General features: G+C 73.2%; 51 protein-coding genes (2 of these 51 running past the window's edge). 22 read left to right on the forward strand and 29 right to left on the reverse strand.

Features of this window, described 5'->3' with window-relative positions:
* The 3 genes in view from IEZ10_RS07620 to IEZ10_RS07630 are tightly spaced (at most 25 nt apart) and all read left to right on the forward strand, a layout consistent with a single transcriptional unit that may run on beyond the window.
* Nucleotides 1-1,113, forward strand: the final stretch of a protein-coding gene (locus IEZ10_RS07620) for an alpha-(1->3)-arabinofuranosyltransferase domain-containing protein (protein WP_229811050.1). 3,198 nt of this gene lie to the left of the window's left edge; the window shows 1,113 of its 4,311 coding nt (coding positions 3,199-4,311); its start codon lies off the left edge, out of view; the stop codon is at nucleotides 1,111-1,113.
* Nucleotides 1,110-2,198, forward strand: coding sequence for a cell envelope lipid trafficking protein PgfA (pgfA, locus tag IEZ10_RS07625; RefSeq protein WP_189245785.1), 1,089 nt, complete (start codon nucleotides 1,110-1,112; stop codon nucleotides 2,196-2,198). The genes IEZ10_RS07620 and pgfA (IEZ10_RS07625) overlap by 4 nt, the downstream gene beginning before the upstream one ends.
* 25 nt (nucleotides 2,199-2,223) lie before the next feature.
* Complete coding sequence (locus IEZ10_RS07630; RefSeq protein WP_189245786.1) at nucleotides 2,224-4,242, forward strand: hypothetical protein; 2,019 nt, start codon at nucleotides 2,224-2,226, stop codon at nucleotides 4,240-4,242.
* A gap of 169 nt (nucleotides 4,243-4,411) precedes the next feature.
* Here the strand turns inward: IEZ10_RS07630 and IEZ10_RS07635 are convergent, their stop codons facing one another.
* Nucleotides 4,412-5,155 carry a class I SAM-dependent methyltransferase gene (locus IEZ10_RS07635; RefSeq protein WP_189245787.1) on the reverse strand — a complete coding sequence of 248 codons (744 nt, stop codon included), beginning with the start codon at nucleotides 5,153-5,155 and terminating at the stop codon, nucleotides 4,412-4,414.
* 119 nt (nucleotides 5,156-5,274) lie between these two features.
* On the opposite strand from IEZ10_RS07635, the gene IEZ10_RS07640 reads away from it, so the two are divergent.
* Nucleotides 5,275-7,179, forward strand: coding sequence for a hypothetical protein (locus IEZ10_RS07640; protein WP_189245788.1), 1,905 nt, complete (start codon nucleotides 5,275-5,277; stop codon nucleotides 7,177-7,179).
* Between the two features lie 82 nt (nucleotides 7,180-7,261).
* On the opposite strand, the gene IEZ10_RS07645 is transcribed toward IEZ10_RS07640, so the two are convergent.
* From IEZ10_RS07645 to IEZ10_RS07655, 3 genes are all read right to left on the reverse strand, one after another.
* On the reverse strand, nucleotides 7,262-7,690 hold the full coding sequence (locus IEZ10_RS07645; RefSeq protein WP_189245789.1) for a type II toxin-antitoxin system VapC family toxin: 429 nt from the start codon (nucleotides 7,688-7,690) through the stop codon (nucleotides 7,262-7,264).
* Nucleotides 7,687-7,938: a hypothetical protein gene (locus IEZ10_RS07650; RefSeq protein WP_229811051.1), complete on the reverse strand. Its 252-nt coding sequence runs from the start codon at nucleotides 7,936-7,938 to the stop codon at nucleotides 7,687-7,689. Before IEZ10_RS07650 ends, IEZ10_RS07645 begins: the two co-directional genes overlap by 4 nt.
* Before the next feature lie 63 nt (nucleotides 7,939-8,001).
* Nucleotides 8,002-8,211 carry a type II toxin-antitoxin system VapB family antitoxin gene (locus IEZ10_RS07655; protein ID WP_189245791.1) on the reverse strand — a complete coding sequence of 70 codons (210 nt, stop codon included), beginning with the start codon at nucleotides 8,209-8,211 and terminating at the stop codon, nucleotides 8,002-8,004.
* Nucleotides 8,212-8,312: 101 nt separating this feature from the next.
* On the opposite strand from IEZ10_RS07655, the gene IEZ10_RS07660 reads away from it, so the two are divergent.
* Together IEZ10_RS07660 and IEZ10_RS07665 are read left to right on the forward strand one after the other, a co-directional pair.
* The gene (locus IEZ10_RS07660) at nucleotides 8,313-8,561 is read left to right on the forward strand and encodes a type II toxin-antitoxin system CcdA family antitoxin (protein ID WP_189245792.1); all 249 of its coding nucleotides are present in this window, start codon (nucleotides 8,313-8,315) and stop codon (nucleotides 8,559-8,561) included.
* A complete protein-coding gene (locus tag IEZ10_RS07665; RefSeq protein ID WP_189245793.1) occupies nucleotides 8,558-8,959 on the forward strand; it encodes a DNA-binding protein in 402 nt (133 codons plus the stop codon). The genes IEZ10_RS07660 and IEZ10_RS07665 overlap by 4 nt, the downstream gene beginning before the upstream one ends.
* Before the next feature lie 63 nt (nucleotides 8,960-9,022).
* On the opposite strand, the gene IEZ10_RS07670 is transcribed toward IEZ10_RS07665, so the two are convergent.
* Nucleotides 9,023-10,165, reverse strand: a complete 1,143-nt coding sequence (locus tag IEZ10_RS07670) for an acyltransferase family protein (protein WP_229811052.1) — start codon at nucleotides 10,163-10,165, stop codon at nucleotides 9,023-9,025.
* A 321-nt stretch (nucleotides 10,166-10,486) separates the two neighbouring features.
* Between IEZ10_RS07670 and pgfA (IEZ10_RS07675) the strand changes: the two genes are divergently transcribed.
* The 5 genes from pgfA (IEZ10_RS07675) (at nucleotide 10,487) to IEZ10_RS07695 (ending at nucleotide 15,788) form a co-directional block, all read left to right on the forward strand.
* Complete coding sequence (gene pgfA / locus IEZ10_RS07675; protein WP_189245795.1) at nucleotides 10,487-11,419, forward strand: cell envelope lipid trafficking protein PgfA; 933 nt, start codon at nucleotides 10,487-10,489, stop codon at nucleotides 11,417-11,419.
* A complete protein-coding gene (locus tag IEZ10_RS07680) occupies nucleotides 11,416-12,339 on the forward strand; it encodes a decaprenyl-phosphate phosphoribosyltransferase (protein WP_189245796.1) in 924 nt (307 codons plus the stop codon). The genes pgfA (IEZ10_RS07675) and IEZ10_RS07680 overlap by 4 nt, the downstream gene beginning before the upstream one ends.
* The gene (gene dprE1 / locus IEZ10_RS07685) at nucleotides 12,336-13,724 is read left to right on the forward strand and encodes a decaprenylphosphoryl-beta-D-ribose oxidase (protein WP_189245797.1); all 1,389 of its coding nucleotides are present in this window, start codon (nucleotides 12,336-12,338) and stop codon (nucleotides 13,722-13,724) included. The genes IEZ10_RS07680 and dprE1 overlap by 4 nt, the downstream gene beginning before the upstream one ends.
* A 103-nt stretch (nucleotides 13,725-13,827) precedes the next feature.
* A complete protein-coding gene (dprE2, locus tag IEZ10_RS07690) occupies nucleotides 13,828-14,574 on the forward strand; it encodes a decaprenylphospho-beta-D-erythro-pentofuranosid-2-ulose 2-reductase (protein ID WP_189245798.1) in 747 nt (248 codons plus the stop codon).
* A gap of 95 nt (nucleotides 14,575-14,669) precedes the next feature.
* The gene (locus IEZ10_RS07695) at nucleotides 14,670-15,788 is read left to right on the forward strand and encodes an NAD(P)H-dependent flavin oxidoreductase (RefSeq protein ID WP_189245799.1); all 1,119 of its coding nucleotides are present in this window, start codon (nucleotides 14,670-14,672) and stop codon (nucleotides 15,786-15,788) included.
* A gap of 110 nt (nucleotides 15,789-15,898) precedes the next feature.
* Here IEZ10_RS07695 and IEZ10_RS07700 read toward each other — a convergent pair whose 3' ends face one another.
* From IEZ10_RS07700 to IEZ10_RS07720, 5 genes are all read right to left on the reverse strand, one after another.
* Nucleotides 15,899-16,996, reverse strand: a complete 1,098-nt coding sequence (locus IEZ10_RS07700; protein WP_189245800.1) for a bifunctional WXG100 family type VII secretion target/C40 family peptidase — start codon at nucleotides 16,994-16,996, stop codon at nucleotides 15,899-15,901.
* A complete protein-coding gene (locus IEZ10_RS07705; protein WP_189245801.1) occupies nucleotides 16,993-17,298 on the reverse strand; it encodes a hypothetical protein in 306 nt (101 codons plus the stop codon). Before IEZ10_RS07705 ends, IEZ10_RS07700 begins: the two co-directional genes overlap by 4 nt.
* A gap of 475 nt (nucleotides 17,299-17,773) precedes the next feature.
* A complete protein-coding gene (locus IEZ10_RS07710; RefSeq protein WP_189245802.1) occupies nucleotides 17,774-18,178 on the reverse strand; it encodes a hypothetical protein in 405 nt (134 codons plus the stop codon).
* 12 nt (nucleotides 18,179-18,190) lie between these two features.
* Nucleotides 18,191-18,418, reverse strand: a complete 228-nt coding sequence (locus IEZ10_RS07715; protein ID WP_179819371.1) for a YlcI/YnfO family protein — start codon at nucleotides 18,416-18,418, stop codon at nucleotides 18,191-18,193.
* A 96-nt stretch (nucleotides 18,419-18,514) separates the two neighbouring features.
* Nucleotides 18,515-19,330 carry a crotonase/enoyl-CoA hydratase family protein gene (locus IEZ10_RS07720; RefSeq protein WP_189245803.1) on the reverse strand — a complete coding sequence of 272 codons (816 nt, stop codon included), beginning with the start codon at nucleotides 19,328-19,330 and terminating at the stop codon, nucleotides 18,515-18,517.
* A gap of 178 nt (nucleotides 19,331-19,508) precedes the next feature.
* On the opposite strand from IEZ10_RS07720, the gene IEZ10_RS07725 reads away from it, so the two are divergent.
* The 5 genes from IEZ10_RS07725 (at nucleotide 19,509) to IEZ10_RS07745 (ending at nucleotide 25,791) form a co-directional block, all read left to right on the forward strand.
* Nucleotides 19,509-21,059 (forward strand): acyl-CoA synthetase, encoded by a 1,551-nt coding sequence (locus tag IEZ10_RS07725; RefSeq protein ID WP_189245804.1) that lies wholly within the window; start codon nucleotides 19,509-19,511, stop codon nucleotides 21,057-21,059.
* A 69-nt stretch (nucleotides 21,060-21,128) separates the two neighbouring features.
* Nucleotides 21,129-22,013: a Zn-ribbon domain-containing OB-fold protein gene (locus tag IEZ10_RS07730; RefSeq protein WP_189246123.1), complete on the forward strand. Its 885-nt coding sequence runs from the start codon at nucleotides 21,129-21,131 to the stop codon at nucleotides 22,011-22,013.
* Complete coding sequence (locus tag IEZ10_RS07735; protein WP_189245805.1) at nucleotides 22,013-23,038, forward strand: thiolase family protein; 1,026 nt, start codon at nucleotides 22,013-22,015, stop codon at nucleotides 23,036-23,038. The genes IEZ10_RS07730 and IEZ10_RS07735 overlap by 1 nt, the downstream gene beginning before the upstream one ends.
* Nucleotides 23,035-24,183 (forward strand): thiolase family protein, encoded by a 1,149-nt coding sequence (locus IEZ10_RS07740; RefSeq protein WP_179819367.1) that lies wholly within the window; start codon nucleotides 23,035-23,037, stop codon nucleotides 24,181-24,183. The genes IEZ10_RS07735 and IEZ10_RS07740 overlap by 4 nt, the downstream gene beginning before the upstream one ends.
* Nucleotides 24,184-24,201: 18 nt before the next feature.
* Nucleotides 24,202-25,791, forward strand: a complete 1,590-nt coding sequence (locus tag IEZ10_RS07745) for an acyl-CoA synthetase (protein WP_189245806.1) — start codon at nucleotides 24,202-24,204, stop codon at nucleotides 25,789-25,791.
* A 59-nt stretch (nucleotides 25,792-25,850) separates the two neighbouring features.
* On the opposite strand, the gene IEZ10_RS07750 is transcribed toward IEZ10_RS07745, so the two are convergent.
* The gene (locus IEZ10_RS07750; RefSeq protein ID WP_189245807.1) at nucleotides 25,851-26,807 is read right to left on the reverse strand and encodes a hypothetical protein; all 957 of its coding nucleotides are present in this window, start codon (nucleotides 26,805-26,807) and stop codon (nucleotides 25,851-25,853) included.
* On the reverse strand, nucleotides 26,804-27,193 hold the full coding sequence (locus tag IEZ10_RS07755) for a hypothetical protein (protein WP_189245808.1): 390 nt from the start codon (nucleotides 27,191-27,193) through the stop codon (nucleotides 26,804-26,806). Before IEZ10_RS07755 ends, IEZ10_RS07750 begins: the two co-directional genes overlap by 4 nt.
* 201 nt (nucleotides 27,194-27,394) lie before the next feature.
* Here IEZ10_RS07755 and IEZ10_RS07760 point away from each other — a divergent pair, with 201 nt between their 5' ends.
* Entirely contained in the window at nucleotides 27,395-31,714 is a 4,320-nt protein-coding gene (locus tag IEZ10_RS07760) for a CHAT domain-containing protein (protein WP_189245809.1), read from the forward strand.
* Between the two features lie 139 nt (nucleotides 31,715-31,853).
* On the opposite strand, the gene IEZ10_RS07765 is transcribed toward IEZ10_RS07760, so the two are convergent.
* On the reverse strand, nucleotides 31,854-33,221 hold the full coding sequence (locus IEZ10_RS07765) for a CoA transferase (RefSeq protein WP_189245810.1): 1,368 nt from the start codon (nucleotides 33,219-33,221) through the stop codon (nucleotides 31,854-31,856).
* A gap of 304 nt (nucleotides 33,222-33,525) precedes the next feature.
* On the opposite strand from IEZ10_RS07765, the gene IEZ10_RS07770 reads away from it, so the two are divergent.
* Nucleotides 33,526-34,995 (forward strand): aldehyde dehydrogenase (NADP(+)), encoded by a 1,470-nt coding sequence (locus IEZ10_RS07770; RefSeq protein ID WP_229811053.1) that lies wholly within the window; start codon nucleotides 33,526-33,528, stop codon nucleotides 34,993-34,995.
* Between the two features lie 65 nt (nucleotides 34,996-35,060).
* Here IEZ10_RS07770 and IEZ10_RS07775 read toward each other — a convergent pair whose 3' ends face one another.
* From IEZ10_RS07775 to IEZ10_RS07810, 8 genes are all read right to left on the reverse strand, one after another.
* A complete protein-coding gene (locus IEZ10_RS07775) occupies nucleotides 35,061-36,377 on the reverse strand; it encodes a pectate lyase family protein (protein ID WP_189245812.1) in 1,317 nt (438 codons plus the stop codon).
* A gap of 55 nt (nucleotides 36,378-36,432) precedes the next feature.
* Nucleotides 36,433-37,749 (reverse strand): ABC transporter substrate-binding protein, encoded by a 1,317-nt coding sequence (locus IEZ10_RS07780; RefSeq protein ID WP_189245813.1) that lies wholly within the window; start codon nucleotides 37,747-37,749, stop codon nucleotides 36,433-36,435.
* A gap of 193 nt (nucleotides 37,750-37,942) precedes the next feature.
* Nucleotides 37,943-40,015 carry a DUF6807 family protein gene (locus IEZ10_RS40250; RefSeq protein ID WP_308426252.1) on the reverse strand — a complete coding sequence of 691 codons (2,073 nt, stop codon included), beginning with the start codon at nucleotides 40,013-40,015 and terminating at the stop codon, nucleotides 37,943-37,945.
* The gene (locus tag IEZ10_RS07790) at nucleotides 40,012-41,064 is read right to left on the reverse strand and encodes a mandelate racemase/muconate lactonizing enzyme family protein (RefSeq protein WP_373287383.1); all 1,053 of its coding nucleotides are present in this window, start codon (nucleotides 41,062-41,064) and stop codon (nucleotides 40,012-40,014) included. Before IEZ10_RS07790 ends, IEZ10_RS40250 begins: the two co-directional genes overlap by 4 nt.
* Before the next feature lie 122 nt (nucleotides 41,065-41,186).
* The gene (locus tag IEZ10_RS07795; protein ID WP_189245815.1) at nucleotides 41,187-42,062 is read right to left on the reverse strand and encodes a 5-dehydro-4-deoxyglucarate dehydratase; all 876 of its coding nucleotides are present in this window, start codon (nucleotides 42,060-42,062) and stop codon (nucleotides 41,187-41,189) included.
* Entirely contained in the window at nucleotides 42,059-42,946 is an 888-nt protein-coding gene (locus tag IEZ10_RS07800) for an NAD-dependent epimerase/dehydratase family protein (RefSeq protein WP_189245816.1), read from the reverse strand. Before IEZ10_RS07800 ends, IEZ10_RS07795 begins: the two co-directional genes overlap by 4 nt.
* A 5-nt stretch (nucleotides 42,947-42,951) precedes the next feature.
* Nucleotides 42,952-43,836, reverse strand: a complete 885-nt coding sequence (locus IEZ10_RS07805; RefSeq protein WP_189245817.1) for a carbohydrate ABC transporter permease — start codon at nucleotides 43,834-43,836, stop codon at nucleotides 42,952-42,954.
* Nucleotides 43,833-44,753: a carbohydrate ABC transporter permease gene (locus IEZ10_RS07810; protein ID WP_189245818.1), complete on the reverse strand. Its 921-nt coding sequence runs from the start codon at nucleotides 44,751-44,753 to the stop codon at nucleotides 43,833-43,835. Before IEZ10_RS07810 ends, IEZ10_RS07805 begins: the two co-directional genes overlap by 4 nt.
* A 259-nt stretch (nucleotides 44,754-45,012) precedes the next feature.
* Here IEZ10_RS07810 and IEZ10_RS07815 point away from each other — a divergent pair, with 259 nt between their 5' ends.
* The 3 genes from IEZ10_RS07815 (at nucleotide 45,013) to IEZ10_RS07825 (ending at nucleotide 47,366) form a co-directional block, all read left to right on the forward strand.
* Entirely contained in the window at nucleotides 45,013-45,993 is a 981-nt protein-coding gene (locus IEZ10_RS07815; RefSeq protein WP_189245819.1) for a LacI family DNA-binding transcriptional regulator, read from the forward strand.
* Nucleotides 45,990-47,006: an aldose epimerase family protein gene (locus IEZ10_RS07820; RefSeq protein ID WP_229811055.1), complete on the forward strand. Its 1,017-nt coding sequence runs from the start codon at nucleotides 45,990-45,992 to the stop codon at nucleotides 47,004-47,006. Before IEZ10_RS07815 ends, IEZ10_RS07820 begins: the two co-directional genes overlap by 4 nt.
* A gap of 129 nt (nucleotides 47,007-47,135) precedes the next feature.
* Entirely contained in the window at nucleotides 47,136-47,366 is a 231-nt protein-coding gene (locus IEZ10_RS07825) for a hypothetical protein (RefSeq protein WP_189245820.1), read from the forward strand.
* 87 nt (nucleotides 47,367-47,453) lie between these two features.
* On the opposite strand, the gene IEZ10_RS07830 is transcribed toward IEZ10_RS07825, so the two are convergent.
* Nucleotides 47,454-48,092 (reverse strand): LysE family translocator, encoded by a 639-nt coding sequence (locus IEZ10_RS07830; RefSeq protein ID WP_189245821.1) that lies wholly within the window; start codon nucleotides 48,090-48,092, stop codon nucleotides 47,454-47,456.
* 65 nt (nucleotides 48,093-48,157) lie between these two features.
* The gene (locus IEZ10_RS07835; RefSeq protein ID WP_189245822.1) at nucleotides 48,158-49,099 is read right to left on the reverse strand and encodes a LysR family transcriptional regulator; all 942 of its coding nucleotides are present in this window, start codon (nucleotides 49,097-49,099) and stop codon (nucleotides 48,158-48,160) included.
* 75 nt (nucleotides 49,100-49,174) lie between these two features.
* Here IEZ10_RS07835 and IEZ10_RS07840 point away from each other — a divergent pair, with 75 nt between their 5' ends.
* Nucleotides 49,175-49,699, forward strand: a complete 525-nt coding sequence (locus IEZ10_RS07840; protein WP_189245823.1) for a cysteine dioxygenase family protein — start codon at nucleotides 49,175-49,177, stop codon at nucleotides 49,697-49,699.
* Between the two features lie 88 nt (nucleotides 49,700-49,787).
* Here IEZ10_RS07840 and IEZ10_RS07845 read toward each other — a convergent pair whose 3' ends face one another.
* From IEZ10_RS07845 to IEZ10_RS07870, 6 genes are all read right to left on the reverse strand, one after another.
* Complete coding sequence (locus IEZ10_RS07845) at nucleotides 49,788-50,552, reverse strand: PspA/IM30 family protein (RefSeq protein WP_189245824.1); 765 nt, start codon at nucleotides 50,550-50,552, stop codon at nucleotides 49,788-49,790.
* 21 nt (nucleotides 50,553-50,573) lie between these two features.
* Nucleotides 50,574-51,335 carry a hypothetical protein gene (locus IEZ10_RS07850; protein WP_189245825.1) on the reverse strand — a complete coding sequence of 254 codons (762 nt, stop codon included), beginning with the start codon at nucleotides 51,333-51,335 and terminating at the stop codon, nucleotides 50,574-50,576.
* Nucleotides 51,335-53,167: a substrate-binding and VWA domain-containing protein gene (locus IEZ10_RS07855; protein WP_229811056.1), complete on the reverse strand. Its 1,833-nt coding sequence runs from the start codon at nucleotides 53,165-53,167 to the stop codon at nucleotides 51,335-51,337. Before IEZ10_RS07855 ends, IEZ10_RS07850 begins: the two co-directional genes overlap by 1 nt.
* A 130-nt stretch (nucleotides 53,168-53,297) precedes the next feature.
* Nucleotides 53,298-54,473, reverse strand: coding sequence for an MFS transporter (locus tag IEZ10_RS07860; RefSeq protein WP_189245826.1), 1,176 nt, complete (start codon nucleotides 54,471-54,473; stop codon nucleotides 53,298-53,300).
* A 152-nt stretch (nucleotides 54,474-54,625) separates the two neighbouring features.
* Nucleotides 54,626-54,946, reverse strand: coding sequence for a hypothetical protein (locus IEZ10_RS07865; protein WP_189245827.1), 321 nt, complete (start codon nucleotides 54,944-54,946; stop codon nucleotides 54,626-54,628).
* Nucleotides 54,947-55,116: 170 nt separating this feature from the next.
* Nucleotides 55,117-56,910 carry the 3' portion of an MMPL family transporter gene (locus tag IEZ10_RS07870; protein ID WP_189245828.1) on the reverse strand. It continues 408 nt past the right edge of the window, so the window shows 1,794 of its 2,202 coding nt (coding positions 409-2,202); the start codon falls outside the window, past its right edge; the stop codon is at nucleotides 55,117-55,119.

The following is a 56,910-nucleotide window of genomic DNA, read 5'->3' on the forward strand; positions in this document are numbered from 1 at the left end:
GAGGTGTCGGAGATCACCGTCCCCGGGGTGAAGCCGCTCGGCCCGATGGAGACGACCCCGCTGCGGCTGCCCTGCGGGTACGGGCCCACCCTCTCGGTGAACGGCAGGACGGTGCGCACCGAGGTCGTCCGGGGCACGATGGGCGACGTGCTCGGCGGCCGCCCCGTCGGCTACCGCGCCTGCGGGCCGGTCGAGCTGAAGCCGGGCACGGCCAGGGTGGGCGTCGCCCCGGCCGACGCCTTCCGGATCGAGTCGCTCGTGGTGCGCGCCGCGGACGGTGAGACGGACGGTGCGGCGGGCGGTGCGACGGACGGCGGGACGGCGGACCGGAAACCCGGATCGTCGTCCGGGACCGGCCGGGGCGGCTCGGAGGGCGACGCCGTGACGGCCTCGCCCGTGACCGCGGAGGCGTGGGGACCGGCCGAGCGCCGGGTCCGCTTCTCGGCCTCCGCCCCCTCCTACCTGGTGGTCAACGAGAACCACAACGCGGGCTGGCAGGCGTACCTCGACGGCAGGCGGCTGACGCCGGTCCGGCTGGACGGCTGGCGGCAGGCGTGGGAGCTGCCCGCCGGGCAGGGCACGGTGACCATGCGCTACGAGCCCGACGCCGCCTACCGCGCGGCGCTGCTCGGCGGCGGATGCCTGGTGCCGCTGGTGGCGGCGCTCGCGTTCGTCCGGCCACGCCGTACCGCGGCCCGCCGGGCGGGGACGGGAGCCGCCGCGGTCCGCGCGGCCTGGTTCTGGCCGCTCGCCCCGGCCGTCGGCCTGTGGACCGGCGGCGTCACGGGCGCGGTGGTCGTCACCGCGGCGGCGGCGCTGTACGCCCGGCCGGTCAGACTCTGGGGCGTCCGTCCCGGCGGGTCCGTGCCCGCGACGCTGCTGCGGTGGGCGCCGGCGGTCCCGCTCCTCCTGGCCGGTCTCGCGCTCGCCGCCGGCACCGCGTACGGCGGGACCGCGCTCGCCGGGGCGCTGACCGGCGTCGTGCCGCAGGTGCTCTGCCTGCTGGCGCTCGCCTGGCTGCCGGTCGCGGCCCCGGAAACCGCCCCCGCCGCCCAGGCCGCACCGGAACCGGTGCGGCGCCCGGAGCCCGCCGCGACGGCGGTGCGCCGGTGACCGGCCCGCGGGTCCCCTGGACCGCGTTCGCGGCGGCGAGCGCCTTCTTCGTCACGCTGGCGGCGCTGCTGCGCCTGTACGTCTACCCGAGCGCCCTGGTGATGCCGCTGGAGCAGGCCAGGACGTACCGCATGACGGCGTCCGGCGCCCAGTACTTCGACACCGCGACGCTCACCTCCCACGCCGGGGTCTCGCTGCTGTCCACCACGACGGTGAGCGGGGACGCCGGCGCGGGCGGCCCGGACACCGCGGTGTGGGTGGAGTTCACCTCGCTCACCACCGAGGGCGGCGACCGGATCGACTACCACGAGCGCCGGACCGCCTTCGACCGCAGGACGGGCCTGGCGGTCGCCTGCTGCGACGGGTACGTCGACGACGACCCCGGCGCCCGGCAGGAGGGGCTGGCCTTCCGACTGCCGTTCCGCGCCGAGCCGCGGACCTACCCGATGTACGACGTGCTGCTGCGGACGGCGGTCCCGCTCCGCTACGAGCGGCAGGAACGGGTGTTCGGCCGGCCTACCTACCGCTACACCTACACGGCGGGTCCGACCAGGATCGAGGACGTCCCCGGGCAGCTCCCGGGCAGGGCGCTGGGCCTGCCGGAGTGGCGGGCCGTCAACGTCTCCCGCTACGCCGAGGTGACCCGGACGATCTGGGTGGAGCCGGAGAGCGGCCTGACGGTCAAGGTGCGCGAGCACCAGCGCCAGACCCTGCGCACCCCCGACGGGGTCGAGCGCAAGGTGGCCCTCCTGGCGGACCTGGACATGATGCCCGAGGACGTGGCGGACAGGGTGGCCGACGCGGGGGCCTTCGCCCGCTGGGTCCTCCTCGTCCGCGACCTGCTGCCGGGACTGTTCCTGGCGGCCGGGCTCGCGCTGGTCCCGGTGGCCCTCCGGCGGCGGAGGCGGGACGGGCCGCGGCCCGTCCCGGACGGGGAGCCGGCCGTACGGCCGGACGTGGAAACCGACGGGGACCCGGCCGGGGTGCGGCCGGGCGCGGAAGCGAGCGGAGAAGCGGGCGGAGAAGCGGGCGGAGAAGCGGGCGGGGAGCCGGCCGCGGCCGGGGCGGACGGGGAGCGGAAGTGAGCGGCGCGGCGGCCGGGGTGGGGCGATGACGGGAACGGGCGGCGGCCCGGTCGAGGTGGAGCTGCGGCTGCCGGCCTGGGCGCGCGGCGTCCCGCGGCTCCGGCACGGCCTCACGACCGCGGCGCTGCTGCTGGTGGCCGCGAGCCTCGTACTGAAGGGATGGCTGCTCAGCCGGTCCTACTTCGTCGAGGACGACATCGTCTTCGTCGGCCGGGCCGTGACCGAGCCGTTCGGCTGGGCGCACCTGCTGCGGGTGCACATCGGTCACCTGATGCCGGGCGCCCTCGCGCTGGTCCGGGCCCTCACCGCGATCTCCCCCTACGACTGGGGGCTGGTCTCGGCCGTCGTCCTCGCCCTGTCCGCGGCGGCGGCCCTGGCGCTGTACCGGCTGCTGCGCCTGCTGTTCGGGGCCCGGCCGATGGTCCTCGTCCCGCTCGTCTTCTTCCTCTTCTCGCCCGCGAACTTCCAGGCGACGGCCTGGTTCGCCGCGGCGATCAACATCCTGCCCCTGCACATCGCCATGCTCATGGCGATGTGCTCGCAGGCGCTGCTGGTCCGCACCGGCCGGGTACGGCACGCGGCCGCCGGGCTCGCCTGGACGTGCGCCGGGCTGCTGTTCTTCGAGAAGGCGGTCCTCATCCCGCCGGTGCTGTTCCTGCTCACCGTCGTGCTCCTCGCCGGGGAACGCGGGATGCTCGGCGCCGCGCGCCGGCACCTGGGCCTGTGGCTCGTCCACGCGGCGGTGGCCGGCGCCTACCTCGCCGGGTACCTCGCGGCGTCCGGGCGGTCCGGCGGCCAGGGGATCACGTTCCCCGACTTCTACACGGCCGTGGACTACGCCGCGACGTTCTTCGGCGGCACGGTCCCTACCCTGCTGGTCGGGGGCCCGCTGACCTGGGAGCCGGTGCTGTCGGCCGGCGCGCTGGCCGGTCACCGGCCCGTCGAGATCGCCGTGGCCTGGCTGGCCCTGGCCGCCGTCGTGGCGGGGACCTGCCGGGCGCGGCGCGCGGCGGTCCCCGCCTGGCTGCTGGCGGGCGGCTACCTCCTGGTCGCGGACGGCCTGCTGATCATGATCGTCCGCTCCGGGCCGTCGCGCGCCTTCGAGAGCCGCTACATCGCCGACGCCCTCCCCCTGCTCACGGTCTGCCTGGCGCTGGCCCTGATGACGTGGCGGGGTGCGGCGCGGGACGCGGAGGCGGAGGCCGTACGGCGGGGCGCGGCGTCTCCGGCGGGGAGCGCGGCGTCGGACCCGGCGGTCCCGGACGGGGGCGCGCGGACCCTCCCGGTGTACGCCGTACCGGCCGCGTGCGCCTACGTGGCGCTCGCCCTGGTGTCGGCGTCGGTCTTCGGCCCCACGCTCCCCGGCCGGACCGGCCGCGCCTACTTCGACGCGGCCCGCGCGGACCTCGCCGCGCTCGGCCCGGAGACCGGCGTGTACCCCGCGCTGGTGCCCGAGCGGATGCTGTTCCCCTGGCAGTCGCTGCCGGACCGGCTGACCTCCCGGGCGCTCGCCCCGCTCGCCCGGGGCGCGCTGCGCGAGCGGATCGCCCACCCCGGGGTCGCCTACGACGCGGTGACCTTCGACGACCGGGGGCACCTGGTGCCCGCGGCGGTCCTCGGCGGGTTCGTGGCCGGCGAGGACGGCGGCTGCCTTCCGTGGCGCGGCGGCGCGGTCACCGCCGATCTCGCCGTCCGCGAGGGGAACGTCGTCCGCCTGCACTACGACGTGCCCCGCGACACGCGTGTCACCGTGACCGTGGGGGAGCGGCGGACCGAGGTCACGTTGCGGGCGGACCGGGAGCGGGTCCACCTCGTGACGGCGCCCGCCCCGGGGCCGGTCCGCATCACGCTCATGGACGGATCGCTCCCGAACGGATCGCTCCCGAACGGATCGCTCCCGAACGGATCGCTCCCGGACGAATCGCTCCCGGACGGCTCGCGCCGGGACGGCGGCCGGGAGGGCGGCGTCTGCCTGCGCGCGGTGGTGGTCGGCGCGGCCGTGCCGGAGAGGCCGGAAGGGGCGGTCGATGGCGGCGCGGGCTGAGCGGCGGGCGGGGACTCTCGGAGCGCCTCCCGGCGTCCGACGGTCGATATGGGATGAACGGCGGGCGGGGACTCTCGGAGCGCCTCCCGCCGGCGCCCGGCGGCCGGCGGCGGTGCGGGACGAGCGGCGGACGGGATCACCCGGAGCGCCTCCCACCGGCGCCCGGCGGTCAGTGGCGGCGCAGGACGAGCAGCAGGTTCCAGCTCACGATCTCCCGCAGCCCCGGGACGCGGATCACCGGGGTCGCCCAGCGAGGATGGTAGCGGGGCAGGGCGTCCAGGACCGTGACGCCGGGCCGTCGCCGCGCCCAGCGCAGCGCGGCGCCGACCGAGACGGGGTAGAGGCTCTCGCCGTAGACGTTCTTGGGGCGCCTGCCGTACCGGCGGGTGTAGCGGGCGGCGGCGCGGTGGCCGCCGAGGTAGTGCCACGGGGAGGTCTCGTGGCCGCCCCAGGGCGACAGCCAGTTGGTGAACGACAGGTACACCACGCCGCCGGGCCTGGTCACCCGGACCATTTCGGCGGCCATCCGCCACGGGTCGGGCACGTGCTCCAGCACGTTGGAGGAGAAGCAGACGTCCACCGACCCGGTGGCCAGCGGCAGGTCCAGCGCGCTGCCCAGCACCGCCCCCTCGGGGGCGGCGCCCTGGCGGGCCATCATCTCCCCGGCGTCGCAGTCGACGCAGACCGGGCGGGCGCCCGCGGCGCGCAGCACGTCGGTGAAGTATCCCGGGCCGCCGCCGACGTCGGCGACGAGCGCGCCGTCCAGCTCGGTGTAGGAGGCGAGCTGGGCGACCGTGTCGCGGGCCAGCATGCCGTAGAAGAAGTCCGGGTCGGTCTGCTCCTTGCGGAAGGCGCGGAGGAGTGTGACGGACCGGCCCAACGTGGCCCGGAACGGTGCCTGCGGAGTCTCCAACGCTGCTCCTCACCGCAATTGGACAAACCAGGTGGGCCGGAGCATAACACCGCATCACTTCTGGTCCTGACAGCTCGCGCGGTGTTCCGCCGGAACACCGGATCGTAGGGAGACGCCTGGTGGACGCCACGAAGGACACGAGAACCGCCGGAACCGTGGAGGCGGGCCGGCCGGAGGCGCCGGCGGTGCGCCTCACGCTGCCCGGGTGGCTGGCGCGGCTGCGCGGTCCGGTGTCCCTGGGCGCGGCGGCCCTCATCGCGGTGTCGCTGGTCCTGCGCGTGCTGGTCCTGCGCGACTCCTACTTCGTCGAGGACGACCTGTTGTTCGTCGGCAACGCCTACGGCGAGGACTTCACGCTCGACTACCTGACCCGGGTGCACAAGGGCCACTTCATGCCGGGCGCGATCGCGCTGACCTGGGTGCTGTCGCGCGTCGCCCCCTACGACTGGGCGCTGGTGTCGGCCGTCACCCTCGCCGCGCAGGCGCTGCTCGGCGTGCTGGCGCTGCGGCTGCTGCGGACCCTGTTCGGCGGCCGGCCGGCGATCCTCCTGCCGCTGGCGCTGTTCCTGTTCTGCCCGCTGACCTTCCCGGCGTTCGCCTGGTGGTCCGCGGCGATCAACGCGATCCCGCTCCAGCTCGCCCTGGTGCTCGCGCTCACCGCCCAGGTGCGCTTCGCCCGCGGTGAGGGCGCCCGGTACGGCCGGCGTGCGCTGATCTGGTGCGTGGCCGGCATGGCCTTCAGCACCAAGGGGGTCTTCGCGGCCTTCCTGCTGTTCGCGCTGACCACGGCGTACCTGCGCGACCGGGAGACCGGCTGGCTCCGCTCGATGTGGCGGGAGCTGCGGGCGAACCGGTGGCTCTGGGCGGCGCACGCGGCGGTGCTGGCCGCCTACACGCTCGTCTACCTCGACCGGATGGACACCGCGCCGGGCGAGGGCGCCGCGGCCCCCAAGCCCGGCGTGGCCGCCGACCTGGTCTCCCTGCTGCTCGGCCGTACCTTCCCCAGCGGGGCGGTCGGCGGGCCGGTGTCGTGGACGCCGACCCCCGCGGGCGGCCTGGCCGCGCCGTCCGGCTTCGTCGTGGCGCTCTCCTGGGTGGTGCTGGCGGTCACGGTGGCGGCCACGCTCGCCTACCGGCGGCGGGCGCACCGGGCGTGGCTCACGCTGGCCGGGTACCTGGTGCTCGCCGACGCGATCCCGACGGTGATCGCCCGGGGCAGCTACCTGGGGCTGGTGGGCGCCGAGACCCGCTACGTCGCGGACGCCGCGCTGGTCCTCGCGGTCTGCCTGGGCTGCGCGCTGCTGCCGGTGGCGGGGGAGACGGGTGCCTACCGCCGCCCGCTGCCCGAGCGGTCCTCGCTCGCCCTCGTCGCGGGGCTCACCGCCGGGGCCTACCTGGTGCTGTCGGTGTTCTCCGTCGAGGCGTACCGGGCGACCCTGAACGGCCAGCGCGTCCGGGCCTACCTCGACACGGCCGCCGCGGAGCTGGCCGCCGCCCCGGACACCGCGGTGATCTACCCCGCCCCGGTGCCGCCCGACATCGTGCTGCCGGTGAACGGCGAGCGGCGGCTCACCGACCGCCTGCTCGCCCCGCTGGCCCGGCCGGTCCTGCGGGCCAGGATGGCCCACCCCGAACCCACCGAGGACGCCCGGGTCTTCAACCGGGAGGGCAGGCTGGTGCGGATGAACGTCGCCCCCGGCTTCTTCGCCGCCCGGGGTCCGGACGAGCGGTGCATGCGGACGCTGCTGGGCGCGATGTCCTTCCCCGATGCGGTCTCCTTCGGCGGCCGGGCCACCGTGGGCGGCCTGTCCTACTCGGCAGACCGTCCCGCCTCGGTCACCGTGGAGGTCGGCGGGGAGCGGACCGTCCTGTCGCTGCGGAAGACCCCCATGGGGCTGGTCCAGTTCCCGGTGCACGGGATCGGGAAGGGGATGCGGATCGAGATGAACGACCCGGAGGCGCCGGTCTGCGTGATCGCCGTGGCCCTGGGCGCCCCGGCCCCCGAAGGCGAAAGCCCGTCCTGACCTGACCTCAGAGGTCGCCGCACCCGTTGCTTTCAAGTGGCCGTTCACCGGAGTCCCCCGCACGGCCCGTTTCCGACATCGGCTAGCCCGCCGCGCCGTGAGGTCGCGTTACGGCGACCACGTTCACAAGCCGTTCCAGGCCGTCGAAGTCCTTGGGGTTCGCGGTGAACAACGGCAGTTCGTTGCAGGCGGCCGTCGCAGCGATCATCAGGTCGGCGGTCCGGCTCCGTGGCTGTCGACCTTGCATGTACACGACGGCGCAGAGCTGCCCGAACACGCGGGCCGCCTCGGCGTCGTACGGCAGCGGATCACCGAACGCCGCCTCGGCATACTGGAGCACCGCGACCCTTCCCGCGCGCTTGACCGGATCATCGGTGGCATACGGTCCGCGCGACAGCTCGCCGAGCGTGACCGCGGTGATCGCCGACTCCGCGGGCAGTTCGGCGGGGTCGAAGAGCTTCAAGGCGGCCACGACGTTCGTGTCGAGAACGCCTCGCTCGTACCGGATCACAGGCCGGTCCCGTCGAGCGGATCGTGTAGCTCGTCATCGATCGTCGTGTCCAGATCAGCCCGTACCTCGTCCCAGTCGATGGCCGGGGCTGTGGCGAAGACGGACTGCGCTTCAGCCGTGGGAACGAACCGGCGACGCTTGATCGGCTTCACTTCGGCGAGCGGCTCGCCGTTGAGCGTTAAAACGTATCGCTTTCCCTCGCGCAGGCCGCGTGTGACGCTGCCGGAGTCGTTGACGAACTGACGCACGCTCACCTCGGTCGAACGAGGTCTTGGAGCATTCATGGCTCGATCGTACCCTCGCGTACCACGTCATACCACGGCATCATGATTGTTGATCTCCGGGTCGAAGGCGCCGTCGGCGGCCGCCGCGCGTAACCGCGTCAGTGCCGCTACTTGCCGCCGGTTCTCCAGCACCTCGCGCAGAGCGGCGTCGACCGTTTCCCTTTTCGTGCGGGTTCCCAATGCTTCAGCCACCTCGGCCAGCAGATCGTCATTCAAATCGATCACGGTACGGCTCATACGGTTCTCCCTCCGTGCGCCCGAAAGGTGGCGAATGCCCTGGTGAGATGGGCCGCCACGACATCCGGCCATGCGAACGCATACTGAAGTATGCTCCTTCTATGGCCGATACGACGCGCATCACGGTGACCCTTCCCACCGAGCAGGTGGAAGAGCTGAAGAAGCTGACCGACAACGTCTCGGGCTATGTCGCCGAGGCTGTGGCACGTCAGATCAGGCACCACCTGATCGCCGAGGACCTCCGCCGCTATCAGGAGAGGGAGGGCGCCTTCACGGAGGAGGAGATGGCCGAAGCCCGAGCGAAGATCTTCGGTGCCGCCGATCCCGGCGCGCGGGCGGACGTCGCGTGACCGACCACTTCGCGACCGTCGTCCTCGACTCCCAGGGGTTGTCGGCGTGGGTGGCGGAGGACCGCAAGTTCTTGTCGATGTCGAATGCGTTCAGCATGATGGGGACGGATTTCGTCGTCGGCGCGAACGCCATCGTCGAGGTGAGCCACGCGCGGGTGAGCCTGCCCCGGTTGCGCTGGGTGCTGTCCCGGGTCAAGGTTGAGCCGGTGACCGCGGAAGTCGCCGGTGCGGCGGCGGAGCTGCTCAAGAACGCCGGCCTGCACGGTCACGAGCACGCGATCGACGCGACCGTCGCGGTGACGGCGCTGCGCCAGCCGGGCCCGGTGGCGATGGTCACCTCCGACATCGACGACATGGGCAGGCTCTGCGGAGGCCGCGTACGGCTCATCGGCCTCTGAATCCGGCGGCCGCTCCCACGCGGGTCGATCATCTGTACGACCCCGACGATGATCTGACCGAGATCAGCGCCTACGACGCCTGAGGTGGGCCAGCCGGGCGGCGGGGCGTTCGACGAAGCGGTGGGTCAGGGCGGCCATCGCCAGCGTGATGACCGTGATGGGGACGAGGTTGGCGAGGAAGCCGCCGGTGAACGACCGCTGCCCGGTGAAGCCGTACCAGAGGTAGATGGCCACGAACTGCCAGAGGAACACCCCGTAGGAGATCCGGCCGAGGTAGGCCATGACCCGGTTGCCGAGCAGTAGCCGGACCGGGGAGTCGCCCGGGGGCGGCAGGGCGGCGGGGACGAGCAGGCACGTGGCGACGACCGCGTAGAGGGCGATCTCGAACAGGCCCGACCAGAAGCCGTCGATGCCGAGGAAGCGGGTGCCGGTCACCGGGGAGGCGGCGAGCGCGTAGGCCAGCGCGGCGACCAGCCACCACGAGCCGGGGGAGGCGGACGCCGCCCGCCGGAACCGGCTCGCCGGGGAGTCCCCCGCCGGGTCGGCCCGGTCCCAGGCCGGCACGACGGCCAGCGCCATCCCGGCGGCGAAGAAGATCGCCGACCGGGGCGCCCAGGAGTTCAGGTAGGGCCGGTACTCCGGGTAGTAGGTCAGCAGCGTCCAGACCAGCGACACCGCCCCCAGCGCGGCCAGGCCGGCCAGCAGCCGCCGGGCCCGGGTGCCGGTGTCCGGGCCGCCGCGCCGGGCGAAGGCCGCGAGCCCGGCCGCCAGCAGCGGGAGCGCGACGTAGAAGACCGCCTCCACCGACAGGCTCCACATCTGGGCGAGGCCCTTGGGGCCCAGGCCGAACCACCAGGGGTGGGTGTCGTAGTTATGGGTGAGGGTCAGCAGCTTCAGCCAGGTCCAGCCGTCCGACAGGTGGTCGCGCGACCACAGCAGGAGGGCGACGGCGACCGTCAGCCAGTAGGCGGGCAGGATCCGCAGGGCGCGCTTCCACAGGTAGGACCGCACGCGGACGGGCGCCTCCCCGGCCAGCAGCGACGCCGCGAAGGGCCGGTAGAGCAGCAGCCCGGAGAGCGCGAAGAAGATCGGCACGGCCACGTCGCCCCGGGAGAGCAGCGCGCCGCCGAAGCCGGGCGCGAGCGCGGCCCCGGTCTCGGTCGCCACGTGGAAGACGAGCACGGCGAACGCGGCGACGGCGCGCACGCCGTCGAGGGTGTCGAGCCGATTGTCCCCGGAGAGCGTCGCGGGCCTGTCCCCGGAGAGCGTCGTGGGCCCGTCTCCGGCGACCGGTGCGGCGGGCTCCGAGACGCCCCGGGGGCTCGGGGGGAGCGGTTCGGGGGTAGTTTTGCGGGGGACCGCGGGATCCGGATCGGAGAGGGCCTCCGTACTAGAACCTGTTTCGGTCACTTTTCCGCATCCCTACGTGACGACGGTCACTCTCGGCAAATAACATACTGGCCAGTAGCCTCGTTAATCCAGATATATCCCCCTAAAACTCCCAGGCCGGGACCCCCAGGAGGCCAGATGCGCCGGACCGTTGGACTAGTCCTCATAGCACTCGGGGCGTTCCTCATCGTGCTGGCGCCGCTCGTGCGGTTCCAGGCCGCCCCCAAGCTGATCGCCGCCCCGGCCGACTACTACGGGATCAACAATCTGGTCGCCCCGGGCGCGCGGTACTTCAGCGCCAAGGATCTCAAGGTGATGACCGGTGAAGCCGACATCACCGTGACCGTACGGGGAGACGTCTCCCAGGCTCAGGGCGACCGGGTGGTCTGGGATGAGTTCCTGGCGGCCAACGACGTGACCAACGACAACCCGCTGATCGCGTTCACCCCCCGCCGCAGCGCCTTCAACAAGTACACCGGCGCGGCCGTCGACTGCTGTGCCGCCAACATCGACAAGAAACCGGTGAAGCTGGAGGGACAGGTCTACCTGTTCCCCTTCGACGTGCAGAAGAAGACCTACCGCGTCTTCAACGCCACCGCGGGCAAGGCGTTCGACGCCCGCTTCGTCGGCGAGGAGGACGTCAACGGGGTGCGCACCTACCGGTTCGAGCAGGACGTTCCCAGAACGAAGACCGAGACCCGCGGCTTCCCCGCCTCGATCATAGGGGTGACGGACACGATCGGCGACGTCCAGGTCGACCGGTACTACACCGGCCGGAACACCTTCTGGGTCGAGCCCACGACCGGCTCGCCGGTGAAGCAGGAGCAGGAGCGCCACGAGGTCTTCACCACCCAGGACGGGGCGCACAGCATCACCGCCTTCGACGCGACGGCGAAGATGACCCCCAAGACGGTCGACAACCTGGTGAAGAAGGCCCTGGACGCCAAGGGCCAGATCACCCTGCTCAAGGTGACCATCCCGCTGGTCGTGCTGATCGTGGGCGTCGTCATGCTGGCCGCCGGGATCATCATGGTCGTCGCCGGGCGCGGGCGCCGAGTCCGGACCCGGTGAACGAGGAGACGGCCGTCGCGCGGCCGTCGGCGGACCCGCCGGCGGCCGCGTCCGACTCCCCGGGGTTCTCGCCCGTGGCGTTGCTGCGGGCCTGCCGCCCCCGCCAGTGGCTGAAGAACGCCCTCGTCTTCGCGGCCCCCGCCGCGGCGGGAGTGCTGACCACCCCCCGGGGCCTGCTGGGCACGGTGATCGCCTTCGGCGCGTTCTGCCTGGCCGCGAGCGGCGCCTACCTGCTCAACGACGCCGCCGACGTCGAGGCCGACCGCCGCCACCCGCGCAAGCGCCGCCGCCCGGTCGCGGCGGGCCTGGTCACCGTACGGCTCGCCCGGATCACCGGGGTCGTCCTGCTGCTGCTGGGCCCGGCGCTGGCCGCGCTGTCCGGCGACTGGAAGCTGCCCGCCGTCGTCGCCGGGTACCTGGCGCTGACCTTCTCCTACACCTTCTGGCTCAAGCACCAGGCCGTGGTGGACCTGGTCGCGGTCGCGGGCTGCCACGTGGTCCGCGCCCTCGCCGGCGCGGTCGCCGTGGACGTGCCGGTGACGAGCTGGTTCCTGGTGGTCGTCTCGCTCGGCTCGCTGCTGCTCGTGACGGGCAAGCGCGAGGCCGAGCTGCGCGCCTCCGGCGACTCCGCCCGGCGGGCCCTGTCCGCCTACACGCCGAGCTACCTCGCCGGGGTCCGGGCGATGTCCTCGGGCGCCATGATCGTGACCTACTGCCTGTGGGCGCTGAACGAGCGGCACCCCGGCCCCTTCCACGCGATCAGCATCGTGCCGTTCGTGCTCATCGTCCTGCGGCACAACCTGCTGGTGGACCGGGGGGTGGGCGAGGAGCCCGAGGAGCTCGTGCTGCGCGACCGGCCCCTGATGCTCTTCACCGCCCTGCTGCTCGTGCCCCTGCTCGTGGGAATCTACCTTTCATGACCTTCCTCACCGGCTGGGGCCGTACCGCGCCGACCCCGGCACGCCTGACCCGCCCCCGCTCCGCCGAGGAGATCGCCGAGCTGGTACGGCAGGCCCCCGCCCGCGGCGTCGCCGCCCGGGGCCTCGGCCGCTCCTACGGCGACGCCGCGCAGAACGCCGGGGGGCTGGTCTGCGACTGCACCGGGCTGGACACCTGGTCCATCGACGAGACCACGGGCCTGGTCACCGCGGGCGCGGGGGTGAGCCTGCACGACCTGATGGCCGCGCTGGTGCCGCGGGGCTGGTTCGTGCCGGTCACCCCGGGGACCCGGCACGTGACCGTCGGCGGCGCGGTGGCGGCCGACGTGCACGGCAAGAACCACCACGTCGACTCCTCCTTCGGCGCCCACCTGCGCTCCCTCACCCTGGTCACGGCCTCGGGCGAGACCCGCACGGTCACCCCGGACGGAGGCCGTACGGTCACCCCGGACGGGAGCGGCGGGGGCGATGGGGGCGATGGCGGCGATGGCGGCGACCTGTTCTGGGCCACGGTCGGCGGGATGGGGCTCACCGGCGTGATCACCGAGGCGGTGTTCCGGTGCGTGCCGATCGAGACCTCCCGCGTCCGGGTGGACGTCGAGCGGACCCGCGACCTGGACCAGACGCTGGAGACGATGGCCGCCACCGACGACCGCTACCGCTACACGGTCGCCTGGATCGACCTGCTCGCCAGGGGCGGCCGGATGGGCCGCAGCGTCCTCACCCGCGGCGACCACGCCGCCCGCGACGAGCTGCCGCGCGGCGCCGACCCGCTGGCGTTCAACCCCGGCCCGGTGCTCAAGGCCCCGCCCTGGGCGCCCAACGGCCTGCTGAACCCGGTGACCGTGCGCGCCTTCAACGAGGCGTGGTACGCCAAGTCGCGCCCGGCGACCGGCCTCATCCAGGGCATCGCGCCCTTCTTCCACCCGCTCGACGGGGTGGACGGCTGGAACCGGGTCTACGGCTCGCGCGGGTTCGTGCAGTACCAGTTCGCGGTGCCGTTCGGGCAGGAGGCGACGCTGCGGCGGATCGTCGCCCGGCTGTCCGCCGAGGGCGTGGTCTCCTTCCTGACCGTGCTCAAGCGGTTCGGTCCGGGCACGCCGGGGATGCTGTCGTTCCCGATCCCCGGCTGGACGCTCGCCCTGGACATCCCGGCGGGGCGGCGGGGCCTGGCCCGGCTGCTGCGCGGGTTCGACGACCAGGTGGCCGAGGCCGGCGGCCGGATCTACCTCGCCAAGGACTCCCGGACGTCGGCCGCGACGGTGGCGGCGATGTATCCGCGGCTGGACGAGTGGCGTAGGGTCCGCGACGAGGTGGATCCGGCCGGGGTGTTCCGCTCCGACCTGGCCCGCAGACTGCTGCTGTGAGGACCGGCGCCGTACGGGCCGCCGGTCGCCCGGATCCGGTGGGCCCGGGGCCGGTGAGTCCGGGTCCCGCGTGTCCGGGTCCCGAGAGAAGGAGGCTCATCCCGTGAGGAACGCGCTGGGGTCGGTGGACACCGTGCTGCTGCTCGGCGGGCGCAGCGAGATCGGGCTGGCGATCGTCGAGCGGCTGGTCCGCGACGGCGCCCGCCGGGTCGTGCTCGCCGCCCGGGGCGCCGCCGGGGGGACGCCTCCGGTCATCGGAGACGCCGAGGTGCACCTGGTCGACTTCGACGCCGCCCGCCCGGAGACGCACGGCGAGGTGATCGAGACCGCCGCGAAGCTGGTCGGCGACCTCGACGTGGTGATCCCCGCCTTCGGCGTCCTGGGCAGCCAGGCGGCCTACGACGCCGATCCGGTGGCCGCCGCGGAGGCGGTCGCGGTCAACTACGGCGGGCACGTCTCGGCCGGGCTGTCCGCGGCCCGGCGGCTGCGCGAGCAGGGGCACGGCACGCTGGTGGTCCTGTCGTCGGTGGCGGGGGTCCGGGTGCGGCGGGCCAACTTCGTGTACGGCTCGGCCAAGGCGGGCCTGGACGGCTTCGCGCAGGGCCTGGGCGACGCCCTGCACGGCTCCGGGGCCCGGGTGATGGTGGTCCGGCCCGGGTTCGTCGTCGGCCGGATGACCGAGGGCATGTCCCCGGCGCCGATGTCGTCCACCCCGGGCGAGGTGGCCGACGCGGTGGTCGCGGGGCTGCGTTCGGGCGCCGAGACGGTGTGGGTCCCCGGGCGGCTGCGGTGGGTGTTCGCGGTGTCGCGCCTGCTGCCACGGGCGATCTGGCGCAGAATGCCGCGCTGAAACCTGTTCCTTTCTCATTTCGTGTTCCTTTCAAGGAAGGAATTGCGTAGCTAGAACACGTTGCAGTTATTCGGGGCCGGTCGTACCGTGAGCGCATGCGGACACGCGTCACGGACATGCTCGGCATCGAATTCCCGATCTTCGCGTTCAGCCACTGCAGGGACGTCGTCGCCGCGGTCAGCCGCGCCGGCGGGATGGGCGTGCTCGGCGCCCTCTACTTCACGCCGGAGGAGCTCGAGGTCGAGCTCGCCTGGATCGACGAGCACGCCGGCGGCCGGCCGTACGGGGTCGACGTCGTCATGCCCGCCTCCTACGAGGGGGCCGGCCTCGACGTCGACTCGCCCGAGGAGCTGGTGGCGCGGCTGCAGGGGATGATCCCCGAGGGCCACCGCCGTTTCGTCGACGACCTGCTCGCCGCGCACGGCGTGGCCGAGCTGCCCGACTCCGAGGCGGGCGCCGGGAAGGTCCTGCTCGGCTGGACCGACGCCACCGCCCGGCCGCAGGTGGAGGTGGCGCTGCGGCACCCGATCGCGCTGCTGGCCAACGCCCTCGGGCCGCCGCCCGCCGACGTCGTCGAGGCGGCGCACGCGCGGGGGGTACGGGTGGCGGCGCTGGCCTCCACACCCCGGCACGCGGTCAAGCAGGTCGAGGTGGGCGTGGACATCGTCGTCGCCCAGGGCACCGAGGCCGGCGGGCACACCGGCGACATCTCCACCATGGTGCTGATCCCGCAGGTCGTGGACGCCGTGGACGTGCCCGTGCTGGCCGCCGGGGGCATCGGGGACGGCCGCCAGATGGCGGCGGGCATGGCGCTCGGCGCCGAGGGGGTGTGGACCGGCTCCGTCTGGCTGGCCGTCGAGGAGGCCGACACCCCCGAGCCGGCCCGGCGGCGCATCCTCGCGGCGACCTCCCGTGACACCGTGCGCTCGCGCTCGTGGACGGGCAAGCCCGCGCGCCTGCTGCGCAACGAGTGGACCGAGGCGTGGGAGGCCGGGGACTCGCCCGGCACGCTGCCGATGCCGCTGCAGTTCATGCTGGTCTCCGACGCCCTGCGCAGGATCGGCCGGTCCGACGCCGCGGAGCTGGCGACCTTCCCGGCGGGGCAGATCATCGGGGCGATGAACCAGGTGCGGTCCGCCAAGGAGGTGGTCTTCACGATGGTCGAGGAGTACATCGAGGCCGTCGAGCGCCTGGGCCGCCTGTCAGACGGCTGACGGCGCCCGCCGCCCGGGGCATCGCGCCGGCCGGCCGCGACGAGGCCGGGCCGCTGGGAGACGGCCCCCGCCGCCCGGGGTCTCGCGGGCCCCTGGGCGTCGGCGGGCGGTCAGGTGAAGCGGCGGTAGGTGATGGGCTGCTGGCCCGCCACCTCGCCGATCTTCACCACCGTCCTCGGGTTCGGGGCGTGGATCATCTTGCCGTCGCCGATGTAGATGCCGCAGTGCGTGGCGGGGTTGCCGAAGGTGATCACGTCCCCGGGCTGGAGCGGGAGCGTGGCCGGCTTCCCGCTCACCCGGTAGCCCTCGGCCGTGGTGTCGCCGATCTTCACCCCGGCCTGGTTCAGGGAGTAGTACACGAGCCCGGAGCAGTCGAAGGCGCTGGGGCCGTTGGCGCCCCAGACGTACGGCTTGCCGAGGTGGGTCCGCGCGGCGGACACGATGTCGGCCCCGGTCCCCGAACCCGTCACGTACGGCAGGGCCTGCGCGGTGGCGACCCCGCCCCCGCCCCCGCCGCTCCCGCCGCCGGTCCCCCCGGGAGACCAGGGCGCGTCGGTGGCCGTGGCGCCGGGCGGTGCGCCGGTCGCCGAGCTGAGCGAGGTGGTGCGGACGGGGGTGCGGTCGGCCGGGATCCACCCGTCGACGCTGCCGTCCTTGGGCGCGAACTCCTGGCCGGCGGGGACGGGGATGTGGCCGAACGTCGAGGAGAGGTTGTCGATATACCCTTTGATCTTGCCGGTGGCGGTGGAGATCGCGGTCTCGGCCCTGGTCACGTGCCCCTGGGCGAGGGTGACGGACTGACTGACCGCCCCGCTGATCTGGTTCTCGGTGGCGCGCGGGTTGCCGCGGTGCCAGTCGAGGAGGGCGGAGCAGACCTCGTCGATGTTGCTCTTGGCCGACTGCACGGCGTCGGCGGCGTCGTCGAGGGAGTCGGCGCAGTTGCGGAGCGCGTCGCGCAGCGCGTTGCCCGCCTTGGGATAGGCCCTCATGTACCGCACGAACGCGTCGGCCGAGTCGCCGTGCCAGGCCCCGTACACCTGCCGGCGGATCGCCCCGTCCAGGTCGTCGAACGGCTCGGCGCACTTGGTGGCGGCGTCCCGCCAGCGCTTCGCGACCGCGCGGATCTCCCCGGGGTTCCCGTTCGCCTTGTTCGCCAGTGCGACCAGCCGGTCCCCGCCCAGGCGCCGCACCGCCTCCATGTCGGTCATACGGCGCGCGTGCCCTTCTCCTGGCCCGGCTCGGTCTTCCGGATGTTCCTCTCGACGTTGTCCAGGGCGCGCTCCACGTCGCCGAGGCGGCTCGTCCCGGTGCGGACGTCGGCCTCCACGTGCTTCTCCACCCGGCCGGCCTGGGTGGCCAGCTCCGCGCCCCCGGACAGCTGACCGAAGAGCGAGGCGCCCACCTCCGCGGGGAAGCCCTCGCGGGCGGCCGACAGCTCGCGTCCCCGCCGGTACGCCAGCCGGCCGAGTTCGAGGAGCACCTGGCGGCTCCACTCGATGTCCGTCGCCACGATCGGATCCCTTCGCCGTCGTCGTCGCCTTCGCCGGAGAACGCCTGCGTGTGCCGCCTCCGCCCGACAACCGACTGTTCATGAACCATGCGGCCAACATCACCGGAAATGGATCATATAAGAAGAGATCCGCTTTTCCCGGCTTCTCCCTGACATGCCCGCCGAACCACCCGGGACCCGGGCCACACCCGAACCGTCCCGTGCCATCGGTCCCGGCTTCCGGAATCGCTCGGGTGACGTGGAGGTCCCCGTTTTCCCGTCGATCCGCCACCTCAAGCGACAGACTCGTTTCATGGGCATGCCGGAACGGGAGCGCGCCAGAACGCGAGGGTTCTCCGCCTATGTCGATGCCGCGGTCGAGCGCCGGATCGAGCGGGACCTTCTAGAGGAGGCGCTCCGGGAGAACGAGGCCGCCTGCGGGCCCATACCGCAGGCGTTGCGCGACGAGGCGGCGGAGCTGTTCCGCTTCCCTCCCTCAGGGAAGCGGTTCGATCTCCACGGCCGGGGCGACGGCGCGCAGGTCGTCGCCCCGGTCGGTGACGACGCGCCAGCCGTATCGGATGCCGCACCATGCGACGTGCGCGAGGGGGACGTCGGAGGTGTCGAAGTCGCCGATCTCGTGGGCCTTCTCGCGGTCGTCGAGAAAGTCGAGGTCCACCGTGGGAGAGCTGGTGAGAAGCATGAGCTGCCAGCGCAGGTCGTGCGGAACGGCGGCGAGGGCCTCCGCGTAGGCGCTCACCGGGATGAGGAGGGTGACGGTGCCGGAGCGCAACGCGGTGGCGATGAGGGCACGGGCGTAGACGTGCTTTCCCGTCGCCGCGGACGTCAGGGCGGAAGCGTCGAGAATGCGACCCGAACCGGTCGGTGGGAACGAACTCACCGGTAGATGGTGTCAGGAGGCGGCGCGATTCCGGTTCAGTTTGAGGGAATCGGCGGCCCGGTCCAGCTCGGCCTGCGGCAACGGACCCCAGGCGTCCGCGAGGCGGCCCAGGACGGTCAACCGGGCGGCGCGTTCGTCCACGGACCGTTTGACGGCCGCCTGCATGGAGATGCCCTCCGCCTCGGCCATGCTTCGCAGGCGGCGGGTCTCGTCGTCGTCGAACCGGATGGTCATCGCCATGTCCCCACGTTAACCGACGGGTGATACCGTCGGCCAGCCATTCCGGTATCACCGGCGGGCGCCGTGCCGCCGGTGAGCGCCGGGACGCGACGGCGCTCAGCGGCCGTGGTAGACGGCGGGGCGCTTCTCGCGGAAGGCGCGGGCGCCCTCCTTGGCGTCCTCGGAGCCGATCACCGGCCAGCCGATGGCGTCGGCGACCGCCAGCGCCTCGGCCTCGGGCAGGCCCAGGGTCTCGCGGTGAGTGCGCAGGATGGCCTGTACGGCCAACGGCCCGCACTCGGCGATCCGGCCGGCGATCTCCAGGGCCTCCTCCAGCGCCCGGCCGTCCGGGACGACCCGGTTGACCAGCCCCATCTCCAGGGCCTCCCGCGCGGTGACGGACCGGCCGGTCAGCAGCAGGTCCATGGCGAAGGCGTAGGGGATCTGGCGCGGCAGCCGTACGGCCGAGCCGCCCATCGGGAACAGCGCGCGGCGGGCCTCGAACAGGCCGAGGACGGCCGACTCGGCGGCCACCCGCAGGTCGGTGCCGACGAGCAGCTCGGTGCCGCCGGCCACGGCGTACCCCTCGACCGCGCAGACGACCGGCTTCGTCGGCAGGGCGCCGGGGTCGCGCAGCAGGCCCTTCCAGTGGACGTCGGGGATCCGCGCGGCCCGCTCCCGCACCCGGGGGTCGTCCGAGGGGGCGCCCATGGCCTTGAGGTCGGCGCCCGCGCAGAACGTCCCGCCCGCGCCGGTCAGCACGGCGACGCGGACATCCGGCTCGGCCGAGACGTAGGCCCAGGCGTCGGCCAGGCCGACCAGCATGTCCGTCGACAGGGCGTTGCGGGCCTCGGGCCGGTCCATGGTCACCACGACGACGTGCCCGTCGCGCTCGACCCGGCAGTGCGGCGTGCTGATCGGCAGAAGTTCCACGAGGCCTCCGGTCCGCTGTCAAGCGCTTGCTCGGTCAGAGTGGGCGGGTTACCCTGCCCATGCATATGAGAACAGATTCTCGTTCCATCTTCCCCGTATCACCAGAGGTTTCATCGATAACGAGAACGTGATTCACTTTGGCGGTCCGGGCCTTTCTCATTCTCGGGAAGGATCTGCGATGGGCACGCTCGGCTTCTGGAGGCTGGCGCAGGCCGATCCGGACTGGATCGCGGCCGTGGACCCCGACGGCACCCCGCACCGCGCCGGCGACCTGCTCGCCCGCGCCGACCGGCTCGTGCACGCGCTGCGGGCCCTGGGGATGGAGAACGGGGACGGACTGTGCGGCCTGGTGCCCAACGGCTCCGACGGGCTCGCGCTCTACCTCGCGGCGCTGCAGGCCGGGTGGTACTACACGCCGGTCAACTGGCACCTCACCGGCCCGGAGATCGGCCACATCGTCGCCGACAGCGAGGCCCGCGCGTTCTTCGTCCACGAGCGCTTCGCCGCCGAGGGCACGCGCGGGGCGGCCGCGTCGGGGATCGACCCGTCCCGGCTCTTCGCCCTGGGGGACGTGCCGGGGGCGCGCCCGGTCGCCGACCTGGTCGCCGGGCATCCCGCCACCGCCCCGGCCGGCCGTACGGCGGGCGCCACCATGCACTACACCTCCGGCACCACCGGCAGGCCCAAGGGCGTCCGCCGGCCGCTGAGCGGCCTGGACCCCGACGACGCGGCCGAGCTGATGACGTTCCTGCCCGCGATGTTCGGCATGACCCCGGGCGGCGGGAACGTCCACCTGGTCACCTCGCCGGGCTACCACACCGCGGTCACCCAGTTCGGCGGCTCGGCCCTGCACATGGGCCACACCCTCGTCTTCATGGACCACTGGGACGCCGAGGAGATGCTCCGGCTCTGCGAGCGGCACCGGGTGACCAGCTCGCACATGGTCCCCACCCACTTCAAGCGCCTGCTCGCGCTGCCTGCGGAGGTCAGGGGCGCCTACGACCTGGCGTCGCTGCGGTGGATGATCCACGCCGCCGCGCCCTGCCCGGTGCCGGTCAAGCGGGCGATGCTCGACTGGTGGGGCGACTGCGTCTACGAGTACTACGCGGCCACCGAGGGCGGCGGCACGATCGCGACCCCGGAGGACTGGAAGAAGCACCCCGGCACCGTCGGGCGGCCCTGGCCGATCAGTGAACTGCTCATCGTGGACGACGAGCTGCGGCCCGTCCCGTCCGGCACCCCCGGCACGGTCTACATGAAGATGGCCGGCGCGACCTTCGAGTACAAGGGCGACCGGGCCAAGACCGAGGCCGGCCGCCTCGACGACTTCTTCACCGTCGGCGACATCGGCTACCTCGACGGGGACGGCTTCCTGTTCCTCTGCGACCGGAAGGCGGACGTGATCATCTCCGGCGGGGCCAACATCTACCCCGCCGAGATCGAGAACGAGCTGATGGTGCACCCCAAGGTCGCCGACGTGGCCGTGTTCGGCGTCCCGGACGAGGAGTGGGGCGAGCAGATCAAGGCCGTGGTCGAGCCCGCGCCCGGCGTCGAGCCCTCGCCCGAGCTGGCCGTCGAGCTCGTCGAGTCGCTCCGGGGCCGGCTGTCCACCATGAAGTGGCCGAGGTCGGTGGACTTCGTCGCGGAGATGCCGCGCGAGCCCAACGGCAAGCTCCTCAAACGCAGGCTGCGGGACCCGTACTGGGAGGGGCACGACCGTGCGATCTGAGCGACCCGAACGCGCCGCGGGGACGCGGCCCCGGACCGCCGCGCGGCCCCGGACCGGGAGGCGCCGGTGATCCCGCGGACGCGGCACGTGCTGGAGTTCCCCGGCGGCTACACCCGGACGACCGGGCCGGTGATCGGCCGGTTCCTCACCGAGCTGCGCGACCGCCGCCTCGTCGGGGTCCGCACCGCGACGGGCCGGACGCTGGTGCCGCCGCTGGAGTACGACCCGGACACCGGGGACGCCGTCACCGGCGAGTTCGTCGAGGTCGGCCCGGCCGGGACGGTCGAGAGCTGGTCGTGGGCGGGCTCCCCGCGCGCCGGTCACCCGCTGGACCGGCCGTTCGCCTGGGCCCTGATCCGCCTGGACGGCGCCGACACCTCCCTGCTGCACGCGGTGGACGCGGGCGACGTCCGGGCCATGCGCCCCGGCCTGCGGGTCCGGCCCCGCTGGCGGGCCGAGCGCACCGGCCGCGTCACCGACATCGAGTGCTTCGTCCCGGAGGTCACGGCGATGACCGCTTCGGTGCGGGTGGAGTACACCGTCACGCCGGGGCTGGCGCTCGCCCACTTCCTTTCGGGGATCGCCCGGGGCGTCTTCCTCGGCAGCCGCTGCGGCTCCTGCGGCAAGGTGTACGTGCCCTACCGGCTGTCCTGCCCCGAGTGCGGCGTCGCCGTCACCGAGGAGGTCGAGCTGCCCGGCACCGGCACGGTCACCACCTTCGCGATCAACAACCTCCCGGACCCGCGCGCCCCCGAGGTGCCGTTCGTGTCGGCCTACGTCCTCCTCGACGGCGCCGACATCCCCATGATCGTCCTGATCGGTGAGATCCCGGCCCACGAGGTGCGGGAGGGCATGCGGGTGCGGGCGGTGTGGGCGCCGGAGTCCGGACGCGGGCCGTCCATGGACAGCGTGCGGTGGTTCGCCCCCACCGGCGAGCCGGACGAGGAGGTGTGATGCGCGAGGTCGCGGTGGTGGCGTTCGCGCAGACCCGGCACAGCGCCGTGGACGAGGGAAGCAGCGAGCCGGAGATGATCCTCGGACCGCTGGAGGAGGTCCGCCGGGCGACCGGGCTGCGCCGGTTCGGCTTCACCTGCTCGGGCTCGTGCGACTACCTGGCGGGCGCGCCGTTCTCCTTCGTCTCCGCGCTGGACGCGCTCGGCGCCTGGCCGCCGATCTCCGAGAGCCACGTGGAGATGGACGCCGCCTGGGCGCTGTACGAGGCGTGGGCCAGGCTGCAGCACGGCGACGTCGACTCCGCCCTCGTCTACGGCTTCGGCAAGTCGTCCCAGGGCGACCTGCGGGAGATCATGACACTCCAGCTCGACCCCTACTACCTGGCCCCGCTCGGCCTCGACCAGGTCTCCCTCGCCGCGCTCCAGGCGTCGGCCGTGGCCGCGGACCGCGCCGAGCTGGACGAGATCGTACGGCGCAGCCGCGCCGCCGGCCGGGCCAACCCTCACGCCCTCGACCTGCCCGACCCCGAGGGGGAGGAGTTCGAGGTCGCGCCGCTGCGGCCGTACGACATCGCCCCGATCACCGACGGCGCCGCCGCGGTGGTGCTGGCCGCCGGCGACCTGGCCCGGGAGCTGTGCGAGCGGCCCGCGTGGATAAAAGGCGTCGCGCACCGCATAGAGCCGCACTACCCGGGCATGAGGGATCTCGCCCGGTCGGCCTCCGCCGCCGCAGCCGCACGTGCGGCGGGGGCCGGCAAGGGTCAGCCCGACGTGGCCGAGCTGCACGCCCAGTTCAGCCACGAGGAGGTCGTGCTGCGCCGGGCCCTGGACATCCCCGGCGCCACATCCGTCAACCCCAGCGGCGGGCCGCTGGCCGCCAACCCCGTCATGGCCACCGGCCTCATCCGCATCGGCGAGGCCGCCCGGCACGTCATGGAGGGAAGGGCCGGCCGCGCCGTCGCGCACGCCGCCGGCGGCCCCTGCCTCCAGCACAACCTCGTCGCCGTGCTGGAGGGCGGAAGATGAACCGTTGCGCGGTGATCGGGGTCGGGCAGACGCGGTACACGACGCGGCGGCGCGACGTGTCCCTCGCCGGACTGGTCCGCGAGGCGGCGCTGCGCGCCCTGGAGGACGCCGGGCTGACCTGGAAGGACATCGACGCCGTCGTCATCGGCAAGGCGCCCGACCTGTTCGAGGGCGTGATGATGCCGGAGGCGTACCTCGCCGACGCGCTCGGCGCGGCGGGCAAGCCGATGATGCGGGTGCACACCGCCGGTTCGGTCGGCGGGTCCACCGCGCTGGCCGGGGCCTCGCTCGTCCAGGGCGGCGTGCACGGCCGGGTGCTCACGGTGGCGTTCGAGAAGCAGTCGGAGTCCAACGCCACCTGGGCGCTGTCCACGCACCTGCCGTTCAGCGCCTCGCTGGTGGTCGGCGCGGGCGGCTACTTCGCCCCGCACATCCGCGAGTACATCCGCCGCTCCGGCGCCCCGGACCACGTCGGCACGCTCGTGGCGGTCAAGGACCGGCGCAACGCGCTGCGGAACCCCTACGCCCACCTGCGCATCCCCGGCATCGACCGGGCGATGGTCGAGGCGACGCCGATGCTGTGGGAGCCGATCCGCTACCTGGAGACCTGCCCGTCCTCCGACGGCGCGTGCGCGATGGTGCTGGCCGCCGAGGACCGGCTCACCGGCTCCGTCCCCGCCTGGGTCCTGGGCGCGGCCATGCGGTCCGAGCCGATCTTCCGGGCGGGCCGGGACACCGTGAACCCCCGGGGCGGCCGGGACTGCGCCGCCGACGTGTACCGGCAGGCGGGGATCACCGACCCGCGCCGGGAGATCGACGTGGCCGAGGTGTACGTCCCCTTCTCCTGGTACGAGCCGATGTGGCTGGAGAACCTCGGGTTCGCCCCCGAGGGGGAGGGGTGGAAGCTCACCGAGTCCGGCGCCACCGCCCTGGACGGCGACATCCCGTGGAACGCCTCCGGCGGGGTGCTGTCGAGCAACCCCATCGGCGCGTCCGGAATGATCCGGTTCGCCGAGGCGGCGCTCCAGGTCAGGGGAATGGCGGGCGAGCACCAGGTGGACGGCGCCCGCCGGGCCCTCGGGCACGCCTACGGCGGAGGCGCCCAGTTCTTCGCGATGTGGATGGTCGGCAGCGACAGACCCTGACCCCTCCGGGAGGACCGAATGGAGTTCAACCACGCGGATCTGTTCGAGGGCCTCGCGGACGCGATCGGGGACCGGGTCGCCGTCGTCTGCGGCGACGACCGGATGACCTACGCCGGGCTGGACGCCGAGGCCAACCGGCTGGCCCACCACCTCCGGGAGGTGGGCGTGCGGGCCGGGCAGCACGTCGGCATCCAGCTCCGCAACGGGATCGAGTACGTCGTGGGCCTGCTGGCCGCGCTGAAGATCCGGGCCGTGCCGGTCAACGTCAACCACCGCTACGTCGAGGAGGAGCTGCTGCACCTCTACCGCGACTCCGACATCGTGGCCCTGCTGTTCGACGCGGAGTTCGACGGGCGGGTGTCGGCCGTGGCGCCGCGGGCCGAGCGGCTCGGGCACCTGATCGTGGCGGGCGGCCCGTCCTCGCTCGGGGCGGCGGTGCCGTACGAGGCGGCACTGGCCGGGCGGCCGGCCGGCCGCGGCTTCCCCGAGCGGTCGGGCGACGACGTCTACATCATCTACACCGGCGGCACCACCGGCATGCCCAAGGGCGTGATGTGGCGGTGCGAGGACCTGTTCTTCGCCTTCGGCGGCGGCAACCCGTACGGCGAGCCGCGCGCCACGCCGCGCGCGGTCGTCGAGGCGGCCACGGCGGGCCGGCCGTTCAGCATGATGACGGCGGCTCCGCTGATGCACGGCGCGGCCCAGATGGCCACCTTCATCACCTGGTGGCTGGGCGGCACCATGGTCTACGTCCGCCGGTTCGACCCGGCCGAGGTGCTGCGGGCCATCGACCGGGAACGTGTCGTGTCGATCAACATCACCGGCGACGCGATGGCCCGTCCGCTGGCCGAGGAGATCGCCAGGGGCGGTCACGACCTGTCGTCGCTGTTCGGGGTCAGCTCCACCGGCGCCATCCTGAGCGGGGCCGTCCGCGACCGGCTGGCCGAGCTGCTGCCGGACCGGATGATCATTGAAAGCTTCGGCTCCAGCGAGTCCGGCTACACCGCCTCCGCCGTGCCCGGCTCCTCACCGGAGTCGGGGCAGCGGTTCCGCGCCAACGACGGCTCCGGCCTGGCCGTGCTCGACGAGAAGCTGGAGCCGGTCGAACCCGGTTCGGGCCGGCTCGGCACGGTCGCCAAGAGCGGCCGGATCGCGTTCGGCTACTACCGCGACGAGGACAAGACGCGCCGCACCTTCGTCACCGACCGGGCGGGCACCCGCTGGCTGCTCACCGGCGACATCGCCACGGTCGAGGAGGACGGCACCATGACGATCTTCGGCCGGGGGTCGGCCTGCATCAACACCGGCGGCGAGAAGGTCTTCCCGGAGGAGGTCGAGGCGGTCCTCAAGGGGCACCCGGAGGTCTTCGACGCGGTGGTCGCCGGAGTCCCCGACGAGCGGTGGGGTGAGCGCGTCGCCGCCGTGGTCGAGCCGCGGCCGGGCGCGGCCCCATCGGCCGAGGCGCTGACCGCGCACTGCCGTACCCGGCTCTCCGGCTACAAGGTGCCGCGCACCTTCGCCTTCGTCGAGAAGATGGTCCGCTCCCCGGCGGGCAAGGCCGACTACCGCTGGGCCCGCGAAACCGCCCGGTCCGCAGCGTCACCCTGAGCCGCGACGCGCAGCGTCGCCATCAACACAGCCCCGAGCCGCGACGCGCAGCGTCGCCATCAACTCGCCGTCTCAGGGTCCTTGCGGAGGGCGGAGGTGATGGCCAGGCCGGTCTCCCGGGACATGGGGCCGTCACCGGGGAGGCCGAGCTGGACGGCGAGGTCGCGGCCGTAGAGGTCGACGGAAGCCTCGACGAGGTCGGCGAGGGAGGCGGTGGTGGCGCGGGCGCGGGCCCAGGCGGTGGCACCGACGATCATGGCGACGAGGACGGCGGGCCACCACACCGCCGCCACGGAGAGATAGAGGACCGCCCAGCCGGCCAGGCGGGCGGCGGCAGCGTGGGCGTCGCGGGCGGCGGTGAGCTCCGCACGGGCCGTGTCGGGGATGACGAGCCACAGGCGCGGCCATGCGCCGGTGAGGTCGAGGTCGTAGGCGTCGTGGACGCGCCGGTCCATGGCGTACAGCCGGTCCCCGATCCAGGTGGGGTGCCGGGGGAGACACAGAGCGATGTCGTTCCGGGCGGAGATCGCCTCCGCGAGGCCCTCCGCGGCCTCCTCCGCGGGTCCCACGGCGGCCGGGGCCTCTTTCGCGGGCCCCGCGGCCGGCCTGGACGCCTGGGCGCGGACGGCGGCGACGACCATCCGATGAACACGCGCGTCGGCCTCGCGCCAGCGGCGGCGGCGGCGTTCGGCCAGGAGGCGGGCGGGCCGGCGGTGGCCGGGGAACGACCACGCGCGCTCGGCCAACCGGCCCAGCGCACCGGCGGCGAGCCCCGCCGCCGCGGCGGCGGCCAGAACGGCGGTCGCGCCGAGGACGACGGTCCCCGGAGCGGAGGCGGCGGGCCGGGCCGCCAGCCGGTCCGTCGCGTCACGGAGCACGGCGGGGTCGAAGGCGTGCGAGTGGCCGAGCGTCACGGCACCGGCCACGAAGATCAGGTAGACCAGCCCGGGGAGGACGAGCAGGGTGAACCAGCGTTCGGCGAGCTTCTTCCCCAGCTCATCGAGGAATCCGGTCACGTCCGGACCTGGACCGATGTGAGGGGTCGGTCCGTCACCGCGCAGCGCGGTGGCCCGGCGTCCCGGGCGGCGACCTCGACACGGTCGCACGGCACGGCGGCCGGGCAGGTCCAGGCGTGTACCACCGGATGTCCGCCGCCGGTTCCGGGCAGCGCCCGGTAGGCGCGTTCCGGCCGGGTCACCGGGCCGACCCCGAGCGTCGCCATGGCCTCGTCCAAGGCGTCCAGATCCTTCACGAGAGCGGAGGGGGCACCGCCCGCCCCCCTGACCGCGGTGAGGAGCCGCGCCACCACGTCACCGGCCCCCGCCTCGTCGGCCAGAGCGTGGAACTCGCCGTCCTCCATCGCGGTGCACAATCGCCTGATCCGCTCGGCCGCCTCGTCCACAGCCCCGCACCTCTCACACCGCACCCGGCACCGTGCCTCCCCAAAGGGGTTGCCTGACCAGATAATCATGATCAGAGTGAGTCCGGAACGGTGGAACCCGGATGAGACGGTCCGTCGTCGGTCCACTGACGGCCGGCGCCGTTCTCCGGTCGGAGAGACGTCCGCGTCGTCGTGGGCGAGGGACGCGCTGCCGGAGGTGCCATGGACTTCCCCGCACAGGAGAACGCCGGGCCGGGCGCCCAGTCCTCTCCCGGGTCCGGAGCACCGGACGCCTGGTACCGGCGGGCTCTCACCGAGGTGGACGACTACACGCGCACGGGAGACCTGGACGCCCTGCGCCGGGCGGCCGGTTCGGCGCGCCAGTGCGTGGAGAGCCTTCCGCCCGGCCACCCACACCGCGCCGAGGCACTCTCCTTCCTGGGGAATCTGCTGGGAGCCCTGTTCGACCGGACCGGCGACATGCCGACGCTGGCCGCAGTGGCACGGGTGTGTCAGGAAGCGGTGGCGGCCGGTGACCCCCGCGAACCCGAGCACGCCGACCGGGTGGCCGCCCTCGGCAACGTCCTGCGGGCACTGGCCGATCGGACCGGCGACATGCGGGTGCTCGCCGAGGCGGTGCGGTCGGGACGCGGGGCCGCCGCGGCGGCCCCGTCCGGGCATCCGAACCGGGCCGGGATCCTGTTCATCCTCGGGCTGACCCTCATGACGCTGTTCGAGCGGACCCACGAGCCGGGAGCGCTGGAGGAGTCGGTGCGGGTGAACCGGGAGGCGATGGCCCTCGGTGACGCTCAGGACCCCGAACACGTGATGCGCCTGAACAACCTCGGCTACGCCCTGCGGATGCTGTTCGAGCACACCGGCGACGCGGAGACGCTGGACGAGGCGGTACGGCTGGGACGCGAGGCCGTCACGACCGCTCCGCTCGACCACCCTGATCGGGCCATGATGCTGTCCAATTTCGGATTGGCCCTCGGCACACTGGCCTCCGGACGGGCGACGGAGCCGGAGGCCCTGGAGGAGGCGGTCCGGGTGCTCCGGGAGGCGGTGACGGTGGGTGGCCCCCGCGATCCCCGTCACGCCGACCATCTCAACAACCTCGGGCTGTTCCTGCGGGTGGCGGCCGTGCGCACCGGTGACGCGGACACGCTGACCGAGGCGGTGCGGGTGGGCCGCGCCGCGCTGGAGTCGGCCCCCGCCGGTCATCTCCACCGGGGCGCGTACGCCCATAACCTGGGGGCCGCCCTGTGGAGGCTGTTCGGGCAGACCGGTGATCTCGCCACGCTGGCGGAAGCCGAACGGTTCATCCGGGAGGCGGCGGCGGCCACCCCGCCGGATCATCCGGCCCATGCCCCGTACCTGCGGGCCCACGGGGTCGTACTGCGGGAGTTGGCCGAGAGGACCGAGGACCTCCCCGTACTGGCCGAGGCCGTCAAGGTGGCGCGGGACGTCGTGGCGGCGACCCCCCTCGAAGACCCCGACGGCCCGAGCGTCCAGGACCGTCTGGCGGGCGTTCTGACGCGCCTCTTCCAACGGACCGGTGACATCGGCGCACTCACCGAGGCGGCTCGGTCGGGACGCGCGGCGGTGGCGGCCACCCCGCGCTCCGACCCGGACTACGCCGTCCACCGGGTCAACCTCTCCACCGTCCTGCAGGCGACGTTCATGGCGACCGGCGACCCGGCCGCGCTCGCCGAGGCCGTGCGGCTGTCCCGGGAGACGGCGGCGACCGCTGACCCCGATGCCGCCGGGTACGTCATGGCACTCAGCGTCCTGGGCACCGCCCTGCGCCGCTCGGCTGAGCGGACCGGAGACCCGGAAACCCTGGCCGAGGCGGTCCGGACATCCCGCCGGGTGGTGGCGCTGACCCCGCCCGACGATCCCGCACGGGCCGGATACCTCGACAACCTGGGGAGCGCCCTGCTGGCCGGGCGCGCGGAGGAGCCGGCCCCGCTGGAGGAGGCGGTGCGGGCGTTCCGGGAGGCCATCGCGGCCTCCGGCCCGGGCGCGGGCATATACGCGGTCGCCATGAACAACCTGGCGATCGGACTGTCGCGCCTGTACGAGCGGACCGGTAACGTGGGAGCGCTGGAGGAGGCGGTGCGGTCCGCCCGGGAGACGGTGGCGGCCGTCTCACCCGGCGATCCCCACCGCCCCCTCTATCTGGGCACCCTCGGGCTGGCCCTGCATCGTCTGATCAGGCAGGCCGGTGACGCCGGGGTGCTGGACGAGGCGGTGTGGGCCGTTCGGGAAGCCCTCGCGGCCTCGGCGCCCAACGCACCCGGCCGTCCCGTCTGGTTGAACACCCTGGGACTTCTGCTGCGGCACATGTTCGAGCGGACCGAGGACCTCGCCGTACTGGAGGAGGCGATACGGACGTCCAGGGAGGCCGTCGCGGCCGCACCGCCGGATCACCCCGACCGCGTCGTATACCTGAACAACCTCGGGCTGGCCCTGCACCAGTCGTTCTTCCGTACGGAGAACGCCTCCGCAGCCGAGGAGGCGGTACGGATCCACCGGCAGGTCGCCGAGGCCGCCCCGTACGGTCATCCGCTTCGTCTTGCCGCTCTCAACAATCTCAGCGTCGCACTGTGGGTTTCGTATCTGCAGTCCAGGGATCCGGCCGTGCTGGCCGAGACCATCGAGACGGCACGTGGCGTGGCCCGCGCCGCCCCCGCCGACCACCTCCACCGCACCATGTATCTCACCACCCTCGGACATGCGCTGCGAGCGCGGTTCCAGAACGAGGGGGACGAGGCCGCGCTCGCCGAGGCCCGGCGTGTCTTCGCCGAGGCGTCACGGTCCGCGGTCGCACCGGTCATCCAGCGGATCCGGGCGAACCGGGGGCTGGGGGCGGTGGAGACCGCGGCGGGTGACGGCGCCGCCGCGCTCGCCGCGTACGAGGAGGCGATCGCTCTGCTGCCGCGGATGGCGCCGCGACGGCTCGCGCGAATGGACCGCGAGAACGGTCTCGGCAGGGTGAACGGGCTGGCCGCGGAGGCGGCGTCCGCCGCTCTCCTGGCGGGGCGGCCGGCACGCGCGGTGGAGCTGCTGGAACAGGTGCGCGGAGTGCTGCTGGGTGAGGCGATGGACGCCCGTGGTGACCTCAACGACCTACGGGTGCGGGAGCCGGAGCTCGCGGCCGAGTTCACCCGCCTCCGCGATGAGCTGGACGTCGTCGACCACGTCGACGCCGATGAGCCGGACACGGGGCCGCCGGGAGCGGGGGCCATGAGCACGCGGGCAGGCGCCGCGGCCGCCGGGACGCCCCCGTACGAGGCGGCCCGGCGGCTCGCCGAACGACGCGGACGGCTCGCACTGAAGTGGGACGAACTGCTGGAGCGGGTGCGTGGAGTGCCGGGCTTCGAAAGATTCCTGCTCGCGCCGTCCGTCGACGAACTGCGACGGCAGGCCGCCGACGGACCGGTGGTGGTGGTGAGCGCGGGAGAGCACCGATGTGACGCGCTGATCCTCATGGACGACGCGGAGCGACCCGTGCGGACCGTGGAACTGCCGGCTCTCAACGGCGACCTGGTGACCGAGCAGGTCGTTCGTTTCACCGATGCCGTGGACGCCGTGACCTCCGGCGGCGGATCCATGAGGGAGCGGCTGCGAGGGCAGCGGGAGATCCTCGCCGTTCTCGGCCGGCTCTGGGACGCGGTCGCCGAGCCCATCATGTCGGAACTCGGGTTCACCGGCGGTTTCGGGCGGGAGAAGACCTTGCCGCGCCTTTGGTGGTGCCCCGTCGGCGACATGGCCTTCCTGCCCCTGCACGCCGCCGGCCACCACGGTGACTTGGGGTCGGAGGCACGACGAACGGTCCTGGACCGTGTCGTTTCCTCCTACACCCCGACGATCCGCGCTCTGCGCCATGCGCGCCGCGAACACCAGGCGCCCCTCTCGCCTGCCCGCGACGAGCCGATGGGGGCACTCGTCGTGGCGATGCCCGAGACCCCGCAGGCCCACCGGCTGCCGGGTGCCGACGCGGAGGCGGCCCGCCTGGGCGGACTCCTGCCCGGCAGTCGCATCCTCATCGGCTCGGAGGCCACGTACGACGCGGTCCTGGAGGCGCTGCCGCGGCACCGTGTCGCGCACTTCTCCTGCCACGGAGTCAGCGACCCGAACACCCCCGCCGCCAGCAGGCTGCTGCTGCACGACCACGCCACCAGACCGCTCACCGTCCCTGACATCTCACGCTTGAGACTTCCGGCGGCCGAACTGGCCTATCTGTCGGCGTGCAGCACCACCAGGAGCAACCAGCGTCTCGCCGACGAGGCCGTGCACATCACCTCGGCCTTCCAGCTCGCCGGATACCGCAGGGTCATCGGCACGCTGTGGCCTATCGACGACACCGTCGCCGTCCGGGTGGCCGATGACGTCTACACCCGGCTCACCGAGGGCGGCAGGAGCGCACCGCGCACGGATCGGGCCGCTCACGCGCTGCACGACGCCGTCCGCCGGCTTCGCGAGGACTATCCCGCCAGTCCCGCCCTGTGGGCCGCGCACATCCACGCCGGAAACTGAGAGACCGTTCCACGGGACCGGTACGGCGGAACGGTCCGACCGGCCGACCGGCCGGCTTGCCCCGGTGCCGGGCAAGCGCGGGATCTTCACCCGGATGGTGAACGCCGCGCTGGAGTGCCCGATCTCCGTCTCCCTCGTCCTACTCTCCGGTACGGCTCGTCCATATGGGAAGATCCGTACCCCACAGGGTCGGCGGGGCGTTCCACGTCCGGGGCGCACCTTCGTAGTGGACCGGGGGCAGGGCATGGCGGAGCGGCCCGTACGGCGAGGCGGCCTTCGTCAGCCAGGGCCTTGAGTCGTAGCCGTCGCCTTCGACCGGCGCGGAACGCAGGTCGTGCAGTAACCAGGAGGCGGTACCCGCAAGGGAGAACCTCAGCCACCGTCCACCGCCGGTGAGCTGCCGGTCGCTCAACGCCCGCAGGACCGCGGCGGCCAGCAGATACCCCGTTCCATGGTCCAGCGCCTGCGCCGGCAGCACACCGGGACGGCCGTCGGCTCCGGCCTCGATCACGGCGATACCGCTCGCCGCCTGGACCAGGCTGTCAAAGCCGCGCCGCCCTGCCCACGGTCCCGACCAGCCCCAGGCGCACAACTGGGCGATGATCAGGCCGGGACGCCGTGCAAGGAGCGTGTCGAGGCCCAGAGCCTCCAGCGCGCCGGGCCGGTAGCCGAGGACCACGACATCGGCCGAGCTGAGGAGGTCGGCGAAGGTGCGCCGGTCGTCGATGGCGGACAGGTTCAGCAGTGTCGAGCGCTTGCCCATCCCGGTGTCGGCGTGGGCGTCCGCGCTCTCCGGCAGCCTGGGGGAGTCGACGCGAAGCACGTCGGCGCCCAGGAGGGCCAGGGTGCGCGTGGCGACGGGGCCGGCGATGACCCGGGTCAGGTCCAGGACTCGCACACCGGCGGCCGGCAGCCGCGCTGGTGTCAGAGCCCGCGGGCGACTCTCCCCGGTGGGCCGGGTCTCGACGAGCGGATGCACCGTCCCGCCAGGAGGGGCCACGGCCACGGCCAGGCCACCGGCCTCGTAGACGGTGTCCTGGATCCACCGGGCCGGGCGTGCCGCCAACTCGCCCGCGAGTGACTCGGCCAGCGCCCGGTCTTCTCCCGTATCGCCGATGCCCAGGGCGTTGAGCAACCGGGAGCGGTGGTGCGGGTAGTTGGCGTGGGTACGCACCCAGCCGTCGGCCGCGCGCCAGAAGCCGGAAAGCGGTGCGAAGGACACCGGGGTTCGGCCGTTGATGAGCAGGTGCCGTTCGCTGACGAACGCCGTAGCCACCGCCGCCTCCCGGACCCGTACCGCCGGTACCGGCACCGCATTGCGCCGTGCCAGCAGTTCCGCAGCCGCCAGCGAGCACACCCCCACGCTCGCCCGGGCCAGCTCCCGTACGGGTAGACGGGCCGGCAGAACCTCACCCGCTCCTTCGTACGACACCTCCTCGGCCAGCTCCGCCGGCCCTTCGAGAGCGGTCCAGGCGTGGACGGTCGCTGCGTCGTTTCTGTGCGTCACCCGCTATCGGCTCCCCTCGGCACCCTCACCAGCGACACGCCCACTGTGGCCCAGGGCGCGCGTCTCACGCTGAGCCAATCCACCGCGCCGGTCGCTGTCAACAGCAGGAGCCGGGTCGGCATTCGGCACTCCCACTGAGGAGAGAGCGAACGGCGAGGGAGGACGCCGGGTCTGAACCCCCGAGCCGCGACGTACAACCTCTCTATAAAATATTACCCTCTGTTGCGGAAAGCGCTTACCGTAAGAAGGTGGTTCTCGTGTGCCCCCGCGGGGGCGCTTCACGGTGATGAAAGGTTGCTCCGCGTTGATCCACTCATACGACCCCCGGACCGGCGAGTCCTTCGGTGACCCCTTCCCCCTCACCTCCGACGAGGAGGTGGACGCCGCCGTCCGCGCCGCGCACGCCGCCGCCCCCGCCTGGCGGACCGCCGACCGGGCCGCCGCGCTCGAAGCGGTCGCCGCCGCGCTGGAGGCGAACATCGAGGAACTGTGGCGGGCCGCCGACGCGGAGACCGCCCTCGGTGAGGTACGGCTGCGCGGTGAGGTCGGCCGGGCCGCCGGGCAGTTCCGGCTCTTCGCCCGGGTCCTGCGTGACGGCGCCCACGTCGAGGCGGTGATCGACCACGCCAAGGCCGAGCCGCCCACCCCCGACCTGCGCCGCATGAACCACCCACTGTCCGGAGTGGTCGGCGTGTTCGCGGCGAGCAACTTCCCCTTCGCGTTCTCGGTCGCCGGTGGCGACACCGCCTCGGCCCTGGCCGCCGGCTGCCCGGTGGTGGTCAAGGCGCACGACGGGCACCCCCGCACCTCCGAGCTGTCCCACCGGATCATTCAGGGCGCCCTGCCCGACCCCGCGCTTCTCGGCCTGGTCCGGGGGCTGGACGCCGGCAAGGCCCTGGCACGGCACCCCGAAGTGGTGGCGGTCGGTTTCACCGGGTCGATCCCCGGCGGCAAGGCCATCCAGGCGCTCATCGACGAGCGGCCCGACCCGATCCCGTTCTACGGCGAGCTGGGCAGCGTCAACCCGGTGGTCGTCCTGCCCTCCGCCCTGTCCCCGGACCACCGCAAGGGCCTCGCGGCGGGGTTCGCCGCCTCGCTCACCCTCGGCGTCGGCCAGTTCTGCACCAACCCGGGCCTGGTGTTCGTGCCCGACGACGCCGAGCTGCTGAAGTCCGTCGCCGAGGCGGTCGCCGCCACCGCGGGCGGGCCGATGCTGACCGAGCGGATGCGGGGCGGGTTCCTGCACGGGCTGGAGCGGCTGGACGCGCTGACCCCGCTCGCCCAGGGACGGCCCGGCGAGGGCGCGTTCGCGGTGACGCCCCAGGTGTTCACCGCCGACCTGGCGACGTTCGCCGAGGCCCTGCCCGGCATCGCCGAGGAGTGCTTCGGCCCGGCCGCGATCGTGGTCACCTACGCCGACCCCGCCGAGCTGCCCGCCGTACTGGAGCGGCTGGACGGGGCGCTCACCGCCACCGTCCACGCGGACGATCCGGCGGAGGCCCGCGAGGTCGCCGAGGTGCTGCTCGGGAAGGCCGGACGGCTGATCTGGAACGGCTGGCCCACCGGGGTCGCGGTGAGCTGGGCGATGCACCACGGCGGTCCCTGGCCCGCCAGCACCGCCCCCGCCCACACCTCGGTCGGCGCCGCCGCGATCCGCCGCTGGCTGACGCCCACCTCCTACCAGGACTGGCCGGCCGAGCTGCTCCCGCCCGAGCTGCGCGACGACAACCCCCTCGGCGTCCCGCGCCGCGTCGACGGCGTCCTGTCCGCCTGACGCCCGGCACGCGCCGGGGCCCCGGCCCGCCGTACGCGGACCGGGGCCCCGGCTCCCCGAGCGGGTCAGCGCACGCGGCCCGCGCCCGCGCGCTGCGACACCGACAGCCGGACCGACTCCGCCGGGTCGATCCCGGTGTGCAGGGCCGGGGTCCAGCCCGCGTCGGAGCCGAGGTCGGGGTCGTGGGCGGCGTTGTAGACCGCGACGAGGTCGATCGGGGAGACCTTGCCGCCGACCCGCAGCACGTTGCCGCGGGCGGTGAGGGTGGTTCCGCCCCAGTCGTGGAGCAGCGACGCCGGGTTCACCGCGCGGCCGAGCCGGAAGAAGTTGTTCTCCGCGAAGATCTGAGACCCGACGCCCACACCCAGCGCGTACTCGAAGCCCGAGTCGCTCGGCACCTCGTAGTAGTTGTTGTAGACGTGCACCTGCCCGAAGCGGACCCGGGGCAGCCGCTGGAGCGTGTTCCTGAAGTGGTTGTGGTGGACGGTGACCTTGAGCTTGCCCGAGTCGGTGGCCGGGTTGTTGGTCGAGCCGATCAGCATCGTCTTGTCGTGGTCGGTGAACCGGTTCCACGACGCCGTCACGTAGTTCGAACCCGAGGTGATGTCGAGCTGCCCGTCGTGGACCTGGTAGGGCCGCCCGAAGTACAGCGGCTGGCCGGAGTCGGGGTTGTCGCCGTCGGTGAAGGTGTTGTGGTCGGCCCACACATGCGTGGAACCGGTCACCGAGATGTTGTCGTAGAGGGAGTTCCAGTTGCCCTCGTCGCCGTCGGTGGGGTCCCACTGCGGGAAGCAGTCGGCGGTGTCCTCGAAGGTGATGTTGCGGATGATGACGTTGTCGGCCTTGTCGACGTGCAGGTTGACGCCGCGGATGACGGCGTTCCCGCCCAGGCCGACGATGGTGGTGTCGGAGGGGACCTTGAGCTTGATGTCCGCGGTCTGCCGGGCCGCGGAGGCGGCGCGGGCCTCCTCCTGCGGTCCGGACGGCTCGGCGTCCCGGCCCCACACCGCGGGATCGTAGGCCGCGAGGTAGGCCTCCAGGGAGTAGCCGCCGGTCACGTAGTCGGCGCAGGTCCTGTCCGGCTCGACGGTCCCCGAGACGTAGATGATCCTCGGTCCCGGCGAGGCGAGCGCGGCGGCCAGCCCGGCGCGGGTGGTGACCGTGTGGACGTTCCCGGCGGGGGCGGCGGCGCCGCCGGTGGTGCCCGTCCCCTCGGCGGCCCAGCCGTCGCCTCCGGGAAGGGTCTGCCGGCCGAGGTCGGCGCCGTGGCCGTGGCCGGACGCGGTGGCCGGGGAGGCGGGGCCGGGGACCGCCGCCAGCGCGGGCGGGGCGGCCAGGGCCGCCAGGGACAGCAGGGCGGCGAAGGTGGTCGCTCGTTTCATGAAGTTCCTCCGCAGATCAGGTCAGGTGAGGGGGAGGGAGGGACCCGACGCCGGGTCAGCCGCCGTTGCGCTGCTTGTAGGCGGCCTGCGCCTCGGTCAGCTTGGCCGCGAGGGTGTCCAGGAACTCCTTGGCGGTCAGGCTGCCCTGCAGGACCTTCTGGAACTCCGGCTCCGCGTCGGTCTTGGTGATCGCGTTGAACTCGGGCAGGTAGTAGGGCATCTGCACGACCTTGGTGCCCGGGTCGTTGAGCACCTTGACCGCCGCGGAGACGTGCTGCAGACCCTGGATCCACGGCTCGTCGTTGACCTCGGTGTTGGCCGGCAGCACGCCGGTCTTCTCGGACCAGTGGCTGTTCATCGCCTTGGAGGCGGCGAACTCGGCGAACCTGTAGGCGGCGTCCTTGTTCTTGCCGCTCGCGAACAGGCCGATCCCGGCGACCGGGTTGGACACGACCGTCCGGACGCCGCTGCCGGACTTCGGCACCGGCATGGCCGCCACCTTGTCCTTGCCGAGCGCTTTGACGTGGTCGTTGTACGACCCGAGGTTGTGCTGCATGACCGCGACGGTGCCGCCGTCGAACTGGGCGACCATCTTCACGTAGTCGTTGTTGATGTCGGCCTGGGGGGTGACCTTGTCGTAGAGGCCGGCCAGCTTCTCCAGGGCGGCCACGTTCCTCGGGTCGTTGACCGTCGCCTTGCCGGAGGCGTCGAAGATCTCGGTGATGCCCGACTGGCCGTAGATCACCTCCATCATCTGCGCGATCGAGCCCGCGCCGCCGCGGATGGTGAAGCCGTAGCGGTTCTTGGACTTGTCGGTCAGCTTCTCGGTGGCGGTGAAGAACTCGTCCCAGGACGTGGGCTCCTCCAGCCCGGCCTCCTTGAACCAGTCGGTCCGGTACCAGAAGACGCCCATGTTGGTGGACATCGGCATCATGTAGGTCTTGCCGTCGGGCACGGTCGCCTTGACGGTGTTCACCACCTGCTCGTTCAGCCTGCCGTTCAGCGCCCCGCCGGAGATCCGGGTGTCCAGCGGGTCGAGCGCCTTCTGCGCCACGAGGCTGGCCAGCATCGCCGTGGTGACGCCGCCGACGTCGGGCAGGCCGCCGCCCGCGATGGCGGTGTCGTACTTCTGCTGCACCTGCGCGATCGGGATGCCGACGTACTTCACCTTGATCTTCGGGTTCGCCTTCTGGAACTCGTCGATGATGTGCTGCCACACCGGGGTGCGGGCGGGGCCGCCGTTGTCGTCCCAGAAGGTGATCGTGGTGGTGCCGTCGGAGGACGTGGCGTCGTCCGTTCCGCACGCGGCCAGACCGGAACCGAGCATGAGCGCGGTGGCGAGGATCGCCAGGCGCTTCGAGCGTGCAGTCATTGCTCCCTGCCTTTCAGTGTCTGTCCCCCGACATCGCTGTGACGTTGGCGCCACCGGAGGGCCGGCGGCGTGAGATCTTCCCTGTCGTTCCGGCGGGCCGGGCACGGCCCGCCGGAGGTGCGTCCGAGACCCGCCCGCGCGGGTCTCTCCCGGCCGCGGCGGTCCCGGAGGCCGGGCCCGTCGCGGCCGGAGGTCATGTCATGGCCTTCTCCGCCAGCGCCGCGGCGGCGGCGCGGTCCAGCCGCCCGTCCGCGACGACGGTGACGACCCTGCGGGTCAGGACGTCCTCGATGACCAGCGGTTTCTCCCAGGCGAGCGCGGGGCCCACCCCCGGGTACTCCGCGGTGCGGACGAACCAGGGGTCCGACCGCTGGGCGAAGACCAGGGTCCAGCCGGGGGATGCCAGGGCGAGCCAGGGGGCGGTGGAGCCGTGCACGCGGTCCTCGCCCTCGGCGTCCTCGGTGAAGACCTCGCGGCCGGCGGTCCGTCCCGGCGCCCGCCAGAAGAAGCCGCCGTAGCCGGCCCCGGCCCTGCCCTTGGTGGCCGAGCTGCGGACCGCGAGCGGCGCGCCGGTGAGGTTCGTCAGCGTGAAGGAGAAGTCGAGCGCCCAGCAGCCGTCGAGCTCCACCGCCCGGACCTCGCGCTCCTCCCTGGCGATCTCCGTTCCGCCGGGCCCGCGCCAGGACAGCGTCTCGGTGAAGCCCGCCGGGTCGTGCCGGAGGAAGGCCAGGTGGTGCTGGGAGCCGTGGTCGCCGAGCCAGGCCGGTCCGCGGTCGCGGACGTAGGTGCGCCCGCCCCAGAAGTTGCCGCCGCCCAGGTCGGACACGGCGACGCTCACCCCCAGGTGGTGCACGTGGTCGGCGGGGGCGAACTCGGTGACGACGGTCCCGCTCAGCGTCCGCACGGGGTGCAGGTAGGGGCGGGGCGACGACGTCTCCGGCAGCCGGGGCCGGATCACGTACTCGGCCACCCGCACCCCGCCGACGTCGAGGCCCACGGCGGAGCCGGCCGTGCCGGCCGAGCCGGACATGGAGGTGGCCGTGCCGGACGCGGAGGCGACCGCGGCCCCGGCGGGTACGGGCGCGGGCGCGGGCGCGGGCGCGGGTACGGACACGGACGCGGACGCGGGCACAGATGCGGGCGTGGTCGCGGGCATGGTCGGGGGCGCGGGCGGCGTGGCGGCGTCCAGGGCCCACGGCACGCCCAGCTCCGAGTACAGCGCCATACGCTCCGCGCTCGCCGCCGTGATCCCCGCGATCCCGGGCAGCACGCGCTGTTCCGCGCCGACCTCCTGGAAGGCGTCGGGGATCACCCGGGGCTCGGGTGCGAGCCGTACCGCCTCCAGGACCCGCATGAACCCGGCGGTCCGCTCCAGCGGGACCAGCAGGTCCGCCCCGCCGCGGATGTGCGCGACCAGGTTCTCCAGCAGGTCGGCCCGGGGGTGCGTCGCCGACGCGCCGCCGAACTCGACGCGGTCCTCGGTGTAGGTGAGCCTGATCCGCCCGGTCTCACCGTGCACGACCAGGTACGGCTCGTGCCGCCGGTCGGCGCACAGCGACACGGCCACCGTGATCGTCGTCCCGTCGTCCATCCGCAGTCGCGCGGACGAGGTGTCGTCCGCCTCGATCGCGTTGGCGCGGTAGAGCTCCACCTCGACCGACTCGACCTCCGCGCCGGAGACGGCGATCGCGGTCGCCACGGCGTGCGCCAGCGGGTTGGTGAGCACGCCGTCCACCACGTCGACGCCGTCGGCCCGCCGCTTCCCGGCCCACGGCACCCGCGAGTAGTAGGAGTAGGGACGCGCCCACGCGCCCGCCGCGCCGATCCCGGTGACCCGGCCGATCGCCCCGTCGCGGATCAGCTTCCGCACCGCCGGGACCGCCTCGGAGCCGAGGCTCTGGAAGCCCACCTGGCAGGCCAGCCCGGTCTCCCGGACGGCGGCGGCGATCCGCTCGTAGCCGTCGTAGGCGGCGGCGGGCGGTTTCTCCAGCAGCAGGTGCGCCCCGGCGCGCAGAGCCCTGACCGCGAGGTCGGCGTGGGTGTGGATCGGCGTGCACAGGATCGCCGCCTCGGCGCCGGTCCGCCCGATCAGCTCCACCAGGTCGCCGGAGAACGCGACCCCGTCGGGCAGCCCCTCGACCGGCCGCACGTCGCACACCCCGGCGAGCTCGACCGTCCCGGCGGCGGACAGGCGCCGCAGGTTCTCCATGTGCCACCAGCCGTGCCCGTGGGCGCCGGCCAGCACCACCCTGACCGGTTCCGTCACGGCGCCCTCCAGTTCAGTCCCAGGCCGCGGTGGTCCCCGGCGCGCAGTTCGCCCGCCTTCACCGAGATCGGGTACGGCTCGTCGATCAGGCCGAGCGCGGCGAAGGAGGCGTCCTCGACCTCCTCGGCCATGCACGGCAGCGGCAGGGTCAGGGCGAGCTGGCCGGAGATCTCCGGCAGCAGGTGCGGGTAGACCGGCACGCCGAACGCCCTGGCCAGCTCGGCGATCCGCAGCAGCGGGGTGATCCCGCCGACCCGGACCACGTTCGGCTGGACGATGTCGCAGGCCCCGGCGGTGAGCAGGTCCCGGAAGTCATGGATGGAGTAGGCGCTCTCGCCGACGGCGATCGGCACGTCCACGCACGAGCGCAGCCGGGCCTGGCCGGTCACGTCGTCGGCGGGCAGCGGCTCCTCCACCCAGTGCAGGTCGTACTCCGACAGCGCCGCGATCGCCCGCCGCGCCCTCGGCAGGTCCCAGCGCTGGTTGGCGTCGACCATGAGGAGCGTGTCCGGGCCGATCACCTCGCGCACCGCCGCGACCCGCGCCACATCCTCCCGCAGCGCGTCACGGCCCACCTTGACCTTGACCGCCGGGTGGCCCGCCGCGCGCCACCGCCTCGCCTGCGCGACGAGCTCCTCCAGCGGGTAGTGCAGGTTGACGCCGCTGCCGTACACCGGGACGCTGTCGCGCCGCCGGCCGAGCGTCTCGACCAGTCCGCCGGGCCCGCAGCGCAGGTCCCACAGCGCCAGGTCCACCCCGGCCAGCGCGATCGTGGTCAGGCCGCCGCCGGCCTCCCGCAGGTGCCGCCACAGCCGGTCCCACACGACCTCCGGGTGCGGTTCGCACCCGACGACGGCCTCGCGGATCTCGTGGTCCAGCAGCGCCCGTACGGCGTGCGCCCCGATCTGCGGCGTCCAGGAGAAGCCCCGCCCGGTCCGGCCGTCCGACAGGGTCAGCTCCACGACGATCACGTGGTTGGCGGGCACGTCGGGGCCCCACGGGCGGGGCAGGGCCACGGTCCGCAGCGTCGTGGACAGGCCGGTGACCACCGGCCGCCCGGCGCCGGTCCGGGCCCCGCCGGCCGGGGCGCCCGTTCCCGCCCCGCCGTCCGGACTGTCCGGCCCGTCCGGCCCGTCCGGCCGTGTCCTGGAGCCGGACGGCGCGTCGCCGGTCATCGGTCCTCCACCAGGGCGAGCCCGGTCGTGACCAGCTTGGCGAGCTCCTCCAGGTGCTCGGCGGACGGCTCGACCAGCGGCGGCCGGACCGTGCCGACGTCCAGCCCCCGGTACCGCACCCCGGCCTTGACCAGCGACACCGCGTATCCCGGGACCTTGCCCCGCAGCCGCACCAGCGGTGCGTAGAACTCCCTGATCAGCCGCTCGTCACCGTTGAGGTAGGCGGTGGCGATCTCCGGGGCGAAGCAGAACACCGCGCTGGAGTAGAGGTCCACGCCGATGGCCCGGTAGGCGGGCATGGTCAGCTCGGCCGTGGGCAGCCCGTTGAAGAACAGGAAGTCCGGCCGTTCCTCCCGCACCGCCAGCACCGTGCGCTGCATGAGGTCGATGTCGCCGAGGCCGTCCTTGATGCCGGCGACGCCCGGGATCCGGGACAGCTCGACGGCCTGCTCCGGGGTCAGCACCACCGAGCCGCGCTGGTAGACGATCACCGGGAGCACCTCGGCGACCGCCGCCACGTAGGTCGCGTAGCCCTCGCGCGGGCCGTTCGTCAGGTAGGGCGGCATGAGCAGCAGTCCGTCGGCGCCGGCCTCCCGGGCCGCCCGTGCCTGGGCGAGCGCGGCGCCGATCGGGCCGCCCGCCCCGGCCAGCACCGGTACCCGCCCGGCCGCGGTCTCGGTGGCGACCCGCACCGCGCGGGCGTGCTCGGCCTCCGACAGGGCGGAGAACTCGCCGGTCCCGCAGGCCACGAAGACCCCGCCCGGCGAGTGCGCGAGGCCGCGTCGCAGGTGCTCGGCCAGTACGTCCTCGGCCAGGGAGCCGTCCGGCCCGAACGGCGTGACGGGGAAGAACAGCACTCCGCTGAGGTTCATCGGGACTCTCCGATCTCTGTGCGCCAGCTGCGTTTGGCCTGCCAGCCGAGTAGTCGTCCGGCCTTGGCGGAGGAGAAGGCGGGGGAGGAGCCGGTCAGCCCGGCGGCGAACCCCGCCGTGGCGGGGTTGAGCCGGGGCAGCAGTTCCGCCAGGGGCTCGCGGGCCAGCGCGTCGGCCGCGCTCGCGAAGAACACCTCGCCCGACGGCAGTTCCGGAAGCCGGTCCAGCAGGGTCAGCACCAGGTCCGAGGCGTCGCGGGCGTCGACGTAGTTGAACAGCGACGTCCCGGCCAGCTCGGGCCGGTCCAGCCGTTCGGCGATCGTGTGCCCGGACTGGGTCGGCGCGCCCGCCCACTCCTCGGGGGCGACGACGAAGCAGGGCCGCACGGCCGCGAACCTCGTGGGCGACCGGCGCGCGAAGGAGGTCATCACCTGCTCGGCGACCAGTTTCGACAGGCTGTAGGCGTTCCCCGGGGCGACCGGGTGGTCCTCGTCGATCGGCAGGTAGGACGGCGTCCAGCCCGGCGTGCCGTACCCGATGACCGTGGGGCTGCTGGCGACCACGACCCGCTCGGCGCCGACGCCGCAGGCGGCCTCGCACACGTTGAACGCGAGCTGGGTGTTGACCCGGAAGGTGAAGGCGTCGGTCCGGCTGAACGGGGTGGCGATCGCGGCCAGGTGGACCACGGCGTCCGGGCGGAAGCGCGTCATCACCTCGAACACCTCGCCGAGGTCGGTCAGGTCGGCCGGGAGCGTCTCGGCGGCGTCGGCGGGGGTGCCGGGCACGGTGTCCACGCCGATCACCTCGTGACCCGCCTCGGCGAGCGCGGTGACCACGCTGCGGCCGAACCGGCCGGCGCTTCCGGTGACGAGAGTGCGAACCACGGAAGTCATCCCTTCACCGCGCCGGCGGACATGCCCTGCACGAGGTAGCGCTGGATGACGGCGAAGACCAGGACGACGGGCACGGCGGCGACGACGCCACCCGCGGCCAGCGCGCCGAAGTCGACGCTGAACTCGCCCAGCGAGTAGGCGAGACCGACCGGCACCGTGAACTTCTCCTGCTCGTTGACGAACATCAGCGCGAACAGGAAGTTGTTCCAGCTGTGGATGAAGGCGAAGGAGCCGACCGCCACCAGCGCCGGGCGCAGCAGCGGCAGCACCACGGCGAAGAAGGCGCGCAGCCGGCCGCAGCCGTCCACCCACGCGGCCTGCTCCAGCTCCACCGGCACGTTCCGGATGAAGCCGCTGATCAGGATGAGCGAGAGCGGGAGCTGGAAGACGGTCTCGGCGATCACCAGGCTCCACAGCGAGTTGACCAGGCCGAGGGTCCGGAAGATCTCGAACAGCGGGATCAGCATCATCGCGCCGGGGATGAACTGCGTGCAGAGCATCCCGAGCATGAACGCCTTCTTGCCGCGGAAGTCGTACCGGGCCAGGGCGTAGCCGCCGGCCAGCGCGATCACCGTGGTCATGACCAGCGAGGCGACGCCGACCATCAGGCTGTTCCTGAAGAAGACCGCGAACCCGAGCTCGTTCCAGACGGTCTCGAAGTTGTCGAAGGTGATCGGCCAGGGCAGCAGCGAGGTCGATCCCCGGGGCCGGACGGCGAAGACCAGCATCCAGTAGAAGGGGACCAGGGTGAACAGGAGGTAGAGGCCGAGCGGGACCCAGATCTGCCAGCGGCTGACCCGCATCCTCTCCCGGCTCTTCGTGCCCCCGGGCGCCGTCAGGGGGCCGGGGAGACGTGGCCGTGCGGCCGTCTGGACGGTCATGACTTGGCTCCGAACTTGCTCAGTCGCAGGTAGGCGATCGAGAAGAAGGTCAGGATGAGGAAGGCGGCGGTGGTCAGCGCCGAGCCGTACCCGAAGTCGTGGGACTGCGCGGCCTTGCTCGCCACGTACAGGGGTAGCGTGGTCGTCGCGTGCGCCGGGCCGCCGCCGGTCAGCGTGTACAGCAGGTCGACGTTGTTGAACTCCCACACGCAGCGCAGCAGCGTGGACAGGACGATCGCGTCCTTGAGGTGCGGCAGCGTGACGTTCAGGAATCGCTGGCGACGGGTGGCGCCGTCCACCGACGCCGCTTCGTACAGCTCCCTGGGGATGCTCTGCAGGTCGGCCAGGAGCAGGATCGCGAAGAACGGCACCCCGCGCCACAGCTCGGCCAGGACCGCCGCCCAGAACACGGTGCCGGAGTGGGCCAGCGGGGCGGCGCCGTACTCGATGAGCCCCAGGTCGGCGAGGTAGCGGGACACGCCGGTCGTGGGGTTGTAGAGCAGCACCCAGATCCCGGTGGTCAGCACCCCGGACACGGCCCAGGGGGAGAACACCAGCGCCCGCGACAGTCCCCGGCCGACGAAGGTCTCGTTCACGATCAGCGCCAGGATGAGGCCGAACACCAGCTGCAGCCCCACCTCGACGCCGACCCACCGGACGCTGAAGCCGAGGCTCTGCCAGAACAGCGGGTCCTCGAACAGCAGCCGGCGGAAGTTGTCCAGGCCGGCGAAGCCGTTGTCCCAGGGTTTGGTGACGTTGTAGTTCTGCAGGCTGTAGTAGATGACGCTGGCCATCGGGTAGACCAGGAAACCGACCATCGCGATCACCGCGGGGGCGATCAGCAGGTAGGGGGTCCGCGCCGCGCCGCGCGGCCGGCGCATCCGATGGTTCGCCGTGGAGGCCGTGGAGATTGCCATGACCGGCGACTCCTTCGTGTTCGACGGGGGGATTCGGCGTCGCGAGCTGCAACCGGTTGCATGAAACATGGCGGACATCTGTTCGCAACGTCAAGGGCTCAATTTGGTAAACCGATCCCCACCAGCGATTTTTCCCATATTTTCCGAAGAGGGGTCGATGCAACCGTTGCCATGCCGTCGCGGAGGGCCCAACCCGGTGCCGTTGACAGCGCTGCAACCGTTTGCACTAATGTGCACGAGAGCGCGACGAAGGAGCACAGTGGCAGCGACGATCAGGGACGTGGCGCGGGCATCGGGAGTCCATGTCTCCACGGTCTCCCGCACCTTCTCGGCACCCCACCTGGTCAACGCCGAGACACGCAACCGGGTGCTGGCCGTCGCCGAGGACCTCGGCTACCGGCCCAACAGGGCCGCCCGCGCCCTCACCACGGGCCGCACCCACAACATCGGCCTGATCGTGGCCGACATCTCCAACCCGTTCTTCCCCCCGCTGATCAAGGCCGCCCAGGCGCACGCCAGGACCCGCGACTACCACGTGTTCGTGGCCGACACCGACGAGGACCCGCAGGTGGAGGAGGAGTTGATCCAGACCCTCACCAAGCAGGTGGACGGGGTGCTGCTGTGCAGCCCCCGCCTGTCCAACCGGGTCATCGAGCGCCTGCACGCCGACGTGCCGTTCGTCGTGGTGAACCGGCGGATCAAGGGGATGCCGACCATACTGATGGACGTCGCCCAGGGCGCCCGGCTCGCGATCGAGCACCTGACCGGGCTGGGCCACCGCAGGCTGGCCCTGGCCGCCGGACCGAGCGGCTCGTGGACCAGCGGGCAGATGCGCGAGGCCGCCTCCGCCGCGGCCGCCGCCTCCGGCGCCGAACTGGTGATCCTCGGCCCGAACGCGCCCACCGAGCAGGGCGGCCTCGCCGTCGCCGCCGAGGTGGTCGCCTCCGGCGCGACCGGCGTGCTCACCTACAACGACCTGGTCGCCATCGGGCTCATCGAGGGCCTGTACGAGAGGGGCGTGCGGGTGCCGGACGACGTCAGCGTGGTCGGCGTCGACGACACCCTCTCCGGACGGCTGAACCGGCCGAAGCTGACCACCGTCGCCATGCCGACGTCCGCCGCCGGGCGGATCGCGGTCGACCTGCTGCTGCAGTCCGTCGGCGACGGCAGGACTTCCACCCTGACCACCCTGGAGACCCGACTGGTCGTCCGGGAATCCACAGGAGAGGCGCGATCGTGAACGTCGAAGCCACACGGGACGGGGACGCCGCGGCGGCCGGGAACGAGGCCGGGCCGCGCCGGGTGTTCGGGATCACGCCGGGTGGGGAGGAGGTCGAGCGGCACACGCTGGAGAACGGCCGGATGCGCGCTTCGGTGCTCACCTACGGCGCCGTCCTGCAGTCGCTGGAGGTCTCCGGGGTCGACGTCGTGCTCGGCTGCGACACCCTGGACGACTACCTGACGCGCAGCCGCTACTTCGGCGCCGTCGTCGGCCGGTACGGCAACCGCATCGCGGGCGGCCGGTTCACCCTCGACGGCGTCACCCACCGGCTGCCGCTCAACAACGGCCCCAACAGCCTGCACGGCGGGCCCGGCGGCTTCTCCCAGCGCGTGTGGCGGATGGCCGAGGTCTCCCCGTCGGCGGTGACGCTCACCTACGTCAGCCCCGACGGGCAGGAGGGCTACCCGGGCACGCTGACCGTCTCGCTCACCTACACGCTGACCGGGGACGCGCTCCGGCTCGACTACCGCGCGACGACCGACGCGCCGACCGTGCTGAACCTGACCAACCACTCCTACTTCAACCTCGCCGGCGGCGGCGACGTCCTGGACCACGTGGTCCGCATCGACGCCGCCCGCTACCTGCCGGTCGACGCCACGCAGATCCCGACCGGCGAGCTCGCCCCGGTGGCCGGCACGCCGTTCGACTTCACCGTCCCGCACCGGATCGGGGACCGCGTCGGCGACCCGCTGCTGGGCGGCGGCTACGACCACTGCTACGCCCTGGACGGCGGCATCGAGGTCACCGACCCGGCGAGCGGCCTGACCATGGAGGTCACCACCACCGAGCCGGGCGTGCAGTTCTACACCGCCAACCTCCTCGACGGCGTCGCCACGCCGTACGGCAGGCACGCCGGGCTCTGCCTGGAGACCCAGCACTTCCCCGACTCGCCGAACAAGGAGCACTTCCCCTCGACGGTGCTGCGGCCGGGCGAGGAGTTCGCCTCCACCACCGTCTACCGATTCCGCTGACCGGCCCGGCCCGGCCCGGTCCCGCCCGGCCACCGTGCCCGTACCGCGCGGCGGTCCGGGGTATGAACCCCGGCGGGAACGCGGTCCGCGGGGACTCCGCCGGCCGCTCGTCTTTCTCGGGGGGCCGTCATGACCGTCTACACCCTGTCGATCATCGAGGGGGAGGCCGGCCGGGACGCGGTCGGCACGGAGCTCTTCTCACCCGGCTGCCCGGTCCACTTCAGCCAGCTCGACCCGTTCACGCTGACGTGGCTGTCGGAGAACGGGTACGAGGAGCCGAACCGGCACGTCCTCGTCACCCCGGCCGGCCGGGAACCCGCCGCGCTCAACGTCGTCGCCTCCCGCGAAGTGGACCTCTGACCCCGGCCGGCGCGGGGCCGGCCGTACGCGAGGCGGCGCGGGGCCGGCCGTCCGGTCCGGACGGCGGGCGCGGGGCCGGCCGTGCCGTCAGGCGGCGTGGGCCTGGCCGGTGAGCGCGGCGGTGGCCCCGAGCCCCAGGTAGACGACGCCGCTGCCGGTGTCCAGCCGGCGGCGGGCGCGGGCCGAGCCGCGCAGCCGGCCCGCCATGGCCGAGGCCAGCAGGGCGTAGGCGCCGTCGCTGGCGACGCCGAGGAGGATCCAGATGACGCCCAGCAGCATGATCTGCGGAGCGACCGCCCCCCGCGCCGGATCGGTGAACTGCGGCAGGAACGCCAGGAAGAAGATGGCGGTCTTCGGGTTGAGCACGTTGACCACGAAGCCCTCCCAGAACAGCCGGGAGCGGGAGGCGGCCGGCGGCGCGGCGGCGTCGAGGCCGCCGGAGCGGGTCATCAGCTTGCGCACCCCCAGCCAGATCAGGTAGGCCGCGCCGAGATATCTGACCACCGCGAACGCGGTCGCCGAGGCGGCGAGCAGGGCGCTGATCCCCAGCGCCGCGGCGGCCACGTGCACCACCGATCCCAGGTGGACGCCGAGCATCGAGACCATCCCGGCGCTCCGGCCCTGGGCGACGCTGCGGGTCACGATGTAGAGGACCGCGGGGCCCGGCACGAGCAGCAGGGCGAGCGTCGCGGCGACGAAGAGGGCGAGAGTGGTCAGGTCCGGCATACCTGGATCATAGAACGGCGGGTCACGCCGCCGCCGGTTTTCCCGGCCTCGGGCCGGGGAGCGCGTCAGACCGAGGCCGTGAGCGCCTCCAGCAGCGCGGCGGTGGCCGGGGGGAGGGGCGGCTCGCCGTACGTGGCGACGTGGATGTGACGGATCGAGCCGGGCAGTTCGGCCACGCCGACGGCGGGGTGGCGGTGCGCCCTCAGGGCGAGACCGGGCAGCACCGTCACCCCCATCCCGGCGACGACCAGCGCCTGGACGGCCACGACGTCGTCGGTGGTGAAGGCGATCTCCGGCTCGAAGCCCGCCCGGGTGCACAGGTTCACCAGATGGACGCGGCAGCGCTCGCAGCCGCCGATCCACCGGGCGCCGCGGTGCGTGGCCAGGCCGCCGGCGGGCGGGGGAGCGACGTCCGTGGGCGCACCGGTCCCGGGCGTGGTGTTCCCGGTCGTGGCGGCGCCGGAACCGGCCGGGGCGGAGGCCGGGGTGACCAGGTAGCTCGGGTCGTCCAGCAGGTGCAGCAGCCGGACGCCGTCCTCCTCGGGGGCGGTGCAGTCGTAGTGGAAGACCACCGCCGCGTCCACGTGGCCCTCGCGCAGCATGCGCAGCGCCTCCGGCGGCTCGGTCTCGGTCAGGCGCAGCTCCAGGCCGGGGTGCCGCCGGGCCAGCAGGGAGACGGCCGCCGGCACGAACGTGCCGAGCGCCGAGGGGAAGGCCGCCAGCCTGACCCGGCCCGCCCGCAGCCCCACGTGCGCCGACAGTTCGGCGGCCGCCGAGTCGACGCGGCCCACGATCTCGACGGCCCGTTCGGCCAGCAGCCGGCCGGTCTCGGTGAGCCGGATGCCCCGGCCCACCCGCTGGACGAGCTTGGCGCCCGTCTCGGCCTCCAGCCGGGCCAGGTGGTGGCTGACCGAGGGCTGGGAGTAGTGCAGCTCCCGCGCCGCGGCGGTGACGGAGCCGTGCCTGGCGACCGCGGCGAGCACGCGAAGCCGCACGATATCCAGCATTTATCAACGGTATCTATGAATTACCGGGAAATGAGGCATTAGACGGATGAGTTTCCGCCTCGCACGCTGGAGGGCATGGAGACCACCGTCATCACCCGGCCCGGCCTCGCGGAACTCGTCGAGGGGACCCGCGGGCTGGTCGCGAAGTCCATGAGCCCGCGCGAGACCGCCTTCGCCGTCGCGGACCTGCTGCGCGAACGGCTGCCGGCGCCCGGGATCCTCACCGAGGAGGAGCGGGCCGGAGACCCGGACCGCTACGCCACCCATGTCCTGCACACCGAGGCGGACCTCTCGGTCGTCGCCATCGTCTGGCGGCCCGGCCAGGAGACCGTGATCCACGACCACGTCGCCTGGTGCGTGTTCGGCGTGCTGCAGGGCGTGGAGTACGAGACGCTCTACCGCCTCGACGGCGACCACCTCACCGAGATCGGCCGTACGGCGAACCGGACCGGCGAGGTCAGCGGCTTCGCCCCGCCCGGCGACATCCACCGGGTCCGCAACATCGGGGACGGCACCGCCATCTCGCTCCACGTCTACGGCGCGGACCTCGGCGACACCCCGACCAGCGTCCGCCGCGTCTACGACCTGCCGGTCCGCTGACCCCGCCGCGCCCGCCCGCGCGGCACGGCACCGGCCGCGGCTCCGCACCGAACGGGTCCGCCGGGACCGGCCGGCCGTGCGGCGCGGGTCAGGGAGTGGGGCCGGGACGGTCGCCCTGGTCGGGCTTCCGTTCCAGGGCCAGGCTCTCCCTGATGGCCTCCAGCCGGGCCGCGCCCTCCACGTCGATGGCGGCGCGCTCGACCTCGATCATCCTGGCCTCGACGGAGCCGGACGTCAGCTCGGCCTCGCCGAGGGCGCGGGCGTAGCGCTTCTCGATCTTGTCGCGGACCTGGTCCATGGTGGGGGTCTCCCCTGCCGGAGCGAGGCCGGACAGGTCGCCCATGGCCCTGTTGAGCTGCTCCTGCATCGCGGCCTGGTCGAGCTGCGACAACAGGCGCATCCGCTCGGCGATCTTCTTCTGCAGGGCCATGGCGTTGGTCTCGACCGCCGCCCGCGCCTGGGCCGAGGACTGCCCGGCGCGCTCGTGCATGAGCTGGGCGTCCCGCAGGGCGGTCTCCGCCGCCACCAGCCGGGAGGCGAAGGCGCGGGCGGAGTCCTCGTAGGAGAGGGCCTTGCGTTCGTCGCCCGCGGCCCTGGCCTGCTCGGCCAGCAGCACCGCCTGGCGGGCGTTGGCCTGGAGCCTCTCGGTCTCCTCCAGCGAGCGCGTGAGCTTCATCTGAAGCTCACGCTCGTTGCCGATGACCGCCGCGGCCTGCTGGGAGAGCCGCTGGTGCTGCTCCTTGGCCTCCTGGATGGCCTGCTCGATCTGGATCCGCGGATCGGACAGCTCGTCCAGCCTGCCGGACAGGGCGAAGACCAGGTAGCGCCACGCCCGGCGGATGACCTTGAACATGTGGGCTCCTCTTGTCGATCCTCATCGGTCCGGCGCGTCGTGGGGGTCCAGCGCGTCGCGGGTGATCCGTTCGGTTTCGTGCAGGCCCTGCCGGACCCCTTCGAGGCTGTCGGCCAGCTCGTCGAGGACCCGGGCCGGCTCCAGGGCGCCGGCCGCCGTCATCGCCGACAGCTCCACCACGCGGGCGACGAGCCCCTCGATGCCGATGGCGCTCGACTCCATCCGGGCGAGCACCTGGTCCCTGGTCTCGGTGAGCCGGTCGATCACGTCCCGCTGGGCGGCCAGCGAGGCGAGGGCGCGGCCGATGTCATCGGTCACACTCTTCTTCGCCGTTCCCAGCTCCCGGGTCAGGCGGTCGTGTTCGCGGGAGAGCTGGACGGGGTCGAAGCGCCCGAGCGCCGTGCCGGTGCGGGAGGCCTGTTCGGCGAGACGCTCCAGTGTGGCCAGGGCGTCGTCGATCCGGGGCCGCATCAGCGCGATCCGCCCGGCGAACGGGCCGCCTCCCATCGAGGCGCTCAGCTCACCGAAGTCGCGGGCCGCCGAGACGGCCCGATCCAGCCAGTAGGCCTCCCGGCTGCCCGAGGCGACGACACGCGCCGCCGGACGCGCGCCGCGCCCCTGCGCGAGGGCGACGCCCGCCTTGACCAGCCAGACGGTCACGCCGACGAAGGCGGCGGCGGCCGGGTGCACGTCGACGGCCCAGGCGGCTCCGCCGGCGGTCGCGCCGAGCAGCAGCCCCCAGGGGTCGCGGAGTTCCTCGATGAGGCGGGACGTCGGGGACATCAGAAGTTGGATATCACCGCGGTGAACACCTGGTCGATACTCCCCGCCTCACGGGAGTCGTACGCGGCCGCGTCGGTCGCCTCGGAGATCTTCCTGAGCACGTCGAGGTCGGCGTCCTGGCCGTAGGCGATGGTGAACATCCGCACCGACTCCCGGCCGGTCTCGGCGCGCAGGGCGGGCAGCAGGTTCTCCAGGGAGACGCCGTCGGTGTCCTCGTTCCTGCCGTCGGTCAGGAAGACCACCGCGTTGATCGCGCCGTCGTCGTGCCGGCCGAGCACGTGCCGGTAGGCGGCGAGCGCGGTGTCGTAGAGGCCGGTCCCGCCGTCGGGGGTCAGGCCGGCCAGCCGTTCCCGCAGCTCCTTGAGCCGCCCGGCGTCCGCGGCGCGGATCGGGGCCAGCTCCAGGTGGTCCCGGGGGCCGTCCCGCCCGGTGGAGAACATCCACAGCCCGACCCGGTCGTGCGGACCGAACTGCGACAGCGCGGTGGACGCCGCCTGCCTGGCCAGGTCCAGCTTGGTCCCGCCGGTGCCGGCCACCGTGGCGCCCATCGAGCCCGAGACGTCGATCACCATGAGCACGTTCGCGGGCCTGCGCAGGTCGGCCCAGCCGGCGAGCACCCTGTCCAGCACGTTGGGGGCGGGCGGGTTCAGCGTCGCCTTCGGCTCGGCGGGCAGCAGCCCGTTCGCCTCGGTGATCAGCTTTCCGGGTCTGCCGTCGTGCGACCGGAAGGCGGCGGCGGCGAACCGCTCCTGCTGTTCCGGCGCCCGCAGGTACGCCAGGAAGTCGGCCGCCACCGCGCGCCTGGCGTCGTCCACCCATGGCGCGGTCAGCACGGCGTAGGGGTTGTCGGAGTAGAGCGTGCCCTCCTTCGGGTAGATCGCGACCAGCGGGACCTTCGGCCTGGCGTGCCGGCCCAGCGTCGCGGGGTCACCGGTCGGGTTGCCCTGGTTGTAGTCCCAGACCGACTTCTCCTCCACGGCCACCGCGGAGATGTAGCCGAGCCCCGCCCCGGCGTCGTCGGCCCGCTGCAGGTTCGACAGGAAGGTCAGCGTGGTGTCGCCGTAGTGGACGATCGAGCGCTCCACCCCCCGCACGAACTCCCTGGTCCGCTTGTCGGCGACGTTCTTCTCCGTCAGGTCGCCGGACAGGCCGGTGGCGGCGAAGTAGGCGCCGATGGTGGCGTTCAGGCCGCTGGTGGAGAAGTTCGGGTTGGTCTTGCCCAGGCGGAAGGCCCCCCACTCCGGGTGGCCGTGGCCGGCCCAGGAGCCGGTGGACAGGTCGAGCAGGTCGGACCAGCCGAGCTTCTTGCCCGGCCAGCCCAGCGCCTCGGCCATCGGCTTGGGCATCGCGACGACCAGCGGCGTCTTGGCGATCGAGGGATTCTCCAGGGCGACCGGAGCGCCGGTGTCGGACGCGGTGGCGCGCTGCCGGAGCAGCGTGACCCAGCCGCTGCTCGCCGGGGACCAGACGTCGGGGCGGGGGCCGTCCCGGCGCTCGTCCCAGCCGCGGGCCAGCGCCAGCATCGCGCCGCCGCTGGCCACGTTCTCGACGACCACGTCGGCGCAGCGCCCGCCGACCTTCCGGCCGCTGTAGCGGTCCGCCATCTCCCGCAGCAGCCCGGCCTTCTCCGGTGAGGCCGCGACGGTCAGCGTGGTCTTCTCGCCGTCGCACCGCCCGGCGGGCCCGGCGCTGTGCCCGTTGTCCCCGGCCGTGCCGCCCGGCCCCCTGCTCTCGACGTAGAGCCGCAGGCCGACGATCATCGCTCCGGCGAGGATGATCGCGATGACGAACGGGGCGAAGTTCCTGCGCCGTCGTGGCGGCTGCTGGTACAACCCTGCCTCCCGGGGGGTGTCGGTATATATCCGACGAACAACCCCTCGCCGAAGTTCACCACCGCGGCGATCTACGGCGGCCCGTCCGGAACCGGCGGCGGTCCGGGACGTCGGCCGGTGATCCGCGGGTTCAGCGGGATCCGGCGAGAGACCACAGGGACACCGCCATGAGGAGGGCGGTCAACCCGCCGCAGATCATCACGATGGAGATCGGGAAGGCATCGACGAGGCGGCCGCCGAGGAACGCGCCGAGGGCGAAGGTCGCCTGGAACGAGGAGGTGAAGAGGACCATGGCGGCTTCGGGCGCGTGCGGGGCGGCGCCGGTGAACGACGCCTGCGAGCAGACGGGCACGCCGCCGTAGGCAAGGCCCCAGAGCACGAGCGACATCGCGGCGCCGGCGGCCGTGGCGCCGGCCCAGGGCAGCAGCAGGGTGACGGCCGCGATCAGGCAGCCGCAGGCCACGAAGGCGCCCCGGGGGCGCGTGGCGACGGCCCTGCCCGCCAGGAAGTTGCCGGCGATCCCGGCCGCGCCGTACGCCAGCAGGACGGCGCTGACGGCCGCGGGACGCAGGCCGGTGACGTCCTGGAGGAAGGGCGTGACGTAGGTGTAGGTGCCGAAGTGGGCCAGGACGACGAGGAAGGTGGCCAGCAGGGCGACGACGGTGCCCCGGGCGCGCAGCAGGCCGAGCAGGACGCGGAGGCCGGTGGCCCGGTCACCGGGCAGCGGCGGCAGCAGCACCAGCAGGGCGGCCAGGACGAGGACGGCCAGCGCGGCCAGGGCGAGGAACGAGACCCGCCAGCCGGCGAGCTGGCCGAGGAGGGTTCCGGCGGGTACGCCGAGCACGGAGCCCAGCGGCACGGCGGAGAAGATGACGGCGGTGGCGGTGCCGACGGACTGCGGCGCCACCAGGCGGCCGGCCAGCCCGGCTCCGATCGACCAGAAGCCGCCGATGGTGAGGCCGACGAGCACCCTGGAGACCAGCATGACCCAGTAGGAGGTCGCCCCGGCCGCCAGGACGTCGGCGACGGCGAGCACCGCCATGAGGACGCACAGCATCACGCGGCGGTCCAGGCGGGCGGTGGTCAGCGTGACGGCGGGCGCGGCGACCGCGGCGACGACGCCGGGCAGCGCCATGGTGAGCCCCGTGATGCCGTCGGAGACGCCGAAGTCGGCGCCGATGGCGGTCAGCAGGCCGATGGGCAGGATCTCGCTGGTGACGATGGCGAAGATCCCCAGCATGAGCGAGATGATCGCGAACCAGTCGATGAGGGGCGGGCGAGGCCGGGTGAGCGTGGTCGTTGGCATGGTTCCCGTTCGGGCGAGGGCGTGCGGACTGCGGGCGTCCAGCCAAGCAGGGACGAGGCGGTGGGCACCGGCAGATTTCGGACCACACCGTCGCCGGAACGGGTGTCGGGGACGGCCCCGCTCCGGACCCGAGCCGGAGCGAGCGGGGCCGATCAGCCGGTGACCCTCCGGTGGAGCAGGTCGGCGAGTGTGGCGTGCAGCTCCTCCAGCGGGCGGTCCGGGTGCAGCGCCCGGCGCTCGATGGAGACGGTCACCACCATGCCGAACACGGCGGTCGCCGCGGTCTCGACGTCCAGGCCCTCCCGCACCAGGCCCTCGGCCACCGCCCGGCGCAGCACGCCGGCGTAGACGCCCAGCACCTGGTCGCGCAGCCTGGCCACCGCGTTCTGCCAGGCGGTGCGACACATCTCGGCGGTGCCCGGCTCCCGGCCGGTGAACCAGCGCAGCCCGGCGATCAGTCCGATGGCCGGCACCACGGCCAGGACGTAGGGCAGGCCCCTCCGGCGGGGGAGTAGGCCACGGGGTGATCGTAGGAAGGCCGGTCCGCCGGGACAAGGGGCATGGCGCTTGCCCCGCGCTCCATTTCCGGCCGCGCCCGCCGGGTGTCCCCGGCGGGCGCGTCAGGGCTCGCCCCGCCTCCCGCTCAGGGGAAGACCGGGGCAGGCGACACCAGCCGGTCCGGCACCCGCTGCGCGCGCCGCATCGCCCTGGACGGCCACCAGCTCGCCTGGCCGATCAACGTCAGGACCGACGGCAGGATCATGACCCGGATGACGAACGCGTCCAGCAGCACGGCGACGGCGAGACAGAAACCGATCTGCTTCATCTCGGCCAGGTGGAGGAACACGAAGCTGGCGAACACCGTGACCATCACGATCGCGGCACTGGTCACCACGCCCGCCGACCTGCCGATGCCGTCCAGCACGGCCTGCCGGGTGGGTACCCCGGCCAGCGCGGCCTCCCTGATCCGGCTGACCACGAAGACCTGGTAGTCCATCGAGAGTCCGAAGAGGATGACGAAGAGGAACAGCGGCACCCGGGAACCGATCGCGCTGGTGGCGGCGGGATCGAAGCCGAACAGCCGGCTCGCCAGGCCGTGCTGGAAGAACACCACCAGCAGGCCCATCGCGGCCAGGGCCGACAGGAGGTTGAGCGCGACGCCGACTAGTCCGAGGACCACCGAGCGGAACACGACGACCGTCATGACGAAGGTCAGCAGCAGGAGGAATCCCACGACCAGGGGCAGTTTCTCGTTCTGGTGGTCGAGGTAGTCGACATCGCGGGCGATGTCCCCGGTGACCGCGGCCTCGACCCCGGGCAACCTGCCGACCGTGGCGGGCAGCAGCTCCTGCCGGACACGCGTCAGGGAGGCGAGCGCCTCGTCCGAGCTCAACCTGAACGGGACGGGCAGGTCGAGGACGGCGATCCGCCCGTCGGCCGACACCCGCGGTACCGGACGGGCGTCCAGGGCGAACAGCGGGTCGGCCTGGGCCCGTCGGCCGAGGTCCCGCAGGGCCTGGGACATCCGGGCCGTCTGGGACGGCTCGCCGCGCACGGCTATCTGGTGCGTGGCCCGCAGCTCGGGGAACGCGCCGGTCAGCCGGTCATAGCTTCGCAGCTCCGGGATCTCGCGCGAGTGGCTGTCCTTGTTCAGCACCCGCATCTGCATGCCCAGCGTGGGAAGCGCCAGGCCTGCCATGAGGAGCACCGACACGCACAGTGTGATCGCCGGATGCCGGTTCGCGGGACGTAGCAGCGCGGACCACACCCGTCCGGTCTCCGCCCGCTTCTTCGCCGGTGCGCGCCGCGCCGCGCGGCGGCTGCTCCGGCGGCCGATGACCACCAGCAGCGCGGGCAGCGCGGTGAGCGAGCTGATCATGGCGACCAGCACGACGACGATGGTGCCGGTGGCCAGCGAGGAGAAGACGATGTCGGTGGCGAGGTACAGGGTGGCGGTGGAGACGACCACCGCGAAGCCGGAGACCATGACCGCCCGGCCCGAGGTCGCCGCCACGATCTCCACCACGGCCTCCGGGCTGGGACGGTCGGCACGCGCCCGCTCCTCCCGCTCGCGTTTGAGGTAGAAGAGCGTGTAGTCGACGCCGACCGCCATGCCGATCAGCAGGATGACGTTGTTGCCGACGCCGGCGTCCGGGACGACGTGTGAGAAGACCATCGACAGGCCCATGGCGGCGACGATCGAGGACAGCGCCAGCAGCAGCGGGACGCCGGCCATGAGCACCGAGCCGAATACGACCAGCAGGGTGATGAGCGTGACCGGGAGGGTGATCGTCTCGGAGAGCGCGAGGTCATCGCCACGCTGCTTGTCGACGCCCTTGCCGATCGAGGCGTTACCGGTTTCCTCCACGATGAGGTCCGGGTGGCTCCGCTGCACCTGGGCGGTCTGTTCGAGGAGCCGATCGACGTGGGATTTGCC

Origin of the sequence: Streptosporangium pseudovulgare (assembly GCF_014648055.1) — a bacterium.
In the GTDB taxonomy this organism is placed as follows: domain Bacteria; phylum Actinomycetota; class Actinomycetes; order Streptosporangiales; family Streptosporangiaceae; genus Streptosporangium; species Streptosporangium pseudovulgare.

Coding starts and splice junctions, on each gene's coding strand:
- IEZ10_RS07630 (WP_189245786.1), top strand. CDS start 2,224: ATGACGGGAACGGGCGGCGGCCCGGTCGAGGTGGAGCTGCGGCTGCCG.
- IEZ10_RS07655 (WP_189245791.1), bottom strand. CDS start 8,211: ATGAGCCGTACCGTGATCGATTTGAATGACGATCTGCTGGCCGAGGTG.
- IEZ10_RS07660 (WP_189245792.1), top strand. CDS start 8,313: ATGGCCGATACGACGCGCATCACGGTGACCCTTCCCACCGAGCAGGTG.
- pgfA (WP_189245795.1), top strand. CDS start 10,487: ATGCGCCGGACCGTTGGACTAGTCCTCATAGCACTCGGGGCGTTCCTC.
- dprE1 (WP_189245797.1), top strand. CDS start 12,336: ATGACCTTCCTCACCGGCTGGGGCCGTACCGCGCCGACCCCGGCACGC.
- IEZ10_RS07695 (WP_189245799.1), top strand. CDS start 14,670: ATGCGGACACGCGTCACGGACATGCTCGGCATCGAATTCCCGATCTTC.
- IEZ10_RS07700 (WP_189245800.1), bottom strand. CDS start 16,996: ATGACCGACATGGAGGCGGTGCGGCGCCTGGGCGGGGACCGGCTGGTC.
- IEZ10_RS07715 (WP_179819371.1), bottom strand. CDS start 18,418: ATGGCGATGACCATCCGGTTCGACGACGACGAGACCCGCCGCCTGCGA.
- IEZ10_RS07725 (WP_189245804.1), top strand. CDS start 19,509: ATGGGCACGCTCGGCTTCTGGAGGCTGGCGCAGGCCGATCCGGACTGG.
- IEZ10_RS07735 (WP_189245805.1), top strand. CDS start 22,013: ATGCGCGAGGTCGCGGTGGTGGCGTTCGCGCAGACCCGGCACAGCGCC.
- IEZ10_RS07740 (WP_179819367.1), top strand. CDS start 23,035: ATGAACCGTTGCGCGGTGATCGGGGTCGGGCAGACGCGGTACACGACG.
- IEZ10_RS07745 (WP_189245806.1), top strand. CDS start 24,202: ATGGAGTTCAACCACGCGGATCTGTTCGAGGGCCTCGCGGACGCGATC.
- IEZ10_RS07760 (WP_189245809.1), top strand. CDS start 27,395: ATGGACTTCCCCGCACAGGAGAACGCCGGGCCGGGCGCCCAGTCCTCT.
- IEZ10_RS07775 (WP_189245812.1), bottom strand. CDS start 36,377: ATGAAACGAGCGACCACCTTCGCCGCCCTGCTGTCCCTGGCGGCCCTG.
- IEZ10_RS07780 (WP_189245813.1), bottom strand. CDS start 37,749: ATGACTGCACGCTCGAAGCGCCTGGCGATCCTCGCCACCGCGCTCATG.
- IEZ10_RS07795 (WP_189245815.1), bottom strand. CDS start 42,062: ATGAACCTCAGCGGAGTGCTGTTCTTCCCCGTCACGCCGTTCGGGCCG.
- IEZ10_RS07805 (WP_189245817.1), bottom strand. CDS start 43,836: ATGACCGTCCAGACGGCCGCACGGCCACGTCTCCCCGGCCCCCTGACG.
- IEZ10_RS07810 (WP_189245818.1), bottom strand. CDS start 44,753: ATGGCAATCTCCACGGCCTCCACGGCGAACCATCGGATGCGCCGGCCG.
- IEZ10_RS07825 (WP_189245820.1), top strand. CDS start 47,136: ATGACCGTCTACACCCTGTCGATCATCGAGGGGGAGGCCGGCCGGGAC.
- IEZ10_RS07830 (WP_189245821.1), bottom strand. CDS start 48,092: ATGCCGGACCTGACCACTCTCGCCCTCTTCGTCGCCGCGACGCTCGCC.
- IEZ10_RS07835 (WP_189245822.1), bottom strand. CDS start 49,099: ATGCTGGATATCGTGCGGCTTCGCGTGCTCGCCGCGGTCGCCAGGCAC.
- IEZ10_RS07840 (WP_189245823.1), top strand. CDS start 49,175: ATGGAGACCACCGTCATCACCCGGCCCGGCCTCGCGGAACTCGTCGAG.
- IEZ10_RS07845 (WP_189245824.1), bottom strand. CDS start 50,552: ATGTTCAAGGTCATCCGCCGGGCGTGGCGCTACCTGGTCTTCGCCCTG.
- IEZ10_RS07850 (WP_189245825.1), bottom strand. CDS start 51,335: ATGTCCCCGACGTCCCGCCTCATCGAGGAACTCCGCGACCCCTGGGGG.
- IEZ10_RS07860 (WP_189245826.1), bottom strand. CDS start 54,473: ATGCCAACGACCACGCTCACCCGGCCTCGCCCGCCCCTCATCGACTGG.